This is a genomic window from Paraburkholderia sp. RAU2J (assembly GCF_003634845.1).
Lineage (GTDB): Bacteria > Pseudomonadota > Gammaproteobacteria > Burkholderiales > Burkholderiaceae > Paraburkholderia > Paraburkholderia fynbosensis.
The window spans coordinates 627,722-684,577 of record NZ_RBXG01000001.1 but is presented as its reverse complement, the minus strand read 5'-3'; the positions used below and the strand labels follow the sequence as shown (position 1 = coordinate 684,577).

Annotated in this window: 51 protein-coding genes (2 of these 51 only partly in view); 33 read left to right on the top strand and 18 right to left on the bottom strand. The window is 65.0% G+C overall.

All coding sequences use genetic code 11. The features are described from left to right. The 4 genes from B0G69_RS03135 to B0G69_RS03120 form a co-directional block, all read left to right on the top strand. Positions 1 to 289, top strand: partial view of a phosphoribosylaminoimidazolesuccinocarboxamide synthase gene (locus B0G69_RS03135; protein ID WP_042321200.1) — the final stretch only. The gene continues 602 nt to the left of window position 1, outside the view; only the last 289 of its 891 coding nucleotides appear in the window; its start codon lies off the left edge, out of view; the stop codon is at positions 287 to 289. 50 nt (positions 290 to 339) lie between these two features. Then, positions 340 to 858 (top strand): 5-(carboxyamino)imidazole ribonucleotide mutase, encoded by a 519-nt coding sequence (purE, locus tag B0G69_RS03130; protein ID WP_121315613.1) that lies wholly within the window; start codon positions 340 to 342, stop codon positions 856 to 858. A gap of 112 nt (positions 859 to 970) precedes the next feature. Then, positions 971 to 2,167, top strand: a complete 1,197-nt coding sequence (locus tag B0G69_RS03125; protein ID WP_121315612.1) for a 5-(carboxyamino)imidazole ribonucleotide synthase — start codon at positions 971 to 973, stop codon at positions 2,165 to 2,167. A gap of 10 nt (positions 2,168 to 2,177) precedes the next feature. Beyond that, positions 2,178 to 3,227 carry an L-threonylcarbamoyladenylate synthase gene (locus B0G69_RS03120; protein WP_121315611.1) on the top strand — a complete coding sequence of 350 codons (1,050 nt, stop codon included), beginning with the start codon at positions 2,178 to 2,180 and terminating at the stop codon, positions 3,225 to 3,227. Positions 3,228 to 3,369: 142 nt separating this feature from the next. Here B0G69_RS03120 and B0G69_RS03115 read toward each other — a convergent pair whose 3' ends face one another. From B0G69_RS03115 to dacB, 3 genes are all read right to left on the bottom strand, one after another. Next, complete coding sequence (locus B0G69_RS03115) at positions 3,370 to 4,623, bottom strand: SGNH/GDSL hydrolase family protein (protein ID WP_121315610.1); 1,254 nt, start codon at positions 4,621 to 4,623, stop codon at positions 3,370 to 3,372. Positions 4,624 to 4,717: 94 nt separating this feature from the next. Then, complete coding sequence (locus B0G69_RS03110; RefSeq protein ID WP_121315609.1) at positions 4,718 to 5,665, bottom strand: sterol desaturase family protein; 948 nt, start codon at positions 5,663 to 5,665, stop codon at positions 4,718 to 4,720. Between the two features lie 218 nt (positions 5,666 to 5,883). Beyond that, on the bottom strand, positions 5,884 to 7,539 hold the full coding sequence (dacB, locus tag B0G69_RS03105) for a D-alanyl-D-alanine carboxypeptidase/D-alanyl-D-alanine-endopeptidase (protein WP_121315608.1): 1,656 nt from the start codon (positions 7,537 to 7,539) through the stop codon (positions 5,884 to 5,886). Between the two features lie 324 nt (positions 7,540 to 7,863). On the opposite strand from dacB, the gene B0G69_RS03100 reads away from it, so the two are divergent. From B0G69_RS03100 to B0G69_RS03075, 6 genes are all read left to right on the top strand, one after another. After that, a complete protein-coding gene (locus B0G69_RS03100) occupies positions 7,864 to 8,526 on the top strand; it encodes a response regulator (RefSeq protein WP_121315607.1) in 663 nt (220 codons plus the stop codon). 4 nt (positions 8,527 to 8,530) lie between these two features. Continuing rightward, complete coding sequence (locus tag B0G69_RS03095; RefSeq protein ID WP_121315606.1) at positions 8,531 to 9,832, top strand: ATP-binding protein; 1,302 nt, start codon at positions 8,531 to 8,533, stop codon at positions 9,830 to 9,832. 153 nt (positions 9,833 to 9,985) lie between these two features. Then, positions 9,986 to 11,503: a DegQ family serine endoprotease gene (locus tag B0G69_RS03090; protein ID WP_121315605.1), complete on the top strand. Its 1,518-nt coding sequence runs from the start codon at positions 9,986 to 9,988 to the stop codon at positions 11,501 to 11,503. A gap of 296 nt (positions 11,504 to 11,799) precedes the next feature. Then, a complete protein-coding gene (locus B0G69_RS03085) occupies positions 11,800 to 12,297 on the top strand; it encodes a carboxypeptidase regulatory-like domain-containing protein (RefSeq protein WP_121315604.1) in 498 nt (165 codons plus the stop codon). Positions 12,298 to 12,446: 149 nt separating this feature from the next. Beyond that, a complete protein-coding gene (locus B0G69_RS03080) occupies positions 12,447 to 12,839 on the top strand; it encodes a DUF427 domain-containing protein (RefSeq protein WP_121315603.1) in 393 nt (130 codons plus the stop codon). Between the two features lie 34 nt (positions 12,840 to 12,873). Continuing rightward, a complete protein-coding gene (locus B0G69_RS03075) occupies positions 12,874 to 13,635 on the top strand; it encodes an SRPBCC domain-containing protein (RefSeq protein ID WP_121315602.1) in 762 nt (253 codons plus the stop codon). A gap of 230 nt (positions 13,636 to 13,865) precedes the next feature. On the opposite strand, the gene B0G69_RS03070 is transcribed toward B0G69_RS03075, so the two are convergent. Then, entirely contained in the window at positions 13,866 to 14,861 is a 996-nt protein-coding gene (locus B0G69_RS03070) for a helix-turn-helix domain-containing protein (protein WP_121315601.1), read from the bottom strand. 186 nt (positions 14,862 to 15,047) lie between these two features. Between B0G69_RS03070 and B0G69_RS03065 the strand changes: the two genes are divergently transcribed. After that, the gene (locus tag B0G69_RS03065) at positions 15,048 to 15,686 is read left to right on the top strand and encodes a cysteine hydrolase family protein (RefSeq protein ID WP_121315600.1); all 639 of its coding nucleotides are present in this window, start codon (positions 15,048 to 15,050) and stop codon (positions 15,684 to 15,686) included. Between the two features lie 183 nt (positions 15,687 to 15,869). Here B0G69_RS03065 and B0G69_RS03060 read toward each other — a convergent pair whose 3' ends face one another. Then, positions 15,870 to 16,511 (bottom strand): TetR family transcriptional regulator, encoded by a 642-nt coding sequence (locus B0G69_RS03060; RefSeq protein WP_121315599.1) that lies wholly within the window; start codon positions 16,509 to 16,511, stop codon positions 15,870 to 15,872. Positions 16,512 to 16,940: 429 nt separating this feature from the next. On the opposite strand from B0G69_RS03060, the gene B0G69_RS03055 reads away from it, so the two are divergent. Genes B0G69_RS03055 through B0G69_RS03045 form a run of 3 tightly spaced genes read left to right on the top strand, consistent with a single transcriptional unit; the run spans position 16,941 to position 22,944 of the window. Next, on the top strand, positions 16,941 to 18,173 hold the full coding sequence (locus B0G69_RS03055; protein ID WP_121315598.1) for an efflux RND transporter periplasmic adaptor subunit: 1,233 nt from the start codon (positions 16,941 to 16,943) through the stop codon (positions 18,171 to 18,173). 18 nt (positions 18,174 to 18,191) lie between these two features. Continuing rightward, the gene (locus B0G69_RS03050) at positions 18,192 to 21,413 is read left to right on the top strand and encodes an efflux RND transporter permease subunit (protein WP_121315597.1); all 3,222 of its coding nucleotides are present in this window, start codon (positions 18,192 to 18,194) and stop codon (positions 21,411 to 21,413) included. 1 nt (position 21,414) lies between these two features. Further along, on the top strand, positions 21,415 to 22,944 hold the full coding sequence (locus B0G69_RS03045) for an efflux transporter outer membrane subunit (RefSeq protein ID WP_121315596.1): 1,530 nt from the start codon (positions 21,415 to 21,417) through the stop codon (positions 22,942 to 22,944). A 149-nt stretch (positions 22,945 to 23,093) separates the two neighbouring features. Here B0G69_RS03045 and B0G69_RS03040 read toward each other — a convergent pair whose 3' ends face one another. Continuing rightward, a complete protein-coding gene (locus B0G69_RS03040) occupies positions 23,094 to 24,503 on the bottom strand; it encodes a nucleobase:cation symporter-2 family protein (protein ID WP_121315595.1) in 1,410 nt (469 codons plus the stop codon). 458 nt (positions 24,504 to 24,961) lie between these two features. Here B0G69_RS03040 and B0G69_RS03030 point away from each other — a divergent pair, with 458 nt between their 5' ends. From B0G69_RS03030 to fghA, 3 genes are all read left to right on the top strand, one after another. Next, entirely contained in the window at positions 24,962 to 26,437 is a 1,476-nt protein-coding gene (locus B0G69_RS03030) for an FGGY family carbohydrate kinase (RefSeq protein WP_121315594.1), read from the top strand. Positions 26,438 to 26,675: 238 nt separating this feature from the next. Beyond that, positions 26,676 to 27,782: an S-(hydroxymethyl)glutathione dehydrogenase/class III alcohol dehydrogenase gene (locus B0G69_RS03025; protein ID WP_020069206.1), complete on the top strand. Its 1,107-nt coding sequence runs from the start codon at positions 26,676 to 26,678 to the stop codon at positions 27,780 to 27,782. 15 nt (positions 27,783 to 27,797) lie between these two features. After that, positions 27,798 to 28,649 carry an S-formylglutathione hydrolase gene (gene fghA, locus B0G69_RS03020; RefSeq protein WP_121315593.1) on the top strand — a complete coding sequence of 284 codons (852 nt, stop codon included), beginning with the start codon at positions 27,798 to 27,800 and terminating at the stop codon, positions 28,647 to 28,649. 99 nt (positions 28,650 to 28,748) lie between these two features. Here fghA and B0G69_RS03015 read toward each other — a convergent pair whose 3' ends face one another. The 4 genes from B0G69_RS03015 to B0G69_RS03000 form a co-directional block, all read right to left on the bottom strand. Next, on the bottom strand, positions 28,749 to 29,531 hold the full coding sequence (locus B0G69_RS03015; protein WP_121315592.1) for a metal ABC transporter permease: 783 nt from the start codon (positions 29,529 to 29,531) through the stop codon (positions 28,749 to 28,751). Beyond that, positions 29,524 to 30,513: an ABC transporter ATP-binding protein gene (locus tag B0G69_RS03010; RefSeq protein WP_199731135.1), complete on the bottom strand. Its 990-nt coding sequence runs from the start codon at positions 30,511 to 30,513 to the stop codon at positions 29,524 to 29,526. Before B0G69_RS03010 ends, B0G69_RS03015 begins: the two co-directional genes overlap by 8 nt. After that, entirely contained in the window at positions 30,510 to 31,502 is a 993-nt protein-coding gene (locus B0G69_RS03005) for a metal ABC transporter solute-binding protein (protein ID WP_121315591.1), read from the bottom strand. The genes B0G69_RS03010 and B0G69_RS03005 overlap by 4 nt, the downstream gene beginning before the upstream one ends. A 234-nt stretch (positions 31,503 to 31,736) precedes the next feature. Beyond that, the gene (locus tag B0G69_RS03000; RefSeq protein ID WP_121315590.1) at positions 31,737 to 32,216 is read right to left on the bottom strand and encodes a Fur family transcriptional regulator; all 480 of its coding nucleotides are present in this window, start codon (positions 32,214 to 32,216) and stop codon (positions 31,737 to 31,739) included. 308 nt (positions 32,217 to 32,524) lie between these two features. Between B0G69_RS03000 and B0G69_RS02995 the strand changes: the two genes are divergently transcribed. The 7 genes from B0G69_RS02995 (at position 32,525) to B0G69_RS02965 (ending at position 39,005) form a co-directional block, all read left to right on the top strand. Further along, positions 32,525 to 33,307, top strand: coding sequence for an L-iditol 2-dehydrogenase (locus tag B0G69_RS02995; RefSeq protein ID WP_121315589.1), 783 nt, complete (start codon positions 32,525 to 32,527; stop codon positions 33,305 to 33,307). Between the two features lie 100 nt (positions 33,308 to 33,407). Further along, positions 33,408 to 34,730, top strand: a complete 1,323-nt coding sequence (locus B0G69_RS02990; RefSeq protein ID WP_121315588.1) for a sugar ABC transporter substrate-binding protein — start codon at positions 33,408 to 33,410, stop codon at positions 34,728 to 34,730. Positions 34,731 to 34,905: 175 nt separating this feature from the next. Next, entirely contained in the window at positions 34,906 to 35,841 is a 936-nt protein-coding gene (locus B0G69_RS02985) for a sugar ABC transporter permease (protein ID WP_121315587.1), read from the top strand. A 38-nt stretch (positions 35,842 to 35,879) separates the two neighbouring features. Next, positions 35,880 to 36,713 (top strand): carbohydrate ABC transporter permease, encoded by an 834-nt coding sequence (locus B0G69_RS02980; protein WP_241991347.1) that lies wholly within the window; start codon positions 35,880 to 35,882, stop codon positions 36,711 to 36,713. Beyond that, the gene (locus B0G69_RS02975) at positions 36,710 to 37,423 is read left to right on the top strand and encodes an HAD family phosphatase (RefSeq protein WP_121315585.1); all 714 of its coding nucleotides are present in this window, start codon (positions 36,710 to 36,712) and stop codon (positions 37,421 to 37,423) included. The genes B0G69_RS02980 and B0G69_RS02975 overlap by 4 nt, the downstream gene beginning before the upstream one ends. A 117-nt stretch (positions 37,424 to 37,540) precedes the next feature. Then, complete coding sequence (gene ugpC, locus B0G69_RS02970) at positions 37,541 to 38,650, top strand: sn-glycerol-3-phosphate ABC transporter ATP-binding protein UgpC (RefSeq protein ID WP_121315584.1); 1,110 nt, start codon at positions 37,541 to 37,543, stop codon at positions 38,648 to 38,650. Between the two features lie 58 nt (positions 38,651 to 38,708). Continuing rightward, positions 38,709 to 39,005 (top strand): DUF1330 domain-containing protein, encoded by a 297-nt coding sequence (locus B0G69_RS02965; protein WP_121319054.1) that lies wholly within the window; start codon positions 38,709 to 38,711, stop codon positions 39,003 to 39,005. Positions 39,006 to 39,030: 25 nt separating this feature from the next. On the opposite strand, the gene B0G69_RS02960 is transcribed toward B0G69_RS02965, so the two are convergent. The 3 genes from B0G69_RS02960 to dalD form a co-directional block, all read right to left on the bottom strand. Continuing rightward, positions 39,031 to 39,978 (bottom strand): sugar-binding transcriptional regulator, encoded by a 948-nt coding sequence (locus tag B0G69_RS02960; protein ID WP_121319052.1) that lies wholly within the window; start codon positions 39,976 to 39,978, stop codon positions 39,031 to 39,033. 81 nt (positions 39,979 to 40,059) lie between these two features. Continuing rightward, entirely contained in the window at positions 40,060 to 41,541 is a 1,482-nt protein-coding gene (gene xylB / locus B0G69_RS02955; protein WP_121315583.1) for a xylulokinase, read from the bottom strand. 119 nt (positions 41,542 to 41,660) lie between these two features. Continuing rightward, positions 41,661 to 43,070: a D-arabinitol 4-dehydrogenase gene (gene dalD / locus B0G69_RS02950; protein ID WP_121315582.1), complete on the bottom strand. Its 1,410-nt coding sequence runs from the start codon at positions 43,068 to 43,070 to the stop codon at positions 41,661 to 41,663. 549 nt (positions 43,071 to 43,619) lie between these two features. Between dalD and B0G69_RS02945 the strand changes: the two genes are divergently transcribed. The 7 genes from B0G69_RS02945 to B0G69_RS02915 all read left to right on the top strand — a co-directional run bounded on the left by B0G69_RS02945 (position 43,620) and on the right by B0G69_RS02915 (position 51,762). After that, a complete protein-coding gene (locus B0G69_RS02945) occupies positions 43,620 to 44,600 on the top strand; it encodes an AraC family transcriptional regulator (RefSeq protein WP_121315581.1) in 981 nt (326 codons plus the stop codon). Between the two features lie 138 nt (positions 44,601 to 44,738). Beyond that, entirely contained in the window at positions 44,739 to 45,692 is a 954-nt protein-coding gene (locus B0G69_RS02940) for an ABC transporter substrate-binding protein (RefSeq protein ID WP_121315580.1), read from the top strand. Between the two features lie 59 nt (positions 45,693 to 45,751). Then, a complete protein-coding gene (locus B0G69_RS02935; protein ID WP_121315579.1) occupies positions 45,752 to 47,272 on the top strand; it encodes a sugar ABC transporter ATP-binding protein in 1,521 nt (506 codons plus the stop codon). Continuing rightward, the gene (locus B0G69_RS02930; RefSeq protein WP_121315578.1) at positions 47,259 to 48,266 is read left to right on the top strand and encodes an ABC transporter permease; all 1,008 of its coding nucleotides are present in this window, start codon (positions 47,259 to 47,261) and stop codon (positions 48,264 to 48,266) included. The genes B0G69_RS02935 and B0G69_RS02930 overlap by 14 nt, the downstream gene beginning before the upstream one ends. A gap of 46 nt (positions 48,267 to 48,312) precedes the next feature. Beyond that, entirely contained in the window at positions 48,313 to 49,401 is a 1,089-nt protein-coding gene (locus B0G69_RS02925; RefSeq protein ID WP_121315577.1) for an alcohol dehydrogenase catalytic domain-containing protein, read from the top strand. A gap of 82 nt (positions 49,402 to 49,483) precedes the next feature. Next, on the top strand, positions 49,484 to 51,028 hold the full coding sequence (locus B0G69_RS02920; protein WP_121315576.1) for an FGGY-family carbohydrate kinase: 1,545 nt from the start codon (positions 49,484 to 49,486) through the stop codon (positions 51,026 to 51,028). After that, positions 51,025 to 51,762: an SDR family oxidoreductase gene (locus B0G69_RS02915; RefSeq protein ID WP_121315575.1), complete on the top strand. Its 738-nt coding sequence runs from the start codon at positions 51,025 to 51,027 to the stop codon at positions 51,760 to 51,762. The genes B0G69_RS02920 and B0G69_RS02915 overlap by 4 nt, the downstream gene beginning before the upstream one ends. A 33-nt stretch (positions 51,763 to 51,795) precedes the next feature. Here B0G69_RS02915 and kynA read toward each other — a convergent pair whose 3' ends face one another. From kynA to kynB, 3 genes are read right to left on the bottom strand one after another with little or no spacing between them, the layout of a single operon-like run. Then, positions 51,796 to 52,740, bottom strand: coding sequence for a tryptophan 2,3-dioxygenase (kynA, locus tag B0G69_RS02910; RefSeq protein ID WP_121315574.1), 945 nt, complete (start codon positions 52,738 to 52,740; stop codon positions 51,796 to 51,798). A 10-nt stretch (positions 52,741 to 52,750) separates the two neighbouring features. Further along, positions 52,751 to 54,001, bottom strand: a complete 1,251-nt coding sequence (kynU, locus tag B0G69_RS02905) for a kynureninase (RefSeq protein WP_121315573.1) — start codon at positions 53,999 to 54,001, stop codon at positions 52,751 to 52,753. Positions 54,002 to 54,058: 57 nt separating this feature from the next. Then, positions 54,059 to 54,697, bottom strand: coding sequence for an arylformamidase (gene kynB, locus B0G69_RS02900; protein WP_121315572.1), 639 nt, complete (start codon positions 54,695 to 54,697; stop codon positions 54,059 to 54,061). A gap of 130 nt (positions 54,698 to 54,827) precedes the next feature. On the opposite strand from kynB, the gene B0G69_RS02895 reads away from it, so the two are divergent. Further along, positions 54,828 to 55,343 (top strand): Lrp/AsnC family transcriptional regulator, encoded by a 516-nt coding sequence (locus B0G69_RS02895; protein WP_121315571.1) that lies wholly within the window; start codon positions 54,828 to 54,830, stop codon positions 55,341 to 55,343. 158 nt (positions 55,344 to 55,501) lie between these two features. Here B0G69_RS02895 and B0G69_RS02890 read toward each other — a convergent pair whose 3' ends face one another. Next, entirely contained in the window at positions 55,502 to 56,011 is a 510-nt protein-coding gene (locus B0G69_RS02890; protein WP_121315570.1) for a flavin reductase family protein, read from the bottom strand. A gap of 256 nt (positions 56,012 to 56,267) precedes the next feature. On the opposite strand from B0G69_RS02890, the gene msrA reads away from it, so the two are divergent. Continuing rightward, positions 56,268 to 56,816 carry a peptide-methionine (S)-S-oxide reductase MsrA gene (msrA, locus tag B0G69_RS02885; protein WP_121315569.1) on the top strand — a complete coding sequence of 183 codons (549 nt, stop codon included), beginning with the start codon at positions 56,268 to 56,270 and terminating at the stop codon, positions 56,814 to 56,816. A 12-nt stretch (positions 56,817 to 56,828) separates the two neighbouring features. Here msrA and B0G69_RS02880 read toward each other — a convergent pair whose 3' ends face one another. Then, positions 56,829 to 56,856 carry the final stretch of a DUF72 domain-containing protein gene (locus B0G69_RS02880; RefSeq protein ID WP_121315568.1) on the bottom strand. 1,412 nt of this gene lie beyond the right edge of the window, so 28 of the gene's 1,440 nt are visible here — the last part of the coding sequence; its start codon lies off the right edge, out of view; the stop codon is at positions 56,829 to 56,831.

Genomic DNA, 56,856 nt, shown 5'->3' with positions numbered 1-56,856 from the left:
CATCATCATCGCGGACACGAAGTTCGAATTCGGCCTCGACAACCACGGCAAGCTGTACCTGATGGACGAGGCGCTGACCGCGGATTCGTCGCGCTTCTGGCCGGCGGATCAATATCAGGTCGGCACCAACCCGCCGTCGTTCGACAAGCAGTTCGTGCGCGACTGGCTCGAAACCCAGCCCTGGAAGAAAGAACCTCCGGCGCCGAAGCTGCCCGACGACGTGGTCACGAAGACGGGCGAGAAATACCAGGAAGCGCTCGAACGCCTGACCGGCCATAAGCTCGCCTGACCCGCGTGGATCACCAGAAGCGCCGTTGGGGAAACAAGGAAGCCGTAAAGATGAGTGAAGCTCAAACCGCCCATACGCATGGCGCGCCGGTCGTCGGCGTGCTGATGGGCTCCAGTTCCGACTGGGAAGTCATGAAGAACGCCGTGGCGATTTTGCAGGAGTTTGGCGTGCCATACGAAGCCAGGGTCGTGTCCGCGCATCGCATGCCCGACGAAATGTTCGCCTATGCTGAAAGTGCGCGCGAGCGCGGTATTCGCGCGATCATCGCCGGTGCGGGCGGCGCGGCGCATCTGCCGGGCATGCTGGCCGCCAAGACCACGGTGCCGGTGCTCGGCGTGCCGGTGGCGAGCAAGTATCTGAAGGGCGTCGATTCGCTGCATTCGATCGTGCAGATGCCCAAGGGCGTGCCGGTCGCGACGTTTGCGATCGGCGAAGCGGGCGCGGCGAATGCGGCGCTGTTCGCGGTGTCGCTGTTGAGCGGCACGAGCACCGAGTACGCGGAAAAGCTGGCTGCATTCCGCGTCCGCCAGAACGAAGCGGCCCACGCTATGGTATTGCCGGCGCTGTAATCGCGCACCGGCTGATTGCTTTAAGACGTCCCCCTGTCCGACCCCCGGCCGGGTGTCTGCAGTTGCACGACCGCGTGCACGACTGCGCATCCGGCCGCGACCGACCACTAAGATGAACCCAGACAACACACCGGTTTCACCGATTCTGCCCGGCGCATGGCTTGGCATGGTCGGTGGCGGCCAGCTCGGCCGTATGTTCTGCTTTGCCGCCCAGGCGATGGGCTACCGCGTCGCCGTGCTCGACCCGGACGAAAGCAGCCCGGCGGGCGCCGTCGCCGACCGCCATCTGCGCGCGGCCTACGACGACGAAGCGTCGCTGACCGAACTCGCGCGGCTGTGCGCGGCGGTGTCGACCGAATTCGAGAATGTGCCGGCCGCGAGCCTCGACTTTCTCGCGAAGACCACCTTCGTGAGTCCGGCGGGCCGTTGCGTTGCCGTGGCTCAGGACCGCATCGCCGAGAAGCGCTTTATCGCGTCGTCGGGCGTGACGGTGGCGCCGCACGTGGTGATCGAGTCGTCGGACGCGTTGAGCGCGCTCGACGATGCCCAGCTCGAAACCGTGCTGCCCGGCATTCTCAAGACCGCCCGCATGGGCTACGACGGCAAGGGCCAGATTCGCGTGCGCAACGCGGAGGAAGTGCGCGAGGCGCATGCGTCGCTCGGCGGCGTGCCCTGCGTGCTGGAAAAGCGCCTGCCGCTGAAGTTCGAAGTGTCGGCGTTGATCGCGCGCGGGTCGAGCGGCGCGTCGGTGGTGTATCCGCTTGCGCAGAACACGCACCACCACGGCGTGCTGTCGCACACCATCGTGCCGGCGCCGGACGCAAGCCCGACGCTGGTCGAGCAGGCGCAACAGGCGGCGCTGCAGATCGCCGACAAGCTCGGCTACGTCGGCGTGTTGTGCGTCGAGTTCTTCATTCTCGAAGACGGTTCGCTGGTGGCCAACGAAATGGCGCCGCGTCCGCACAACTCCGGCCACTACACCGTCGATGCCTGCGCAACCAGCCAGTTTGAGCAGCAGGTGCGCGCGATGACCGGCATGCCGCTCGGCGACACGCGCCAGCATTCGCCGGCGGCCATGCTGAACATTCTCGGCGACGTGTGGTTCCCGGACGGTGCCAAGCGCGCGGCGGTCACGCCGCCGTGGCACGAAGTCGCGGCGATGCCGGCGGCACGTCTGCATCTGTACGGCAAGGAAGAGGCTCGGTGCGGCCGCAAGATGGGCCACGTGAACTTCACGGCCGCAACGCTCGAAGAAGCCCGCACGGCTGCACGCGATTGCGCGCGGTTCCTGCACATCGTCACGAGCTGACGCGCGCGCCATGCCGGATCAACAGAACCCCGCTGAAAACGCCGCGAGCGCATTGCCGGTGAGCGGCGCGCAGATCGAGCACGCGGCGGCGCTGCTCGACGCGGGTGAGCTGGTCGCGTTCCCGACGGAGACCGTGTACGGGCTTGGCGGTGACGCCGAAAGTCCGGACGCGGTCGCGCGCATTTACGCGGCGAAGGGCCGGCCGGCGAATCATCCGGTCATCGTGCATCTGGCGCCGCAAGGCGATCCGAACTACTGGGTCGAGCAGCTGCCCGAGCAGGCGCAGCGTCTGATCGACGCGTTCTGGCCAGGTCCGCTCACGCTGATCCTGAAGCGTGCCGCGCGGATTCCGGCGGCGGTGAGCGGCGGCCAGGATTCGGTCGGGCTGCGCTGCCCGTCGCATCCTGTCGCGCAGGCTTTACTGCAAGCGTTCAGTGCATTGCGCGGCGGACATGGCGGCGTGGCCGCGCCGTCGGCGAATCGCTTTGGGCACGTCAGCCCGACCACCGCGCAACATGTGCGCGACGAGTTCGGCAGCGCGATTCATGTGCTGGACGGCGGCGCGTCGGATGTCGGGATCGAATCGACCATCGTGGATTTGTCGCGTGGTTTTCCGGCATTGTTGAGACCGGGCCGCGTCACGCCGCAAGATATCGCCGACGTGCTCGGCGAGGCGCCGCGTTTGCCGGATGGCTCGGATGCGACCGCGCCGCGCGCTTCCGGCACGTTGAAGGCGCATTACGCGCCGCGCACGCCGCTGGCGCTGCTGCCGTTCGGTGCGCTGGAGCCCTTGCTTGCCGCACGTGAAGCGGGTGAGCGTGTGGCGTTGGTCGCGCGCGCTTCGCGAGCCGGCCATTGGGCCGATGCCGCAGGCGTGCATTTCATCGCCGCGCCTGAAGATCCGCACGTGTATGCGCGTGAGTTGTACGGCCTGCTTCGCGCGCTCGATCGCGCGAACGTCACGCGAATTCTGATCGAGAAGCTGCCCGATACGATCGAATGGATCGCGGTGAATGACCGCTTGGGTAGAGCCGCAGCAGCCTTCGAAGCGCAAGGCTAACGGCAGGTTTTTATCCGCGCGGGCGCACGCGCAATGCGGCCGTTCGCGTATCGCTGAAGCAAAAACGCCCGGCTTGACACACCAAGCCGGGCGTTCTGTTTTGCAGAGCTACTGCCGCCGTCGCGAGGCGGCCAATTCCACTTTATTTTCCGAGCCCGCTGGCGGCGATCTGCTGCTGCACGTATTGCGCGAACAACGCATTCATGTGCGTGCTCGGGTGGACCGTGTCGGCGAACATGTACGTCTGGTCAGCACCAGCCACCGTGTAGGTCTGCGGCGAGCAGAACAGCGACGAGCCGAACTGGGCGCCGTACTGCTCCGGGGTCAGCCCGTTGGTGGCGCTCGGATTGGCCTTCGCGTAAGCGGTTGCGTTGCTCTCCATCGACGCCAGGTTACATGCCGTGCCAGTGTTGGATACCGTGAAGCCCAGCGCCTGGTAGTTCGGCAGCTGCTGATCCAGCCACGTGAACGCATCGACCACGATCACCTTGCCCGTGCCCGCGACGCCGAGTTCCTGCAGCTTCTGGCCCAGCATGTAGTTATAGGCCGCGGTAATCGCCGACAGCAGTGCACCCGAGCCGGCCGTTTGCGCTTCGGCTGCGACGCCGAGCGGCGCATTGCCGATGTCCGGCACCGTCGACACCACCACGTGGGTCGCACCCGAATTGACGATGGTCTGGACTTTCGTGGCGAGCGCGACGGCGGCTTGCGCGATCTGCGGGTTGGGCAGATTCTGCAGATAGTCGACGATGAACGCGACCTTGCCTGCCTGCGAGTTCGGCAGTTTGCCGGTCTTCACGAGCGTCACGAAGTCGGTCTGCAGCGCGACGCCGAGCGCCGTCAGATTGGCGGGGGTCCCTGCGAACTGGAAGATGTCGTTCGCGCCGCCGTTCACCAGCACGAGCTGGTTCGAGTTGAAGCTCGTATGTGCGCTGAGGTATTGGTCGACCTGCGTCACGACCGGCACCGTCGTCGCCGCCATGTTGTTCGGCGCCCAACCTTGGCCTTGAGCATTGACGACGTCCGAGCCGCCCTGCGCATAGCCGTAGCCGCCTGCCGCGGCGAGCGGCTTGCCGAAACCGCCGAGGTATGCCGGCGTCAACGTGTCGCCGTAGTACTCGGCAACCTTCTGCGTCCACACCTCGCCCGGGTTGGTCGTGAAGCGGCCGCCGCCGAAGCTCGACTGAATCACCGGCGAATACGTGCCGACGTCCGACAGGCTGTCGCCGAACGACACCACCTGCAATTTGACGCCGCCTGCCGGCGTGCTGCCGTTCGAGTTGTTGTTGTCATCGCCGCCACCGCCGCAGGCCGCGAGCAGGGCGAACGCGGCGCTGGCCAGCGCGATCTGCGTGACGCGAATGAATTGATGCTTCTTCGATGCTGATTGATTCATTTTGACTACATCTCCTCTTTTATGTGGCCCTTGCGCCATGTGTTGCAGGCAGCGCCCGCCGCGTCGGCGGCGTGGCGACAGCTTACAGAATCTTCTACGGTCTGCGCTGCGTTTGAAACGCGGCCGTATGGTTTGCACTCGGGTGCGACTGCTTGTTTGTCTCTTCGCTCGCAGCCGCACCGGCCGCGCGGCGCGCATGATAATCCGTGGCCCATGCGGGCGGCGCAAACAATGCACGCAACCTGTTGCGCCAACCGCGCAGGCTCGCGAAGTCGGCGGCCATCGACGCCCATTCGTGAAACGTCGCCTTCAGCGGGTTGTAGCTGTGCAGCGGCTCGACGATGCCGTACACCGGCGCCTCGTGCGGATGCTCGTCGACATAGCTGCCGAACAGACGGTCCCAGATCACCAGCACGCCCGCGTAATTGCGATCGATATAGCGGTCATTGCGCGCGTGATGCACGCGATGAATCGACGGCGTATTGAATACGTATTCGAGCCAGCCGAGCTTGCCGATGGCCTGCGTATGCACGAAAAACTGGAAGCCGAGATTGATCAGCACGATCGCGACGATCTGCTTCGGTGGAAAGCCGAGCACCGCGAGCGGAATCCAGAACAGCCACATGCCGGCGACCGGGTACATCAGGCTCTGACGGAACGCGGTCGAGAAATTCATGCGCTCCGACGAGTGATGCACGACATGCGCGGCCCACAACCAGCGCACGCGATGGCTGCAGCGATGAAACACGTAATAGAGCAGATCCTGGGCGACGAACAGCACGACGAACGAGACCCCGCTCGCCTGCCACGTGTGGATGCGGTAGTGCTCGTAGAAAAATGCGTAGACGGGAATGATCGCGAGCCACGCGAGCTTGTCGGCGGCTTGTTGCATCAGCGCGAGCGCGGCATTGCAGAACGTGTCGCGCCAGCTATAGATCGATTCGCCCGGGCGCGTGCGCCGCAGGTGCCACGCCTCCCAGCCGATGCATGCGAGAAAGACCGGCGCCATGGCGAGCAGCAGCAATTCGGCATCGAATTGCATGGTGTCTTCCTCCGTGGTCCCTGACCGCAGCGCGCTGCGCAGCGGGTCGTGTCGTTATTGTTCGAGCGAGCCGCGCAGCTTCCGGAAGAAGTCCCTTCGGATAACCGTGTCGGGCGCGCGCTTTGCGCGACACGCATGGCGCTGTGCGCGTGTCGATCGCTGCCCGACAGCGTACACGCTTAGGACCTTCGCGCGCACGGCTTCGCTAGAAGAAATCCTCAGTGGCTCGCGCGCTTGCGCGGGTTTTTCCTGGGCTTGCCGCGCGGTTCGTCGACGGGGTCGGCGATCTTTCTGAAGCCTTGCGATGGTCCCTCGTAGACCCATTCGAGCAATGCGTCGTGCGCGGTACGCGCCGCTTCCGAATGCGGATCGTTGATCAGGCTGACAACCACGTAACTGTTGCCGTCCTCCGACGCGACATAGCCCGCGATCGCGCGTACGTCGCGCAAGGTGCCGGTCTTGATGTGCGCGTTGCCGCCCGCGCCCTGATTGGCCAGGCGGTTGCGCATCGTGCCGTCGACGCCCGCGATCGGCAGTGACTCGACGAACACCTGCGCGACCGGGCTCGCATTGGCCCGCTGCAGCAGGTCGGCGAGCGCGAGCGCGGTGATGTGCTCGTCGCGCGAGAGGCCCGAGCCGTTGTCGAGCGTCAGGTATTCCATATTGAGGCTGTCGCGGCGCAGAAACGCCTGCACCGCGCGCGCCGCTTTGGCGGGCGTCGCGGGCGCCTTCTCTTCGGCCGCGCCGATGGTCAGGAACAGATTGCGCGCCATCGTGTTGTTGCTGAACTTGTTGATGTCGCGAACGATGTCGGACAGCATCGGCCCCTGATGCGTGGCGACCAGTTTCGCGCCGACGGGCACCGCGCCTTCACGCGTCGTGCCGCTGAAGGTGCCGCCGGTCTGCTGCCACAGCGCGAGAAAGCCGCCCGCAAAAAAAGCCGAGTGATCGAGCACCGCGACGTTGATCGTGCGCGGGTCGCAGCGCACCGAATAGTCGCCGATGAACGAGGCCACGAGGGTGCCGTTCGGCTGCTGCGTAACCGTGGGCGACACGGAGGCCGCGTCGCCGCGGCAGGGCCCGTTGACCGCGCGCATCTGATTGTCGATCTGCAACTGCGCGAGCGCGGGCAGCACGTCGATCGCCACGCGGCCGTCGGGCGACGGCGTCACGGTGAATGACAGCGATTTGAACGCGTACAGCAGCGGATCGGGGCCCACGTTGTACGGTGCGGTGGCGTCGTCGTCGAACGGCGGCAGGTCGCGTGTCGACGGATCGAAGTAGCGCTTGTCGAGCACCAGCGCGCCGTCGATGCCGGTGATGCCCGCCTTGTGAATCTTCTGCACGAGATCGATCAATTCTTCCGGCACGAGCTTCGGGTCGCCGGTGCCTTGAATGTACAGACTGCCGTGCAGCACGCCGTTGCCGTCGAGGGTACCGTCGGCGTATGCGCTCGTGCGCCAGCGATAGTCGGGGCCGAGAATCGACAGGCCGGAGTAGGTGGTGACGAGCTTCATCGTCGACGCGGGCATCATCGGCTTGCCGGCATTGAGCGCGACGATCGGCGTGCGGTCGCCGACCTTCTCCACCACCACGCTGATCGACGACAGCGGCACGTGCGCGCGCTGCAACGCGGCCATCACCGGTTGCGGCAGCACCGTCGTCACGCTGACGCTCGGATGCGTGGCCTTGACGCGCGCCTGCGCGGCGAGTGGCAGCGCCGCGGCCGAGCCGAGCGCGGCGCACACGATGAGCCAGGCGGGGGCGAGCGGCGCGAGCCGGTGCGGCGTGCGAGCGGCAGCGGCGGGTACAACGGAACGGCGCGAACGCAACGCCAGGCGGCGTGCGACGGAAGACAGGAAAGCGTGCGTCATGAACGGGTGAGGAAGCAAAATTTCGGGGCGTGGAGGTCGCGGCAATCCACGCAGCATTGATTCAGGCGCGGCGCTTGCGCTGGGCGGCTGCGGCGCGCGCGGGGGCATCGGCCGGTCGTGCAAACAGCCGTGCAAACGCTTCGGCGCAATGCCGGGTCCGGCATGCGGCTGCGGCGCGCACGGGGCAAATCGCGGCCACGCGAGGCAAAGCGCCCATTGTAGTGACATGCCGCCAGGCTGCGGTGAGAAAAAAACATCACGCGCCGCGCACGGCGGGGGCGGCGCTAGAATGCGGCATCATCAAACGTTTCGGAACGTATAACCATGCGCATTTTGCTAGTCGAAGACGACCGGATGATCGCGGAAGGCGTGCGCAAGGCGCTGCGCGGCGAAGGCTTCGCGGTCGACTGGGTGGAAGACGGCGAAGCGGCGCTGAGTGCAGCGAGCGGACAACCTTACGATCTGGTGCTGCTCGACCTCGGCCTGCCCAAACGCGACGGTCTCGATGTGCTGCGCACGTTGCGCGCGCGGGGCCACGCGCTGCCGGTGCTGATCGTCACCGCGCGCGACGCGGTGGCCGAGCGCGTCAAAGGCCTCGACGCCGGCGCCGACGACTACCTCGTCAAACCGTTCGATCTCGACGAACTCGGCGCCCGCATGCGCGCGCTGATCCGGCGCCAGTCCGGCCGCAGCGATTCCACGATTCGCCATGGCACCCTCACGCTCGACCCCGCGTCGCATCAGGTCACGCTCGACGGCGCGCCGGTCGCGTTGTCGGCGCGTGAGTTCGCTTTGCTGGAAGCGCTGATCGCGCGGCCCGGCGCGGTGCTGTCGAAGAGTCAGCTCGAAGAAAAAATGTACGGCTGGGGTGAGGAGATCGGCAGCAATACCGTCGAGGTCTACATTCACGCGTTGCGCAAGAAGCTCGGCGCGGACCTGATCCGCAACGTGCGCGGTCTCGGCTACATGATCGCGAAGGACGCTTGAGCCGATGCGTTCGATTCGCCGACAACTGCTGGTCTGGCTGCTGGCGCTGGTGTTGCTCGGCGTCGGCATCGCGGGCTGGCTGATTTACCGGCAGGCGCTCGCCGAAGCCAACGAACTGTTCGATTACCAGCTGGAACAGATCGCCGCGGCGCTGCCGTCGGAGCCGTTCTCGCAGGTGCTCGGGTCGCGCGACACCGGCGACGAAGGCATCGTGCTGCAGATCTGGAATCGCAACGGCGTGCTCATGTACTACTCGCGGCCGCGCGCGCCGCTTGCGCCGCGCGCCGAACTCGGCTTCTCGACTGAACGCACGGAGCGCGGCGATTGGCGCGTGTATGGCGCGATCGTCGGCGATAACGTCGTGCAGCTGGCGCAGCCGCTGTCCGTGCGCAACCGGCTCGCCGCGAATGTGGCGCTGCGTACCTTGTGGCCGTTGATCGTGCTGCTGCCGTTGCTGGGTCTCGCCGTGTGGGTGATCGTCGGACGCGGGCTGCGACCGTTGCGGCGCGTGACCACCGCGCTCGACGCGCGTCACCCCGAGGCGCTCGATCCGTTGCCGGACCGGCGTTTGCCGCTCGAGGTGCAGCCGCTCGTGCGCGCGTTGAACGGCTTGCTCCAGCGGCTCGCGACCGCGCTCGATATTCAGAAAGCCTTCGTCGCCGATGCCGCGCACGAATTGCGCACGCCGCTCGCCGCCGTGCAGATTCAGGCGCAACTGGTGGCGCGCGCGAAAGACGATACCGCGCGCAACGAGGCGCTGGCCGATCTGCAGGCGGGCGTCACGCGCGCCACGCGCCTCGCCGAGCAATTGCTCGCGCTCGCGCGCTCCGAACCGGATGGTGTGGCCGTCACCGACGCAATCGATCTGTGCGCGCTGTTACAGGAGTGCGTCGCGGCCTATGCGCCGCTGGCGCTGAATCGCGGCGTCGATCTCGGCGTCGAGGCGAGCGAAGCGGCCACGGTAATCGGCGATGCGGACGCGCTGCGCGTGATGTTCAACAACCTCGTCGACAACGCCACTAAGTACACGCCGCAGGGTGGCCGCGTCGACGTCAGCCTGCGCGTCGAAGACGGGCATCCCGCCGTGCGGATTGCCGACACTGGACCGGGAATCGACCCAGCCGACCGCGATCGCGTGTTCGATCGCTTCTACCGTGCCGGCGCCGGCGCGAATCGTGCGCGCGCCGACGTGGCGGGCACGGGGCTGGGCCTCGCGATCGTGCGCCGCATCGCGACACAACATCACGCGAGCGTGTCACTCGACGAATCGCCGGCGGGCGGTTTGCTGGTCACGGTGCGCTTCTGACGATGAGCTTTTCTTTTCTCAATCTGGGTTGATCGAGGGTTAAACGTGCCGCGAAAATCGATTTTTGCCGATTGACGCTGATTAAGACTCTTTTAAGCGATCCCACGTACGCTCCGTGACATCCCAGAAGCTCTCTTCAGTCAGGAGTCCACGATGAACGCGAAAACCTTGTCTCGTAGCGCTGTTGCAGTAGCTGTCGCCGTTGCACTTTCCGCCGGCTATGTGGCGGGGCATCGCGATGTACCCGCACCGCAGGTAATCTCGCCGGCGCAAGCCGCGATGATGCCTGCCGAAGCCGCGGCCAAAACCGGCATCCCCGATTTCTCGGGTCTGGTCGAAACCTACGGGCCGGCCGTCGTCAACATCAGCGCGAAGCACGTGGTCAAGCACACCGCGCTGCGCGGTAATGGCGGCAACGCGAACGGCAATCAGTTGCCGATCGATCCGAACGATCCGTTCTATCAGTTCTACAAACGCTTCTTCGGCGGCATGCCGGGCATGCAAGGCGGTGGCGGCGACGGCGGCGATGCGCCCGATCAGCCGAGCGCGAGCCTGGGCTCGGGGTTCATCCTCAGCAGTGACGGCTACATCCTGACCAATGCACACGTGGTGGACGGCGCGAACGTCGTCACCGTGAAGCTCACCGACAAGCGCGAGTTCAAGGCCAAGGTGGTCGGCGCCGACAAGCAGTCCGACGTCGCCGTGCTGAAGATCGACGCGAGCAATCTGCCTACCGTGAAGATCGGCGATCCGCGTCAGAGCAAGGTCGGTCAGTGGGTGGTCGCGATCGGCTCGCCTTACGGATTCGACAACACCGTGACCTCGGGCATCATCAGCGCGAAGTCGCGTTCGCTACCGAACGAAAACTACACGCCGTTCATCCAGACCGACGTGCCGGTGAACCCGGGCAATTCGGGCGGTCCGCTGTTCAATCTGCAAGGCGAAGTGATCGGCATCAACTCGATGATCTATTCGCAGACCGGCGGCTTCCAGGGCCTGTCGTTCGCGATTCCGATCAACGAAGCGATCAAGGTCAAGGACCAACTCGTCAAGACCGGTCACGTGAGTCGCGGCCGTCTCGGCGTCGCGGTGCAGGGTCTGAATCAGACGCTGGCCGAATCGTTCGGCATGCAAAAGCCGCAAGGTGCGCTGGTCAGCTCGGTCGATCCGGGGGGCCCGGCTTCCAAGGCCGGTCTGCAGCCGGGCGACGTGATCCTGTCGCTGAACGGCGATCCGGTCGCCGACTCGTCGGATTTGCCGTCGAAGGTCGCGGGTCTGGCGCCGGGCAGCTCGGCCACCGTGCAGATCTGGCGCGACAAGGCCACCAAGGACCTGAAGGTGACCATCGGCTCGTTGTCGGATACGAAGGTTGCGTCGAATAAGGCCGATGAGCCGACCCAGTTGCAAGGCCGTCTCGGCGTCGCGGTGCGTCCGCTGACGCCGGAAGAGAAGAGCGGCGCGTCGGTGTCGCATGGTCTGCTGGTGCAACAGTCGGGAGGCGCGGCGGAGAACGCCGGCATCCAGCCGGGTGACGTGATTCTGGCGGTCAACGGCCGGCCGATCAGCAGCGTGGATCAGCTCAAGCAGATGATCAGCAGCGCCGGCAACAGCATCGCGTTGCTGATCCAGCGCGACAACGCGCAGATCTTCGTGCCTGTCGATCTCGGCTAACAGGTTGTTTGAACGGACGGCCCGGGTGAACGTCGAGGCGGCAGTTTGACCGACGCTTTCCCGATCTGTCTGCTTTGCAGTACCTTTTGCCGGTCTTTGCATTTACTGCAACGGATCGGCTTTTTTTTCGCCTGCCAGAAAGTGCGTGAAAAGCGTGGCGCACCCAGCGACACCCCGTGACAGCGGTTTCCGGACGACGCTCCTGGCGCCTGGCACGCAGGTTGCGTCTGCCTTGATCCGGACCCATCGCGGACCCGGACACACCGGACGACAAGTCCTCAACAAGGAGCGAACCGATGAAAACCCAACGCAGGCAGCGAGGGATCGTAGCCGCCGCGCTGTGCGCGGCGCTCACGCTCGGTCTGGCGGGCGGCGCGCAGGCACAGCAGGCAAGCGAAGTCACCGGCGGTACCACCACCGACGACAGCAGCGCAGGCAACACCAATGGCGGCGGGCTGCCGCAAATCCAGCAGCAGGGCGACGTCTCGTTCGTGTCGGGCGGCGTCGGCCTCGACGAGTCGAAGGCGCTGCAACACGCGCAGAGCCAGTGGCCGCTGTCGCTGCGCTTTACCGGTCCCGGCTCCGAATTTCTCGCTGACGTCCACGTGCGAATAGTCGATGCACATAACAGCGAGGTTTTGAACACCAGCTCGCGCGGGCCTTACATGCTGGTCAGGCTGCGCCCCGGCCACTACACCGTGCACGCGAGCTATAAGGATCGGGAGCAGTCCAAGGCGGTAACGGTCCAGGCCAAGGGCAGCGCCAAATCCGCGTTCTACTGGAATACGAACTAAGCGGCTGCGGGTTCACGGCGGGGAATGCGGCTGAACTGCCCGCTGCCCGAGGAAGCCCGCGCAATCGGCGGCGGTTTGGCCGATAATGAAGCCACGGGCGAGCCCGTGGCTTTCCTGTTTGTACGACCGCATCATCACGGAGCCGAGACATGAGCGATGCCTTGACACCTCACGGTAACCCCGCAGCGAGTGCGGGCGGCCACACGATCACGATCCGTAGCAACAGCCACCGCGTGCGCGTGATCCACGGCGGCGTGACTATGGCCGACACCCAGGCGGGGCTCACGCTCACCGAGACCGGGTTGCCGGACGTGTTCTACTTCCCGCGCGAGCATGTCAACATGGCGCGGCTCGAACGCTCGACGCATACCTCGCACTGTCCGCACAAGGGCCACGCTTCTTACTTCCACCTGCGCACCGAAGACGGTGTGATCGAAAACGCCGTGTGGAGCTACGAGGCGCCGTTCGAGCCGGTCGCGCAGATCAAAGGGTATCTCGCGTTTTACGCATCGCGCGTCGACCGCATCGATCAGACGTCCTGATCCCGCTGTCGCGCTTTCATCGGAAGAGGCTGCCATGGAACTGACCGACGCGTTACGGATTCCACTTGCGCCATCCGATGTTTGGGACGCATTGCAAGACGTCGCGATGTTGCGCGCCAGCCTCGATAACTGCGAGTCGTTCACGCGCCTCGCGCACGGCGAATACGAGTTGATCATGACCGTGCCGCTCGGCCCGTTACGCGCGCGGTACGAAGCGCGCGCCCACGTGGCCGGCCAGGACTCCGGGCCGGCAGATGCGCAGCGCCGTACCATCAATTTCAAGGCGCGCGCCGAGGGCATCGGCGCGTTGCGCGGTCAGATCGAGGTGCGCTTGCGCGCGGACGAAAACGCGCTTGGCACAGGCAAGGCGCGCAGCACGCGCGTCGACTATACGATCTGGGCAACCTCATCCGGGCCGCTTGCCGAACTGCCGACGCGCCAACTCGAAAACGCGCTGCATCAACTCGCCGATGATTTTTTCACCGAATTCGACGCAGTGGTGCGGGCGAGACACGGACAAGGACCCAACCGCGCGCGCGGTTCGCCGATGCGTCGGCAGCATGTGTTTTTAAGGCCGATCACGTTAGCCGGCATCGCCCGGCGTACCCGCATGGAGCACGGCAATGCGATGGCAGGGCGGGCGGCGAGTGCGTCGCATGGCGTTTCGCAGGGTCTGTCGCATAGCGTCTCGCGGCGCGAGCACGGTCCGCACGTGGTACCGAATTGGGCGTGGGCCGTGATGATTTTTCTGGTCGCGCTGTTGTTATATGCGGCGCGGTGGCTTAGCGAGGCTTGACGACGGTACGATTGTCCCGCAGCCATCGCGCAACGATGACGGAGGGCGCTGTCGCGTCGGCGCGACTACGAAATCACGGTGGACCACTACGGAACACTGTTGATCACTGACATCCCCAAGCGTGTTCCTTGAACGCGTCAGTCCTGCCTCTATCGTTGTTTCCGCGCTTACTTCTCCGCGCTTTCACGCGGTGTCGCCGACTCCGAGCCGCGTGCGCACAATATCTACGCTCAACCGCCGCGAAACTCCCGCCGCCACGCAGATGGCGACGTGCGAAACGCCTCCCCGAAATGTTGCCGCAGCGAAGCCGCCGAGCCGAAGCCGGCATTCCCCGCGATCGCTTCCACCGACGCGTCGGTGCTTTCCAGCAACTGCTGCGCGCGGGCGAGCCGCTGCGCCAGCAGCCACGCGCCGACCGTCGTGCCGGTGGCGAGCCGGAAGCGTCGCGTGAAGGTGCGGCGGCTCATCAACGCGCGCCCGGCGAGCGTGTCGAGCGTATGCGGCAGGTGCAGATTGCCGCTCAGCCAATCGAGCAGGCCGGACAGCCGGTCGCCACGCAGATTCGGCGGCATCGGCTGCTGGACGAATTGCGCCTGGCCGCCTTGCCGGTGCGGCGGCACCACCAGCCGGCGCGCCACGTAGTTCGCCGCCTGCGCGCCGCATAGCTTGCGTAGCACGTGCAGGCAGCAGTCGAGGCCAGCGGCGGTGCCGGCCGAGGTCATCACGTTGCCGTCGTCCACGTACAGCACGTCGGGGTCGAGCCGCACGCGCGGATAGCGGCGCGCGAAATCGTCGGCCCATGCCCAATGGGTCGAGGCAGGGCGATTGTCGAGGATGCCGGCGGCGGCCAGCACGAACGCGCCCAGACACAGCCCGACCAGCTGCGCGCCGCGCGCGTGGGCCGCGCGCAACGCGTCGAGCAATGCCGCGGGCGGCGCCTCGTCGGGATCGCGCCAGCTCGGCACGATGACCGTATGCGCCTCCGCAAGGGCGTCGAGTCCGTGCGTGACGGCGATCGAGAAGCCGGCGGTGGTCGTCAGCGCGCCTGTCTCGGCGGCGCAGACGCGCAAGTCGAAGTCCGGCAGGCCGCTGCCGCGGCGGTCCTCGCCGAAAACCACGCACGGCACCGACAGATGAAACGGGCTGATGCGGTCGAACGCGACCACGGCTACGATGTGGCGGGGTGCGTCGTCCAGCGCGGCGCGCGGGGGAGGGGAACGGTCCATCGATCATCTCGTGCATTCAACCCGGATGGCCCGATTCTAGCGAATCTTGTCGTTCGGGCCGCTGTCGTGAAAGCGGCAACGGGCGAACAATGCAGTCGTCGCGCCACCGTGCCGCTCGGCACCACGCCAAGCCGTGCGGCACGAGCCTTTGCCCCGATCATTCCATCACCCGCCAGGAGCCTTGCCATGACCATGCCGCGCCGTGCGCTGATCGTCATCGACGTGCAGAACGAATACGTGACCGGCGATCTGCCGATCGAATTCCCGGATGTCCAGACCTCGCTCGCCAACATCGGCCGCGCGATGGACGCGGCGCGGGCCGCCGGCGTGCCGGTGGTGGTGGTGCAGAACTTCGCGCCGGCCACCTCGCCGCTGTTCGCGCGCGGCAGCGCAGCGGCGGAGCTGCATCCGGTGGTCGGCTCGCGCCCGCACGATCACTACGTGGAAAAGTCTTTGCCGAGCGCGTTCACCGGCACCGATCTCGCCGACTGGCTCGCCGCGCAGGACGTCGACACGCTGACGGTGGCCGGCTACATGACGCACAACTGTGACGCGTCGACCATCAATCATGCGGTTCACGCGGGGCTCGCCGTCGAATTCCTGCACGACGCGACAGGCTCGGTGCCGTACGAGAACAGTGCGGGCTTTGCCAGCGCGGAGGACATCCACCGGATATTCAGCGTGGTGCTGCAATCGCGCTTCGCGGCGGTGGCGAGTACGGACGAGTGGATCGCGTCGGTGCAAAGCGGGGCGCCGCTCGCGCGCGACAACATCTATACGTCGAATCAGGCGGCGCGGGCGCGGGCGCGGCGGGCGGTTGCCTGACGCGGGTGCATGACGAGGCGCACATGCACGGCTGTCGCGGCCGGCCACACAGCAGGCAAAGCCGCCGCGCCCACCACCCACTGTCGCGCCCAAACGAAAGCGGGCGGGGGTTGCTCACCCCGCCCGCTTTTCTGGCGTTGACCACGCCGCTCCTCAAGCCGCGCTAAACGCACCGCGCGGCCGCTACGCCGGCATCTTGCGCAGCGCTGGGCTTAGCCGCAACGCGTCGAACATGCCTTCGACCATCTGTTGCGCATGCGCGCCGAAATCCGTCGCATCGGGCAGGAACAGCATGTCGCGCAGCGAGCCGCTGACGAACGCATGCACCATCGCCGCCGCGAGTTTCGTATCGAGATCCGCGGGCATTTGTCCCTTGGAGACCGCGTTGCGCAGACCGCCTTCAATTTTGGCGAGCCCCTCGTGCATATTGGTCTGATAACGTTCCATTACCGGGCCCATTTCCTCGACCAGCTCGCACTTCAGAAACAGAATGTCGAACACGCGCCGGCGGCGGGGGTCGTTGGCGGTGTCGCGCAGGCAGACCACGCAGATTTCCATCACGCGCCCGAGCGGATCGGGTTCGTTGGGGTCTTGCAATGCGGCTTTGAGTTCGTCCAGCGGCAGCAGCACGCGGTCGAACATTTCGGTGAAGAGGTCGCTTTTGTGGGCGAAGTGCCAGTAGATTGCGCCGCGCGTGACGCCGGCGGCTTGTGCGATGTCGGCGAGCGACGTGCGCGATACGCCTTTCTCGAAGAACACGCGTTCGGCCGCATCGAGAATACTGGTGCGCGTCTCCAACGCCTCTTCTTTGGTTCTTCTGACCATATTGGTATGACCTGCCCTGATTGTGGGGGTTTTCCCGGGCGTTTTTAAGTCGGCCCGATGACAATCTGTCTACTATTTCGGAGTTTAGCAACCATTCTTGCGGGTCCCCGCCCGCAAGAGACGAAAATGCACTTTTACATGCATTCGTGAACGTATATATAATAGCACCCCACGACCGGATAGCCCAAGCCGTGACGACCGGTTAATATCCGTCACTGTTGCCTTCCAAAACGCTCCTGCGCGTTGCCCGAGAGGGCGGCGCCGTGCGGCATTCCACGGTATGGCGCATTCGCACCACGATGCCCCGGCAGGTGCGATGTGCAGCCACGGGCTTCCGGTCAAGCGTCGCAAGACGCATGTGTGCGCCGCGGTCCCCGGGGTAGGGATGCGCGCACTTTTTCATTCTCAGTCTTTGACAGAGGTCGCTCCATGCGCGTCGAACGGGTTCCATTCCGCTTAATCAGTGCCGCGACGGCTGCCGTATTGCTGGCAGCGTGCGGACCAAAACAATCTGCCCCGCCGCCACAGACGCCCGAAGTCGGCGTCGTCACCGTCCAGCCGACGACCGTGCCGGTTGTCACCGAACTGCCTGGCCGCACCAGCGCTTTCCTCGTCGCGCAGGTGCGTGCGCGGGTCGACGGTATCGTGCTGCGCCGGGAGTTCACGGAAGGCAGCCAGGTGAAGGCCGGTCAGCGTCTGTACAAGATCGATCCGGCGCCGTACATCGCGACGTTGAACAACGCGAAGGCGACGCTCGCCAAGGCGCAGGCCAACCTCGTGTCGACCACCGCGCAGGCCAACCGCTACAAGGTGCTGGTCGCCGCCAACGCGGTCAGCAAGCAGGACTACGACAACGCGGTCGCCGCGCAAGGCCAGGCCGCGGCCGACGTCGCCGCGGGCAAGGCCGCGGTCGACACCGCGCAGATCAACCTCGGCTATACCGACGTGACCTCGCCGGTGACCGGCCAGATCGGCGTGTCGCAAGTCACGCCGGGCGCGTTCGTGCAGGCGAGCGCCGCGACGCTGCTCGCCACGGTCCAGCAACTCGATCCGGTCTACGTGGACCTGACCCAATCGAGCCTGGAGGGTCTGAAGCTGCGCCGCGAAGTGCAGGAAGGGCGCCTGAAGACGAGCGGTCCGGGCGCCGCCCAGGTCTCGCTGATCCTCGAAGACGGCCGCGTTTATTCGGAGAAGGGCAAGCTGCAGTTCACCGACGTCACGGTCGACCAGGGCACCGGCTCGGTCACGGTTCGCGCGATCTTCAAGAACGCGGACAAGGTGCTGCTGCCGGGTATGTTCGTGCGCGCGAAGATCGAGGAAGGCGTCAACCAGAACGCGCTCGTCGTGCCGCAAGTCGGCATCACGCATGACCAGAAAGGTCAACCGACCGCGCTGGTCATCGGCGCCGACAACAAGGTGGAACTGCGTTCGCTCGTCACGGCGGGCACCTTCGGCACGAACTGGGTGGTCGCAAGCGGCCTGAAGCCGGGCGATCGCGTGATCGTCCAGGGCACCGACAAGGCGCGCCCGGGCCAGCAGGTCAAGCCAGTTGCCGCGCAACTTCCCGCCACCCCCGCTTCCGACGCAGCCGCCCAAGGCGCGCCGGCCGCCAGCGGTGCTGCCCAGACGGCTCAACCAGCCTCTGCTGCATCGGGCGCGTAATAACAGGGAGCCCGCTTCATGGCAAAGTTCTTTATTGATCGCCCGATTTTTGCATGGGTGATCGCCATCATTCTGATGCTCGCGGGTATCGCGTCGGTCTTTACATTGCCGATCGCGCAATACCCGACCATCGCGCCGCCGGCCGTGCAGATCAGCGCAACGTACCCGGGCGCATCGGCGAAGACGGTGGAAAACACCGTCACGCAGGTGATCGAGCAGCAGATGAGTGGTCTCGACCACTTGCTGTATCTGGCGTCCACCTCGGACGACTCGGGCACGGCAACCATCACGCTGACGTTCGCGGCCGGCACCAACCCCGACATCGCGCAGGTGCAGGTGCAGAACAAGCTGCAGCTCGCCACGCCGCTCTTGCCGCAAGCCGTGCAGCAGTTGGGCACCAAGGTCACGAAGTCGAGCAGCAGCTTCCTGCTGGTGATGGCGTTCGTGTCCGAAGACGGCAGCATGAGCAAGTACGACCTGGCGAACTACGTCGCGTCGAACATTCAGGACCCGGTCAGCCGTATCGACGGCGTGGGCACGGTGACGCTGTTCGGCTCGCAGTACGCGATGCGCGTCTGGCTCGATGCGAACAAGCTGAACAACTTCGGCCTCACGCCGGTCGACGTCGAAACCGCGTTGCAGGCGCAGAACGTTCAGGTGGCAGGCGGTTCGCTCGGCGGTACGCCGTCGGTGCCGGGCCAGGTGCTGCAGGCCACCATCACGCAGGCCACGCTGCTCAATACGCCTGAACAGTTCGGCAACATTCTGCTGAAGGTGAACACGGACGGCTCGCAGGTGCGCCTGCGCGACGTGGCACGTATCGAGCTGGGCGGCGAAAACTACAACTTCGACACCAAGTACAACGGCCAGCCGACGGCCGGCTTCGGTATTCAGCTCGCCACCGGCGCGAACGCGCTGGCCACGGCGAAGGCGGTGCGCGCGAAGGTCGCCGAACTGTCGAAGTACTTCCCGCACGGGCTGGTCGTCCAGTATCCGTACGACACCACGCCGTTCGTGCGCCTGTCGATCGAGGAAGTGGTCAAGACGCTGCTCGAAGGTATCGTGCTGGTGTTCCTGGTCATGTACCTGTTCCTGCAGAACCTGCGCGCCACGCTGATCCCGACGATCGCCGTGCCGGTGGTGCTGCTCGGCACGTTCGCGATCATGGGCCTCGTGGGCTTCTCGATCAACACGCTGTCGATGTTCGGGCTCGTGCTGGCAATCGGCCTGCTGGTGGACGATGCGATCGTGGTGGTGGAGAACGTCGAGCGGGTGATGCAGGAGGAGGGCTTATCGCCTCGAGACGCGACCCGCAAGGCGATGGACCAGATTACCGGCGCGCTGGTCGGCGTGGCGCTCGTGCTGTCGGCAGTGTTCGTGCCGGTGGCGTTCTCGGGCGGTTCGGTCGGCGCGATTTACCGGCAGTTCTCGCTGACGATCGTGGCGGCGATGGTGCTGTCCGTGCTGGTCGCGTTGATTCTGACGCCGGCGCTGTGCGCGACGATCCTCAAGCCGATTCCGCAAGGGCATCACGAAAAGACCACCGGCTTCTTCGGCTGGTTCAACCGCACGTTCAACAAGAGCCGCGACAAATATCACTCGGGCGTGCACCACGTGATCAAGCGCTCGGGCCGTTGGCTGATCATCTACATGGTGGTGATCTTCGCGGTCGGGTTGCTCTTCGTCAGACTGCCGAAGTCGTTCCTGCCTGACGAAGATCAGGGCACGATGTTCGTGCTCGTGCAAACGCCGTCGGGCTCGACACAGGAAACCACTGCGCGCGCGCTGAAGGACGTGTCGGACTATCTGCTCACCGACGAGAAGTCGATTGTCGAATCGACCTTCACGGTGAACGGCTTCAGCTTCGCCGGCCGCGGCCAGAACGCGGGTCTCGTGTTCGTGCGGATGAGGGACTACGCGCAGCGTCAGCATGCGGACCAGAAGGTGCAAGCGCTGGTCGGGCGTCTCTACATGCACTTCGCCAGCTACAAGACCGCGGTGGTGTTCCCTGTCAATCCGCCGTCGATTCCTGAACTCGGCACGGCTGCGGGCTTCGACTTCCAGTTGCAGGATCGCGCGGGTATCGGCCACGCGAAACTGATGGAAGCGCGCAACATGCTGCTAGGTCTGGCGGCGAAAGATCCGACGCTGGCGCAGGTGCGTCCGAACGGCCTGAACGATACGCCGCAGTTCAAGGTGAACATCGATCGCGAGAAGGCTGAGGCGCTTGGCGTGTCCGTGTCCGACATCGACCAGACGTTCTCGATTGCGTGGGCATCGGCGTACGTGAACAACTTCCTCGATACGGATGGCCGGATCAAGAAGGTCTATCTGCAAGGTGAGGCGCCTTTCCGGATGAAACCGGAAGACGTCAGTGCCTGGTTCGTGCGCAACAGCGCCGGCGCGATGGTGCCGTTCTCCGCGTTCGCGAGTACCGAGTGGGCGTTTGGTTCGCCGAAGCTGGAGCGCTACAACGGTATCTCGTCGGTGGAAATTCAGGGCGCGGCTGCACCGGGCAAGTCGACCGGTCAGGCGATGACGGCGATGGAAGCACTCGTGGCGAAGTTGCCTGCGGGCATCGGCTACGAATGGACGGGCTTGTCGTTGCAGGAACGCCAGTCCGGTTCGCAGGCACCGATTCTGTACGGCATCTCGATTCTCGTCGTGTTCCTCTGTCTCGCGGCGTTGTATGAAAGCTGGTCGATCCCGTTCTCGGTGATCATGGTGGTGCCGCTCGGCGTGATCGGCGCACTGCTGGCCGCTACGCTGCGCGGGCTCGAGAACGACGTGTTCTTCCAGGTGGGTCTGTTGACCACCGTCGGGTTGTCGGCGAAGAACGCGATTCTGATCGTGGAATTCGCCCGCGAACTGCAGCAGGGTCAAGGCATGGGGCCGATCGAGGCCGCGCTGGAAGCAGCGCGTCTGCGGTTGCGTCCGATTCTGATGACCTCGCTCGCGTTCATTCTCGGCGTGATGCCGCTCGCGATCAGTAACGGCGCCGGTTCGGCCAGCCAGCACGCGATCGGTACCGGCGTGATCGGCGGGATGTTGACGGCGACCTTCCTCGCGATTTTCATGATCCCGATGTTCTTCGTCGTGATTCGCGCGAAGTTCGGCGGTGAGAAGGAAGACCCGGATGAGGCGCTCGCACACTACGAACAGCACCATCCGCATGATCCGCAAGGTGGCGGTTCGGCTGGCGGGTCGACTGATGAAGGCTCGGGCAAGGACGGACATTGAGATGCAAAAACATTCTCTGATTGCAGTGGCGGTCGCGTTGTTCGCCGCGGGTTGCACGATGGCGCCGCATTATCAGCGCCCCGAAGCGCCCGTAACGGCAACCTTCCCGACCGGCGGCGTGTACGACGCGCAACCGGGAGCGACCCAGCCCGGGGCCGTCAGCGCGCGCAGCGCCAACGGCCAGGCTGCCGCCGACATCGGCTGGCGCGAGTTCTTCGTCGATCCGCGTATGCAGCGGTTGATCGAGATCGCGCTGAAGAACAACCGCGATCTGCGCGTGTCGGTGCTGAACATGCAGGCGTCGCAGGCGCAGTACCGCATCGTGCGCGCGGGTCTGTTCCCGACGCTCGACGCGGCGGCTTCCGGCTCCCGTTCGCGTACGCCGCGCGACCTGTCGTTCACCGACCAGCTGATTTCCTCGTCGTATTCGGTGGGTCTGAACGCGTCGTGGGAAATCGACTTCTTCGGGCGCATTCAGAGCCTGAAGGATCAGGCGTTGGCGACCTACCTCGGTACGGCTCAGGCGCGCAAGGCCGCGGAAATCGCGCTGGTCTCGCAGGTGGCGAACCAGTACCTGACGGTGCTCGAACTGGATGACCTGCTGAAGGTCACGCAGGACACGCTGAAGACGGCGCAGGATTCGTACCGGATCACCAAGCTGCAGTTCGACAACGGCACGGGTTCGGAACTCGATCTGCGTCAGGCGCAGACGGTGGTCGAGACGGCGAGCGCGAACTTGCAGGCGCAGGCGCGCTTGCGGGCTCAGGCTGAGAACGCGCTCGTGCTGCTGCTGGGCGAGCCGTTGCCGTCCGACCTGCCGCCGGGGCTCAAACTGGACGACCAGAATCTCCTCACGGATATTCCGGCGGGCCTGCCTTCCGACTTGCTGACGCGGCGTCCCGACATCATGGAGGCCGAGGAGAACCTGCTCGCGGCCAACGCCAACATCGGCGCGGCGCGTGCGGCATTCTTCCCGCAGGTCACGTTGACCGGCAGCGTCGGCACACTGAGCCCAACGCTGGGTGGTCTGTTCAAGCCGGGTTCGGCGGCGTGGAGCTTTGCACCGTCGATCACGGTGCCGATTTTCGAGGGTGGCGAACTCAAGGCGAGCCTCGACGTTGCCAACATCCAGAAGAACGTCCAGATCGCCACGTACGAAAAGGCGATCCAGACGGCCTTCCGCGAAGTGGCGGACGGGCTCGCGGCGCGCGGCACGTACGATCAGCAGATCCAGGCGCTCGAACGCAATACCTTTGCCGAACAACGCCGGCTGGATCTGTCGAACCTGCGCTATACGAATGGCGTCGACAGCTATCTGGCGGTCCTGACCGCGCAGACCGATCTGTATTCGTCGCAGCAGTCGCTGATCACGGCGCGCATGGAACGTCTGCAGAACCTCGTGACGTTGTACGAATCGCTCGGCGGCGGCTGGATCGAGCATACCGGCGAGCAGCCGCGTCCGGCAGATGCGCCGGTCGACTACGGCGCGGCCAGTGCGCCGGTGGCGGCTTCGGCACCGAGCGCGGGTTGAGTTTCGCGCCAGTGTCTGTGTGGGACGGGTTCTGATTCAAGGAGCCGTCTTACGCAGCGGGCTCAAACAAAAACGCCACGGCAATGCCGTGGCGTTTTTGTTTCCGCGGCCTTCGCGGCCGCGACCCTCATCGTTTCAATCGGCGATGGTCAGTGCAAATCCACCGTGCGCAGCATCTCGTCGCCATGTGGCTCCGCACCGCCGCGTCCATCGAAGTCATGACCCGCCCGGCGAATCTCGCACTGCGCCTTCTTCTCGCTCTTCACGCCGTTGAAGATCAGGTTCAGCACCACCGCCGACACCGACGCCAGCAGAATCCCGCTATGCAAGAGCGGCGACAGCGCCGGCGGCAGCTTCGAGAAGAAGTGCGGCGACACCACCGGCACCAGTCCCAGACCGATACTCACCGCAACGATGAACAGGTTGTGATGGTTCTTCACGAAGTCGACTTTCGACAGTACCTTGATGCCGTTCGCCGCGACCATGCCGAACATCACGATGCCCGCGCCGCCGAGCACGAACGCCGGCACCGAGGCGACCACCTGCGCCATCTTCGGGAACAGGCCGAGCAGCACCAGGATCACGCCGCCCATCGCGCAGACGAAGCGGCTCTTCACACCGGTCACGCCGATCAGCCCGACGTTTTGCGAAAACGAGGTATGCGGAAACGAGTTGAAGATGCCACCGATCAGCGTGCCCAGGCCGTCGACGCGCAGGCCGCGCACCAGCGTCTTCTGATCGACCGGACGATCGACCATGTCGCCGACCGCGAGGAACATGCCGGTCGATTCGATGAAGGTGACGAACATCACCGTGACCATCGTCGCGATCGACAGTGGATCGAAGTGCGGCAGGCCGAAGTGGAACGGCATGACGAAGCCGACCCACGGCGCGAGCGTGACGCCTTCCATGTTGACGCGGCCGAGTGCCAGCGCGATCACGAAGCCCGCGACGATGCCGAGCAGCACCGAGATGTTCGCGAGGAAGCCGCGCGCGAATTTGTTGATCAGCAGGATCAGCATCAGCACGACCAGCGACAGCCCGAGGTAGACCGGGTTGCCGTAGTCGGGATTGCCCACGCCGCCGGCTGCCCAGTTGATGCCGACTTCCATCAGCGACAGGCCGATCACCGAGATCACCACGCCGATCACCACCGGCGGGAAAAAGCGCAGCAGCTTGCCGACCGCGGGCGCGAGCAGGATGCCGACCACGCCGGCCGCGATCGTCGAGCCGAAGATGTCGAGGATGCCGAGCGACGGGTTGGTGCCGATCGCGACCATCGGACCGACGGCCGCGAACGTGCAGCCCATGATGACCGGCAGACGGATGCCGAAGATCCAGAGCCCGAGCGTCTGGATCAGCGTGGCGATGCCGCACGAAAACAGATCGGCGCTGATGAGGAAGGCAATCTGGTCCTTCGGCAGCTTGAGCGCCGCGCCGATGATCAAGGGCACCGCGACGGCGCCTGCGTACATCACCAGAACGTGCTGAATGCCGAGGGTGAGCAACTGGCCTGCGGGCAGTCGCTCGTCGCACGGGTGAACCGTGTTCGGTTGCATATCGTCTGTCTCCACCATCTGTTTTGGGATGGCTCCAAGGTATCGGGGACGAAAAGGTGCAACAAGACCACTGGGACCTATTCCGGCATTCCCGGTGACGATATGCGGGCGCGTCGTTTGAAAGCTGAATTAAAGGTGCGCGCACGGCCGATCGGCGGTGAGCCCTTGGCAGCGGCGCTGCGAAGCCGCTCGCCGCGCGTGCCCGGCGCACCGGGATATATGTGAGAATCAATGAGGTGTATCGCATCTGGCGCATAGTCCTGTTTTCATGCGGCTCGCGGCGTGGCGGGGTTAACCCGCGAATGGCGAATTTCGGCATGCGTTCTGATGCGAGCGCTCGTGTGCGCATCGGGGCGCGTTTCAGCGTGAACGTTGGCGCGCTTCGCGCATGCTCGATGTCGCTTCTCCATGCACCCGATGCGTACCCATCTCCCCACCCATTTGACGACCCATCGCCTATGAGTTTTCTCGGCATCGACCTCGGCACCGGTTCCCTTAAAGCGGCAATCGTCGACGAACACGGTCGCGAGCAGGCGGTGGCGAGCGTCGCTTACGCGCTCGACACACCGCACGCGGGTTGGGCTGAAACGCCGGTGCAGACATGGTGGCGCGCGCTCTGCGAAGCGATGGCGCGCTTGCCCGAAGGCTTGCGCCACGAGGTGCAGGCGATCGGCTTTTCCGGGCAGATGCACGGCGTCGTGCTGATCGACGCGGCGGGCGAAGCCGTGCGCCCCGCGATGCTCTGGCCCGACACGCGCGCGCTGGACCTGCTCGATGCGTGGCCCGAGCCGCAGCCGAATCCGGTCGCTCCGGGCATGGCCGGCCCGTTGCTGCGCTGGATCGTGCTGCACGAACCGGAGGTCGCGCGCCGCACGCGTTGGGCGCTGCAACCGAAGGACTGGCTGCGCGTCGCACTCGGCGGCGCGGTGGCGACCGACCCATCCGACGCGTGCGCGACCGCGCTCGCCGATTCCGCCGGCGTGTGGGACGCGGCCCTGCTCGAACGCCTGCGGATTCCGCGCGAGTGGTTCGCACCACTGGCGCCGTCGTATGCGGCGGGGGGCGTGCTGTCGACGCGCGCGGCGCACGCGCTTGGTCTGCGCGCCGGCATCGTGCTCGCAACCGGCGCCGCGGATACGCCCTGCGCGGCGCTCGGCAGCGGACTCGCGCACGACGGCGACGCGTTGCTCACCACCGGCACCGGCGGACAGATCGTTGTGCTCGCTGCGCATGAGCCTGCGGCGGTGAAGGGCTTGCACCGCTATCGGGCGGCGAGCGATCACTGGTACCGGATGGCGGCGATGCAAAACGTCGGCATCGCACTGGAGCGGGCGCGCGGATGGCTGTCGTATGAATGGGCCGATGCTTATCTTGACGCATTCGGCGATGCATTCGGCGATGCATTCGGCGACGAAGCGGGCAAGATTGCCAACGACCCCGCCAACCTGACCTTCCTGCCTTACCTCACAGGCGAGCGCACCCCATGGCTCAACCCGCAGGCGCGCGGCGGCTGGCTCGGTCTCGCGCTCGATCACACGCGCGGCGCGATGATGCGAGCCGCGTTCGAAGGCGTCGCGTTCTCGCTGCGCGCAGGGCTCGACGCAATTCGTGCGAGCGGCGCCACGGTGACGGCCTTGAAGCTCGCCGGCGGCGGTTCCGTCGACGCGCGTTGGCGCCAGTTGCTCGCCGACGCGCTGAACGTCGAACTGCATGCGGTCGATTGCCCGAATGCCGCGCCGCGTGGCGCGGCCATGCTCGGCGGCCTCGCGAGCGGCCATTGGCGCGCGGACGATCTGGCCGCGCTCGCGCCGGGCACGACGCGCGTCGCGGGGCCGCAAGGCGATGCCGCGCTCGAAGCACGCTATGCGCGCTTTCTCGATCTGTATGGCCGCGTCGAGACATGGTTCGGCGTCGGCGGCACGACGCCGCGCTAGCCGCAGCAATGTCCGGGCAGGACAATGCGATGACGCGCTTTGCAATACCATGACGCTTTTCGCGCGCTAAGCTGCATCCCGCCCTGCGCTGTCGGCCGCCATCGCGTCGGCGTCGGCCAGCGGCGTCGCCACGCATCACGTGTAGCAAGCGCAACGCAACATCCGCGGATCACCCGCGCGCCGCGACGTAACGAACCGCGACGCGCGTCGCATTCACAGACTCACAGGAGCATTGACGATGAAGACCAAAGCAGCAATCGCATGGAAAGCCGGCGCCCCGTTGACGATCGAGGAAGTCGATCTGGAAGGGCCGCGCGCCGGTGAAGTCCTGATCGAAGTGAAGGCGACGGGCATCTGCCACACCGACTACTACACGCTGTCCGGCGCCGATCCGGAAGGCATCTTCCCGGCGATTCTCGGCCACGAAGGCGCGGGCGTGATCGTCGATACCGGTCCGGGCGTCGGCACGCTGAAGAAGGGCGACCACGTGATTCCGCTGTACACGCCGGAATGCCGTCAGTGCAAGTTCTGCCTCTCGCGCAAGACCAACCTGTGTCAGGCGATCCGCTCGACGCAAGGCAAGGGCTTGATGCCGGACGCCACGTCGCGTTTCTCGCTCGACGGCAAGCCGCTCTTTCACTACATGGGCACGTCCACGTTCTCGAACTACATCGTCGTGCCGGAAATCGCGGTCGCGAAGGTGCGTGAGGACGCGCCGTTCGACAAGATCTGCTACATCGGCTGCGGTGTGACGACCGGCGTCGGCGCCGTGGTGTATTCGGCGAAGGTCGAAGCGGGCGCGAACGTGGTCGTGTTCGGTCTCGGCGGCATCGGCCTGAACGTGATTCAAGGCGCGAAGATGGTCGGCGCGGACAAGATCATCGGCGTCGATATCAACCCGGGGCGCGTCGAGCTGGCGAAGAAGTTCGGCATGACCCACTTCATCAACCCGAACGAAGTCGAGAACGTCGTCGATCACATCGTGCAGCTCACCGACGGTGGCGCGGACTATTCGTTCGAATGCATCGGTAACACGAAGGTGATGCGCCAGGCGCTAGAGTGCACGCACAAGGGCTGGGGCCAGTCGTTCATCATCGGCGTGGCGGCGGCAGGCGAGGAGATCAGCACGCGTCCGTTCCAGCTGGTGACGGGCCGCGAATGGAAGGGCTCAGCCTTCGGCGGCGCGCGCGGGCGCACCGACGTGCCGAAGATCGTCGACTGGTACATGGAAGGCAAGATCAATATCGACGACCTCATCACGCACCGTCTGCCGCTCGAACGCATCAACGAGGGCTTCGACCTGATGAAGAAGGGCGAGTCGATCCGCTCGGTGGTGCTGTACTAAACGAGGAGCGTCGCGATGCTTGAACTATTGTCGTCGCATGCATGCCATGGGGGCGAGCAGCGTTTTTATCGGCACGACTCGCACACCATCGGTTTGCCGATGCGCTTCTCGGTCTATCTGCCGCCGCAGGCTCTGCAGGCCAACGCGAAGGTGCCCGCGCTGTTCTATCTCGCGGGTCTGACCTGCACGGAAGAAACGTTTCCGATCAAGGCCGGCGCGCAGCGCTTCGCCGCCCAGCACGGCATCGCGCTGATCTCGCCGGACACCAGTCCGCGCGGCGCGGGCGCACCGGGCGAAAGCGCGGCGTGGGACTTCGGCGTGGGCGCGGGCTTTTACGTCGACGCGACGCAGGAGCCGTGGGCGAAGCACTACCGGATGTACTCGTACGTGCGCGACGAGCTGCGCGACACGGTGCTCGCGAATCTGCCGGTGGATGGCGCGCGCCTCGGCGTGTTCGGGCATTCGATGGGCGGTCACGGTGCGTTGACGCTGGCGCTGCGCAATCCGCAGATCTATCAGTCGGTGTCCGCGTTCGCGCCGATTGCCGCGCCGATGCGCTGCCCGTGGGGCGAGAAGGCGTTCAGCGGCTATCTGGGCGAAGACCGCGAAGCGTGGAAGCAGTACGACGCGAGCGAGCTGGTGGCGCACGCGTCGCGCAAGTTCGCGCAAGGGATTCTGGTCGATCAGGGTCTCGCGGATCAGTTTCTCGCCGAGCAGTTGAATCCGGATGTGTTCGAGGCCGCTTGCCAAACGGCAGGGCAGCCGTTGACACTGCGCCGTCATGCGGGCTATGACCACGGCTACTACTTCATCTCGACGTTCATCGAGGATCATCTCGCGCATCACGCCAAGGTGTTGCTCGGGTGAGGTCGTCGTAGTTCGAGAGGGCGATGGCGGCGGCATGCAGATGTGCTGTCGCCATCGGCCAGGCGCGGCGCGCAAGCGGCCGATGATCCGCTCACTGACTCAACGCCGCGTCAACAAACTTCCGCCATACACCAGCGCCGACAGCGCGGTGATCCAGAAGCTCGTCGGCCAATCGGTATAGAACGCCAGTGTCAGACCCAGCCACGCCTGCAGCAACGCGAACACGGCGGCCAGCACGACTCCGGTCGACAGCCGCGTCGTCATGTTCTGCGCCGCGGCGGCCGGGCCGACCATCAGCGTGAACACCAGCAGCACGCCGACGATCTGCGTGCACGCCGCCACGGCCAGCGCGGCGATCGCGAGAAACAACACCGACACCAGACGCAGCGACACGCCCTTGGCCTCAGCCAGTTCCGGCTGCAACGACGCGAACAGCAGCGGTCGCATGATCGCCGCGAGCGCCGCCAGGCTGACGATGCCCAACGCCGCGAGCACCGCGAGCGTCGACGTGTTCACGCCGAGCACGTTGCCGAACAGCAGCGCGGTGACCTGCGTCGCATACGCGGTGAAGAAGTGCAGGAACAACAGGCCGAAGCCGAGCGATAGCGACAGGATCACGCCGATCGCGACGTCGCGCCCGGCAAGCCGCTCGCCGAGCGCGCCCATGCCGACGCCCGCCGCGAGTGTGAAGCCGATCATCCCCCAGATCGGCGAGATGCCGATCAGCACCGCGCCGGTCGCGCCGGTGAAACCGACGTGCGAGAGCGCATGGCCGGCGAAGGTCTGTCCGCGCATCACCAGAAAATAGCCCACCACGCCGGCCAGCACCGCGACGATCCCCGACGCCGCGAATGCGTTCACCATGAAATCGTATTCAAACATCGTGCGTGTGTCCGTCGCGTGAGTCGTGCTGGTGGGCGTGGCCGTGCGAGTGCGGGCGCGAGTGCGAGTGCGAGTGGCCGTGGCCGCCGTCCTCGTCGTGTTCGTGCTCGTGATCGTGTTTCTCGACTTCGACGTCGCCCGACATCACGAAGATGCGGCCATTCACGCGCATCACGTCGATCGGCGAGCCATACAGGCGCGACAGCACCGGCCGAGTGATCACTTCGTCGACGGTACCGAGCGCCGCCACGCCGCTGCCGAGATACAGCACGCGGTCCAGCGAGTTCAGCAGCGGATTCAGCTCATGCGCGGAAAACAGCACGGCGATGCCGAGTTCGCGCTGCACGCTGCGCACCAGTTCGACCACGCTCTTCTGATGATGCGGATCGAGGCTGATCAGCGGTTCGTCGAGCAGCAGCAGTTTCGGGTTGCCGAGCAGGCATTGCGCGAGCAGCAGCCGCTGACGCTCGCCGCCCGACAGTTCCGACAACGGCCGCTCGGCCAGCGTGCGGCCGCCGACCAGATCGAGCACGCGCTCGACGTCGGCGCGAGTTTTCGCATCCGCATGCGGCAAGCCCCAGCGGTGGCCGTCGGCGGCCATCGCGACGAAATCGCGGCCGCGCACGCGCCGGCCGGCGAGCGCGCTGCGCGTCTGCGGCATATAGCCGATCGACGCATTGCCGCGCTCGACCGGCTGCCCCAGCACGCGGATCGCGCCTTGCGCCGCGGGCACGAGGCCGAGCACGGCGCGCATCAGCGTGGTTTTGCCCGCGCCGTTCGGCCCGAGCACACCGATGAATTCGCCCTGGTTCACCACGAAGCCGGTGTCGCGCAAGATCGTGCGGTCGCCGAGTTCGAGGGTCACGCGGTCGAGTTCGAGCACGGGCGTGGTGCGGGGGGCGCTTGCGGCTGCGCTGGCCGCCAGGCTGCCCGATGGGCTGCCTGAAGTGTTGGCTGGCGCGTTGCGGCCAGTCGAGGTCATTGGGTATTTCCTTTGGCGTCGGAGCTTGCCGATTTCGCCGCCTTCGCATTGTTCGCACCGCTCGCACCGTTCGTGTCGCCCGCGGCCAGCGCCGCGCTGAGCGCGTCGAGCTGCGTGAGCATCCACGTCTGATAGGTCTTACCGGCCGGCAGCGTTTCAGTGACGCTCATGGTCGGCACCTGCGATTGCTGCGCGAGCTTCAACATGCGTCGGGTCAGCGCCTCGGTTGCCTGGCTGTTATAGATCAGAACGCGTACGCGCTTCTCGCGCAGATCGCGTTCGAACGCGGCGATATCGGCCGCGCTGGCTTCGGTGTCGTTCATGACGGCGAGTTGGAAGCGCTGATTGCGCATGGTCAGCCCCACCGCGTCCGACATGTAGCCGAACACCGGCTCGGTCGCCGTGACCGGCACGCCCGCATAGCGGCCATGCAGTTCGGCGACCTTGGCGTCGATCGGCTTGAGCGAAGCGAGAAACTTCGCGAGGTTCGCATCGTACGCCGACTTGTGCGCCGGGTCAGCCGCGACGAGCGCGTCGTTCACCGCGCGCGCCACTTTCGGCATGGTCGCCGGGTCGTACCAGAGGTGCGGATTATCGCCGCCCTTCTTGCCAGTGAGGTCGGCGGCGACGATCGTGGTGCGCTTTGCGCCTTGCGAGGCAGCGAGCAGTTTCGCCATCCACGGATCGTAGTCGGCGCCGTTGTAGACCACAAGGCTCGCATGTTGCAACGCGCGCGCGGTCGTCGGACTCGCTTCGAACAGATGCGGGTCCTGGTCCGGATTGCTGAGGATGCTTGTCACGGCGACGCGATCGCCGCCCAGCTGCTGCACCACGTCGCCATAAAAATTCTCCGCGGCGACGACCGGGATTTTCGCGTCGGCGGCCAACGCGCCGTGGCCGAATGCAAACGCCGCCGTGCCTGCGGCCAGGTACTTCGAGAGCTTCAGCGCACGGCGCGCCCCGATCAACATTGAGCCGATTTTTTTCATCGTTGTTTCCTGCTGCGTGAGAGTTGAGTGGGTCACAAATTTGAGTGGGTCACAAATGCTGGGATGGGTTGTGGCCGCTGGCGGCTGGGGTGAGTTCGCCCACCGGGTCCTGCGCGGTTCGACGCGCCGCCTGTGCCATCGCGGCTTCATGCATGGCGGCTGTGATGCGTGGTTTCGAGTGGGCGTTCGTGTCCGGCGTCATGCACTGCCCCATACGCGCCTCGTACGGAAGCCTCATACCGAAGCCCCGGCAGGCCGCGCGGCGCGGGCGCACATGGCACACAGGCCGCTCAGCTCGATCACCTGCCGATGCACCTCGAAACCATGCGCCGGCGCGCTATGCGACAACTGATCGGCAAGATCGTCGCCGGGAATCTCGACGGTCGCGCCGCAGCCGTCGCACATCAGAAACTGGCTGCGGTGCGGCACGCCGATCTCACAGCAGGCGACGTAGGCGTTCTTCGATTCGATCCGGTGGACGAAGCCGTGCGCGAGCAGAAATTCGAGCGCGCGGTACACGGTCGTGGGCGGCATCCGCCCGCGCTGCGGCGCGAGCGCATCGAGCAGTTCGTACGCCCCGACCGGCCGCTCGCTGGCGACGATCGCCGCATACACCTGACGCCGCAGCGGCGTCAGCGCGAGTCCGTGCAACGCGGCGTGCGCTTGCGCATGCGCAAGCCGCACGGCATGGTGTTCTGCAATCGACGTGGCCATCGGCGTGGACCTCCCTGGCGGCAAAGGCTTCGAAATGAAGCAAGGTCGAAATGATATAACGTATCTCAAATTTTTGTCAGCGGCGTGCACGGAGTGTGGTTTGGCCAGCCATCGCTCGCCGCCATCGCGTGGCTAAGGGCGGCGCGCCGTGCGCCGGGCTCCTGTCGCGCTGCACCATCGAAATCTGGTCGAGCGCCTTGACATGGCCCGGTCCGTATCCGATCATTCGATCACTAACAGAGCAATTGTTCGCGCAATGAGCGTTCGCTCACTGCGCCTCAAAAAGCAGAACGAACCGGAGACATGCGGTGGCGGCACGATTGCAAGACAAGGTGGCCATTCTGACGGGCGCGGCCAGCGGCATCGGTGAAGCGGTGGCCCGGCGCTATCTGGACGAGGGCGCGCGCTGCGTGCTGGTCGACGTGAAGCCGGCCGACAGTTTCGGCGACGCGCTGCGCGCCGCCTACGGCGAGCGCGTGCTGAGCGTGAGCGCCGACGTCACCCGCCGCGACGACATCGACCGGATTCTCGCGAGCACGCTGGCGCGCTTCGGCCAGGTCGACATTCTGTTCAACAACGCGGCGCTCTTCGATATGCGCCCGATCCTCGATGAATCCTGGGACGTGTTCGACCGCCTCTTCGCGGTCAACGTGAAGGGTATGTTCTTCCTCATGCAAACCGTCGCGCGCCAGATGGTCGAGCAGGGCCGTGGCGGCAAGATCATCAACATGTCGTCGCAAGCCGGGCGGCGCGGCGAGGCGCTGGTGTCGCACTACTGCGCGACCAAGGCGGCGGTGTTGAGCTACACGCAATCCGCGGCGCTCGCGCTCGCGCCGCACCGGATCAACGTGAACGGCATCGCGCCGGGCGTCGTCGATACGCCGATGTGGAAGGAAGTCGACGCGCTCTTCGCCCGCTATGAAAACCGGCCGCTCGGCGAGAAGAAGCGGCTCGTCGGCGAAGCAGTGCCGCTCGGCCGCATGGGCGTGCCGGACGATCTCACCGGCGCCGCGCTATTTCTCGCCTCCGCGGACGCTGATTACATCACCGCGCAAACCCTGAACGTCGACGGCGGCAACTGGATGAGCTAGGCGAATGTGCCGGGCGCAGGCACTCCAAACCCGCGCGCGCCATCGCCATTTCCGTAAAACAAACGCAGCACCACATAACGTACGAGAAAGGAGACAACACATGAAGCCAGCATTCACATCCACGCTGAAGGCGGTCAGCGCCGGCGCGGCAGCATGCTTTGCGTTGAGCGCGTCGGCGGCCACGGTGACGATCGCGACGTTGAACAACCCGGACATGATCGAGCTGAAGAAGCTCTCGCCCGCGTTCGAAAAGGCGAACCCGGACATCAAGCTGAACTGGGTGATTCTCGAAGAAAACGTGCTGCGTCAGCGCGCCACGACCGACATCACCACCGGCAGCGGCCAGTTCGACGTAATGACGATCGGCGCCTATGAAACGCCGCAATGGGGCAAGCGCGGCTGGCTCACGCCGCTCACCAATCTGCCCGCCAGCTACGATCTGAACGACGTCGTGAAGACGGCCCGCGACGGCCTGTCGAGCGGCGGCCAGTTGTACGCGCTGCCGTTCTACGTCGAAAGCTCGATGACCTATTACCGCAAGGATCTGTTCGACAAGGCCGGCCTGAAAATGCCCGACCAGCCGACCTATGACCAGATCGCGCAATTCGCCGACAAGCTCACCGACAAAGCCAACGGCATCTACGGCATCTGCCTGCGCGGCAAAGCGGGTTGGGGCGAGAACATGGCGTATGGCACGACGGTGGCCAACACCTTCGGCGGCCGCTGGTTCGACGAGAAGTGGCACGCGCAGCTCACGTCGCCGGAATGGAAGAAGGCAATGACGTTCTACGTCGATCTGCTGAGGAAGGACGGCCCTCCGGGAGCCAGCTCGAACGGCTTCAACGAAAACCTCACGCTGATGTCGTCGGGCAAGTGCGCGATGTGGATCGACGCGACGGTCGCGGCCGGCATGCTCTACAACAAGCAGCAATCGCAGATCGCGGACAAGGTCGGTTTCGCCGCGGCGCCGATCGCGGTCACGCCGAAGGGTTCGCACTGGCTGTGGGCGTGGGCGCTGGCGATTCCGAAGTCGTCGAAGCAGCCCGACGCGGCGAAGAAGTTCATCACGTGGGCGACGTCGAAGGAATACATCGAACTGGTCGCGAAGGATGAAGGTTGGGCCTCTGTGCCGCCAGGAACGCGACAGTCAACCTATGCGCGCCCCGAGTACCAGAAGGCCGCACCGTTCGGCGGGTTCGTGCTGAAGGCGATCGAAACGGCGGACCCGGATCATCCGACGCTGAAACCCGTGCCGTACACGGGCGTGCAGTTCGTCGGGATTCCTGAGTTCCAGTCGTTCGGCACCGTGGTCGGTCAGAGCATCTCCGGTGCGATCGCCGGTCAGATGACGGTCGATCAGGCGCTGGCGGCGGGCAACGCCACCGCGGATCGCGCGGTGAAGCAGGCCGGCTATCAGAAGTAGCGTAACTCCGCCACTTCAGTGACGTGGCACGCGCCGGCTGACGCCCGTCAGCCGGCTCACGCAGCACAGCGGGGCCGTCCCGGCCGCGAGCGAGCGTTGTGGCGTCGCACGATGCCGCGGCGTTTCAAGCGGCTCAAACGGACACCCCCGCGCATTACCGAACAGGTGGTCAATCATGCGTCCTTTGCGCCTACCTCTCATGCACGCCCAGCCCCAGACCGAAAAAGAACGCGAAATCCGTCAAGCCAATTCCGCCCGCTGGCTGGTGTCGCCATCGGTCGCCGTGCTGGTGCTGTGGATGGCGATTCCACTCGCGATGACGATCTGGTTTTCGTTCTCGCGCTATAACCTGCTGAACCCGGATCTGCGCGGCTTCGCCGGCCTCGACAACTATCGCTACCTCGCGAGCGACCCGTCGTTCTGGCCGTCGATTGCCAACACGCTCGAACTGATCATCTCGGTGCTGGTGATCACGGTGGTCGGCGGCGTGCTGATGGCGATCCTGTTCGACCGCAAGTTTTACGGTCAGGGTGTCGCGCGGCTGCTCGCCATCGCGCCGTTCTTCGTGATGCCGACCGTGAGCGCGCTGATCTGGAAGAACATGATCCTGCATCCGGTGTATGGCCTCGTCGCGCAGGGCATGCGCGCGATCGGCCTGCAGCCGATCGACTGGTTCGCCGTCTATCCGCTCACGGCAGTGATCATGATCGTGGCGTGGCAGTGGCTGCCGTTCGCGTTCCTGATTCTGTTCACGGCGATCCAGTCGCTCGATCAGGAGCAGAAAGAGGCGGCCCGCATCGACGGCGCGGGTCCGTTCTCGATGTTCTTCTACATCACGCTGCCACACCTGAGACGCGCGATCGCGGTGGTGGTGATGATGGAAACGATTTTCCTGCTGTCGATCTTCGCCGAAATCTATACGACCACGGGCGGCGGTCCGGGCACTGCGACCACCAATCTGTCGTACCTGATCTTTTCGCTGGGCCTGCAACAGTTCGACGTCGGTCTCGCGTCCGCGGGCGGCATTCTCGCTGTCGTGCTGGCCAACATCGTGTCGTTCTTCCTCGTGCGGATGCTCGCGAAGAACCTGAAAGGGGAGTACGAAAAATGAGCCATGTTGCCTCTACTCCGGCGTCGTCGACGACGCCGATGACCGTGCCGACCAAGTCGCCGTTCGAAGCAATCCGTCGCGGCATCCCCGGCGTGATCGCCTGGCTCGTCGCGCTGCTGCTGTTCTTCCCGATCTTCTGGATGACGATCACCGCATTCAAGACCGAGCAGCAGGCGTACTCGTCGTCGCTCTTTTTCGTGCCGACGCTCGAGAGCTTTCGCGAAGTGTTCGCGCGCAGCAATTACTTTTCGTTCGCGTGGAATTCGGTGCTGATCTCGGTGGGCGTCACCGTGCTGTGTTTGATTCTCGCGGTGCCCGCCGCGTATGCGATGGCGTTCTTTCCGACGCGCCGCACGCAGAAAGTGCTGCTGTGGATGCTGTCGACCAAGATGATGCCGTCGGTCGGCGTGCTCGTGCCGATCTACCTGCTGTGGAAAAACAGCGGCCTGCTCGATACGGTGACGGGTCTGGTGATCGTCTATACGCTGATCAATCTGCCGATCGCGGTATGGATGTCGTTCACGTACTTCGCCGAAATTCCGCGCGACATTCTCGAAGCAGGGCGCATCGACGGCGCCGCGACCTGGCAGGAAATCGTCTATCTGCTGATGCCGATGTCGTTGCCCGGTCTCGCCTCCACCGCGCTGCTGCTCGTGATCCTTTCGTGGAACGAAGCGTTCTGGAGTATCAACCTGTCGAGTTCGAACGCCGCGCCGCTCACGGTGTTCATCGCGTCGTATTCGAGTCCTGAAGGCCTGTTCTGGGCCAAGCTGTCGGCGGCTTCGCTGCTGGCGGTTGCGCCGATCCTGATCGTCGGCTGGCTGTCGCAGAAGCAACTGGTGCGCGGCCTCACGTTCGGGGCGGTCAAATGACGGCGGCAGCAAATGGTAGCGCGTTGGCAAGCAACTACGCGTTGATCTGCGATTGCGACGGCGTGCTGATCGACAGCGAAGCCATCGCGGCGCGCATGCTGGTGCACGAACTCGAAGCGCGCTGGCCCGATGCCGACGTCGAACCGGTGGTGCTGCCGCTGCTCGGACTGCGAATCGAGAAGGTGTTGCAGAGCACGGCGGCGCAACTCGGCAAAAGCCTTGGCGTTTCCGAGATCGACGCGATCCGCCGCGCGGTGGAAGCCGCCGCGATCGAAGCGCCGGCGGTCGAAGGCATCGAGGCTGCGCTCGCCCAGGTGCCGCTCGTCAAGGGCTGCGCGAGCAACAGCTTCCGGCCTTACGTGCAAACCGTGCTGACGCGCACGGGTCTCGTGCGCTTTTTCGGCGAGCGGCTGTTCTGCGCCGACGCGGTGCCGAATCCGAAGCCCGCCCCCGACGTCTATCTGGCGGCGGCACGCGGACTCGGGCTCGCGCCTTGCGCCTGCCTCGTGGTGGAGGACAGCGTGACCGGCGTGACGGCGGCGAGCGCGGCAGGCATGACGGTGCTCGGTTTCATCGGCGGAGGTCATGCGAGCGACGCGCAGATCGACAAGCTGCATGCGGCCGGCGCGCGCCACGTATTTGACGACATGCGGCAGTTGCCGGACATCGTCGCGCAATGGACGCTGAGCGCGACGGCGGCGGCGCCCTGAGCGAACGCCCGGGTCACGGCGGCCAATGGTTAAGGTCAAGGGTCCAACGGTCAACGGGCAGGCATCGAACGCACACTGCAACACATAGCGACACACAGCATTACACGGAGACACATCATGGCAAGCGTAACTCTGCGCAACATCAGAAAGGCCTACGACGACAACGAAGTGATGCGCGACATCAACCTCGACATCGCCGACGGCGAGTTCGTCGTGTTCGTGGGCCCGAGCGGCTGCGGTAAATCGACCTTGATGCGGATGATCGCCGGTCTCGAAGACATCAGCGGCGGCGACCTGACCATCGACGGCGTGCGCGTGAACGACGTGCAGCCCGCCAAGCGCGGCATCGCGATGGTGTTCCAGTCGTACGCGCTGTATCCGCACATGACGCTATACGACAACATGGCGTTCGGCCTGAAGCTCGCCGGCACCAAGAAGCCCGAGATCGACGCGGCCGTGCGCAACGCCGCGAAGATCCTGCACATCGATCATCTGCTCGATCGCAAGCCGAAGCAGTTGTCCGGCGGCCAGCGCCAGCGCGTGGCGATCGGCCGCGCGATCACGCGCAAGCCGAAGGTGTTCCTGTTCGACGAACCACTGTCGAACCTCGACGCCGCGTTGCGCGTGAAAATGCGCCTCGAATTCGCGCGTCTGCACGACGAACTGAAGACCACGATGATCTACGTGACGCACGATCAGGTCGAAGCGATGACGCTGGCCGACAAGATCGTCGTGCTGTCGGCGGGCAATCTCGAACAGGTCGGCAGCCCGACCATGCTGTATCACGCGCCCGCCAACCGCTTCGTCGCGGGCTTCATCGGCTCGCCGAAGATGAACTTCATGGAAGGCGTCGTGCAGTCGGTCACGCACGACGGGGTCACGGTGCACTACGAAACCGGCGAGACGCAACGCGTCGCGGTGGAGCCGGGCTCAGTCAAGCAGGGCGACAAGGTGACGGTCGGCATCCGCCCCGAACACCTGCACGTGGGCATGACCGACGACGGCGTCTCGGCCCGCACGATGGCCGTCGAATCGCTCGGCGACGCGGCGTATCTGTATGCGGAATCGAGCGTCGCGCCGGACGGATTGATCGCGCGGATTCCGCCGCTCGAACGGCACGCCAAAGGCGAAGTGCAAAAGCTCGGCGCCACGCCCGAGCACTGCCATCTGTTCGACAGCGAAGGGAAAGCATTCCAGCGTAAGATCGTTGAAGTGCTGGCCGCGTGACGCGATGGAAAGCGGCGGGCGCGCCGCTTTCCTTTCCACCACGCTGCGGGGAACGCTCATGTCCGCCTACGTCGTCATCACGCGCGAGAAAACGCTCGACGCTGCGAAGCTGGAAGAATACAAACAGGTCGCGCCGGCCACCTTCGATCAGCGGCCGGTCGTGATGCTGGCGAGCCATGGGCGTAGGGAAGTACTGGAGGGGCCCGCGCTCGAAGACATCCTCATTCTCGAATTCACCGGCTACGACGAAGCACTCGCGTGGTATCGCAGTCCCGCGTATCAGGCGCTCAGCGAAACGCGGCTGCAGGGCGGCGATTACCGGATCATCGTCACCGAAGGTTTGCCGCAGATATAGCGCCTCGGTGCGCTTGCCGCCAGCGTCATGCTTCCAACGCGGCGCGCGCGCACAACTCGTCGGTCACCAGTCCCGACAACCAGCCGCCCTTGAGCACCGCGATCAGCGCTTCACGCTTGCGCTGGCCGCCGGCGAAACCAATCGTCGGACGATGCGGCGGCGTATCGAGCGCGATGCTCGTCACACGCCGGCCGGTGGGCGATTCGACGTGCGCGCCGGCCGCGTCGATTGGCAGTCCGAGCATTTCGGCCACGGCGCCGTTGTGCATCAATTCCTTCACTTCCGCCGACGTGATGAAGCCGTCTTCATGCAGCGGACACTTCGGCCCGATATTGCCGATCCCGACGAACGCGACATCGGCCTGCGCCGAGAGCGACTCGACGATTCGGTACAGCCGGTGATTGCACCACTGCGCACGCTCGGCCTCGCTATCGGCAAGCAGCGGCGCGGGCAGCAGAAAATACTTGCCGCCCGTCTTTTCGGAAATGTGCAGCGCGACGTCGTAGCGGTTCGACGAGCCGTCCTGCGCGATCGCCCCGACCATCGACACCAGCCGATGCTGCGGACGGTCCAGCTGGGCGATCTGATCGACCGCGGCCTTCAGCGTGCGGCCGCTGCTCACCGCGACCACCATCGGTTTTTCGGCGCCGAGATAGCGCTCCATCACCTGCGCGCCGGCCACCGCCAGCTTGCGGTCGACTTCGTCGGTCGTGTCGCCGTCGATCGGCACCACTTCGCACATGCTCAGGCCGTAGCGCTTCGACAGTTGATCGGCGAGCGACAGACAGTCGGCCAGTTTGTGATCGACGCGCACGCGAATCAGATTCTTTTCCACCGCGAAGGCGACGAGCCGTTGCGCGACCGGACGTGAGACCTGCAGCTTCTCGGCGATTTCGTTCTGGGTATTGCCTGCGACGTAGTAGAGCCACGCGGCGCGGGTAGCAAGGTCTAGTTTTTCTGAGGACTTGGGCACGGTAACGGCTCGCTTGAAGTGCGCCGATGATAGCAGCCGGCAGGCGCCGCTCAACGCCACCCGGCCGTGGCTGCCGCTAGTTCAGGCGAGCGGCGCGCGCGCCGGGTCGAACAGCGGCCGCACGTGACGGTATAGCGCGCGGTACGCTTCGAGCCGCGTACGCAGTTCGGCATGGCGGCGCGGATTCGGCGTGAACTCTTTTTCGATCGGCGGCTTGGTCAGCACCGTGGTCGGAGCTCCGCCGGCAGCCAGCCAGCCGAGCCGCGCCGCGCCGAGCGCCGCACCGGTTTCGCCGCCGCCGTGCTTGCGCGTCGCGGTGTCGAGCGCATCGGCCAGCAACTGCGCCCAGTAGTCGCTGCGCGCGCCGCCGCCGAGCAGCGACAGCGCTTTCGCCTCGGTGCCGGCCGCGCGCAACGCGTCGAGCCCGTCGGTGAGCGCGAGCGTCACGCCTTCGAGCACCGCATAGCCGAGCAGCGCGCGATCGGTCGCGTGATTCATGCCGAAGAACACGCCTTGCGCATACGGGTCGTTGTGCGGCGTGCGTTCGCCCGATAGATACGGCAGGAACAGCGGCGCGGTGCTCAACGCGTCGGCGGGCAGTGCCTCGATTTCGGCGAGCAGGGTGGGCTCGTCGGTCGAGGTGAGCTTGCAGACCCAGCGCAGACAACTCGCCGCCGACAACACCACGCTCATCTGATGCCAGCGATCCGGAATGGCATGACAGAACGCGTGCACGGCAGATGCCGGGTTCGGCCGGAAACTGTCGCCGACCACGCACAGCACGCCCGACGTGCCGAGCGACACGAAGCCGTCGCCCGGTTGCGTCGCGCCGATGCCGATCGCGCTGGTGGCGTTGTCGCCGCCGCCCGCCGCGACGATCACGCCGTCGCTCAGGCCGAATTCGCGCGCGACCGACGGCAACAGCGTGCCGGAGGGCGCGCTGCCTTCGGCGAGGCTCGGCATCTGCGCACGCGTCATGTTGCAGGCGGCGAGCAACGAGTCCGACCAGTCGCGCTTGGCGACATCGAGCCACAAGGTGCCGGCCGCATCCGACGGATCGGACACCTTGCCGCCCGTCAGTTGCAGGCGCAGATAGTCCTTCGGCAGCAGCACGCAGGCGGTCCGCGCGAAAATCTCCGGCTCATGGCGCGCGACCCACAGCAGCTTCGGCGCGGTGAAACCCGGCATCGCCAGGTTGCCCGCCACGCCATGCAGATCCGGCGCACGCGCGGTCAGTTCCGCGCACTCCTTGTCGCTGCGCATGTCGTTCCACAGGATCGCTGGCCGCAGCACGCGGTCCTCGGCATCGAGCAGCACCGCGCCGTGCATCTGTCCCGAGAGACCGATGCCGCGAATCTGCGCGAACTCGTCGGGATGGCGCTCGCGCAACGCGGCGAGTGCCGAGCGCGTACCCGTCCACCAATCCTCGGGATTCTGCTCGGCCCAGCGCTGATGCGGACGCGAAACGGTAAAGGGGGAGCCTGCCGTGCCGATCACGCGTCCATCGGAGGCGAGCAGCAGAACTTTCACTTCGGACGTGCCGAGGTCGATGCCGAGATACATGGGCGCGAAACCTTCGTCGTTAGGGATGCGCTACTTTAGCCGCACATGACGCGCGCTGCCATGCGCATTAAGCCTGGCACCGCGCGTGACTGGTTCGAAACGGGGGCGCACCGTCGTGCTTAAAGCGCGCCGCGTCGGGCGAGCCAGACATCGACGCGCGCGAGCGCTCCCGCGAGCGCCGATTCCAGTTCCGGCGTCTGCGCCATGCTGCCCCACAGCAGCCGGTCGGCGGCGAATGCCTGCAATGGGTCGGGCGCCGCGAAGAAGCCGTGCGCGACGCCCTCGTCCATCACGCCGTCCTGATACGCATACGGCAGCTTGCCCGCATGCCAGCGTTCGAGAAAGCGGAAGAACAGCGCGGGCAGCATCGCCGTCGCGGCAGGCGTGACGCCCCGCTCGAAACACTCGGACAGCGTCGGCGCGATGAAGCCGGGCAGCTTCGAAAAGCCGTCGGCCGCGACGCGTTGATTGGTGTCCTGGATATACGGATTGCTGAAGCGTTCGAGCACCACGTCGCGATAGCGTGCGAGATCGAGCGGGCTCGGCGAGAGGCACGGGATCACGTCTTCGGTCACGTAGTCGAACGCGAACTGGCGAATGTCGGCGTCGAGCGTGCCTTCGTGAATGTAGTTCAGCCCGACCAAGGTCCCCGCCCACGCGATGCAGCTATGCGGCGCGTTGAGAATGCGGATCTTCGCTTCCTCGTACGGCAGCACCGAATCGACCAGTTCCGCGCCGACCTTTTCCCAGGCGGGGCGGCCCGCGATGAAACGGTCTTCGATCACCCACTGGATGAACGCTTCGCCCATCACCGGGCACGCGTCGTCGAAGCCGGTCGCGGCCTTGACGCGCTCGCGCACGTCCGGCGTCGGACGCGGCGTGATGCGGTCGACCATCGAGTTCGGGCAGGCGGTGTTGTCGTCGAACCATTGCGCGAGCCGGTCCGCGCCGCGTCGTTGGAGAAACTCGCTCATGCCCGCGTGAAAGCGCTCGCCGTTGCTGCGCAGGTTGTCGCAAGTCTGCAGCGTGACGGGACCCGCGCCGCGTTGCATGCGCGCGTCCAGAATCGCCGCCAGCGCGCCGTAGATGGTGGTGTGGCCGCCTTTCAGGTCGGCGGCGAGATCGGCGTTGCCGGTGTCGAGCCGGTCGTGTTCGTCGAGGTAATAGCCGCCTTCGGTGACCGTGAACGCAATGATCTTGCAGGCCGCATCGGCGCCCGCTTCGATCAGCGCGTCGAGGCTTTCGGTCCACGGCACCACGCGTTCGATCGAGCGGATCGTCTCGTAGACGCGCTCGCCTTGGGGCGTGACGGTTTCGAGCGTATAGACGCCGTCCTGCGCGGCGAGCGCTTCGAGCACCGCGTTCATGTCGCTGCGGATATTGCCGACTGTCAGCGACCAACGCTCGCCCGCGAGCTTCGCCTCGTTCAGCCGATGCAGGTACCACGCCTGATGCGCGCGATGAAACGATCCCGCGCCGATGTGCAGGATCACGTGTGCGGCCGCGCCGCTGCCTTGCCCGGTGTCCATGTGCGTCTCCTATGTCGACCGGAGTTGGCGCTTTAGCGCCTACTCCGGTCCCATGATGGTTTCTGTTAGCGCTTTAGCGCTTACTCCGGTCCCATGATGGTTGCTTGTTGGCGCTTTAGCGCCTATTCCGATCCCGTGATGGTTTCTGTTGGCGCTTTAGCGCCTACTCCGATCCAATACGGTTTCTGTTGTCGCACCGCTCGAAGCGTGCGTTTTCTCTGATGGAGCATTTGCTCTGTGTGTGAGCGAATGATCGTACCCGGCGAAACGAAAGTCAAGGTGGCGTCAGCGGCTTTCCGTGGCGCAGCGCGGCGTGGGTGGGCTTGTCGGGTGACCGGCAAGGCGTGGCCGGGCGAGCGGCCGTGCCTCGCCGTGTGTTTTGCATTGCATCAAATTTGACCCGGGGAACGTCGGGACTAACCCGAATGCAAAAAAGTATTGGTCCGCGGTCTCATTTTCAGTGGTGCCCGGCGCGGTTGCGGGCTACTTTTCGCTATACAAGACGAAGAGCAGCGGCGCCCCGGCGGCCCGCTTCATGGAGGCAAGACAGTGCAACCCGATCTGGAAATCGTGGCCGTGCGCCGCGACGAATCGTTCAAGGTGTGGTCGCATGGCTATCCGTACCGAACGGTGCGCTGGCATTTTCATCCGGAATACGAAATTCATCTGATCGTCGCGACGACCGGCAAGATGTTCGTCGGCGATCACATCAGCAGTTTCGCGCCTGGCAATCTGGTATTGATGGGCCCGAACCTGCCGCACAACTGGGTCAGCGACGTGCCCGAAGGGGAGACCATCGCGCAGCGCAACCTGGTCGTGCAGTTCGGTCAGGAGTTCGTGTCGGGCTGTCTCGACAGCTTTCCCGAGTGGCGCCAGGTCGAGGCGCTGCTGGCCGACTCGCGCCGCGGCGTGTCGTTCGGCGCACGCACCAGCGCGGCGATCCAGCCGCTGTTCATGGAGTTGCTGACGGCGCGCGGGCTGCGCCGTCTCGTGCTGTTCATGTCGATGTTAGAGATCCTGATGAATGCCGAGGATCGCGAGGCGCTCGCGAGTCCCGCCTATGAGGCCGACCCGACCGGCTTCGCGTCGACTCGTATCAATCACGTGCTGTCGTATATCGGCAAGAACCTCGCGAACGAGTTGCGCGAATCGGATCTGGCGCAGCTCGCCGGGCAGAGCGTCAGCGCGTTCTCGCGCTATTTCCGCCGCCATACCGGCTTGCCGTTCGTGCAGTACGTGAACCGGATGCGCATCAACCTTGCGTGCCAGTTGCTCACCGACGGCGAACTGAGCGTGACCGATATCTGCTTCAAGGCGGGCTTTAACAACCTGTCGAATTTCAACCGGCAGTTCCTCGCGGTGAAGGGCATGGCGCCGTCGAAGTTCCGCCGCTATCAGCAACTGAACGACGCGAGCCGCGACGCGTCCGAGGAAGCCGCGGCGCGCGGCGCGGGCATCGACGACGCGCCGGCCATCGTGCTCGCGCCGGGGCTGCCGCGCAACGTTGGCGCCGCCTATCCGATCACCTAGCCAGCAGCAAGTGCGCGGCTGCATAGCCCGTCGCCGGGCGTTCAGCCGAAGCGTTTTACCTCAACCGCGTTTCAACACGTATCGCGCTGTGCGAACACAGCGTGAGGGACGTGCTCACTTTTAATAACGGAGACAACCATGACGCAATCCCTTTTGAAGCAGTCCTCCTTGCAGATCCTGGCGCGCCGTTCAGCGGCGCTCGCGACGCTCGCATTCGGCCTGTCGCTGGTCGCCGCCCCGGCTGCGCAAGCCGCACCGCTGAAAATCGGCATGACGTTTCAGGAACTGAACAACCCGTACTTCGTGACCATGCAGAAAGCGCTGAACGACGCCGCCGCTTCGACCGGCGCAACGGTGGTCGTCACCGACGCGCATCACGACGTGAGCAAACAGGTCAGCGACGTCGAGGATATGCTGCAAAAGAAAATCGACATCCTGCTCGTGAATCCGACCGATTCGACCGGCATCCAATCGGCGGTGACGTCGGCGAAGAAGGCGGGCGTGGTGGTCGTCGCGGTGGATGCGAATGCAAATGGCCCGGTCGATTCGTTCGTCGGCTCGAAGAACTATGACGCGGGCGTGATGGCGTGCGAGTACCTCGCGAAGTCGATTGGCGGCAGCGGCGAAGTGGCGATTCTCGACGGCATTCCGGTCGTGCCGATTCTCGAACGCGTGCGCGGTTGCAAGGCGGCGCTCGCGAAAGCGCCGGGCGTCAAGCTCGTGGACACGCAGAACGGCAAGCAGGAACGTGCGACCGCGCTGTCCGTCACCGAGAACATGATTCAGGCGCATCCGAATCTGAAGGGCGTGTTCAGCGTCAACGACGGCGGCTCGATGGGCGCGCTGTCGGCGATCGAAGCGTCGGGTAAGGACATCAAGCTGACCAGCGTCGACGGTGCGCCGGAAGCGATTGCCGCGATCCAGAAGCCGAACTCGAAGTTCGTCGAAACGTCCGCGCAGTTCCCGGCCGACCAGGTGCGTATCGCGCTCGGCATCGCGCTCGCGAAGAAGTGGGGCGCCAATGTGCCGAAAGCGATTCCGGTCGACGTGAAGATGATCGACAAGAGCAATGCGAAGGGCTTCAGCTGGTAACGCGAACGCCCGTTGCCGCACGCATTGAAGCGCGGCGACGGGCGGCACAGGAGCACCCGATGGACACCATTCTCAAGCTCGACAACATCACCAAAAGCTTTCCCGGCGTGAAGGCGCTGCAAGGCATTCACCTGCAGATCGCGCGCGGCGAGATTCACGCGCTGCTCGGTGAGAACGGCGCCGGCAAATCGACGCTGATGAAAATCCTGTGCGGGATCTATCAGCCGGATGAAGGCACGATCACGATCGATGGCGAAGCGCGCCACTTCACGAACTATCACGACGCGGTGGCTGCGGGCGTCGGCATCGTGTTTCAGGAATTCAGCCTGATTCCGTATCTGAACGCGGTGGAGAACATGTTCCTCGGCCGCGAATTGAAGAACGGCCTGGGTCTGCTCGAACGCGGCAAGATGCGGCGCGCGGCGGCCGCGATTTTCGAGCGGCTTGGCGTGGCGATCGATCTGTCGGTGCCGATTCGCGAACTCTCGGTGGCGCAGCAGCAGTTCGTCGAAATCGGCAAGGCGTTGTCGCTGGAGGCGCGCATTCTGATTCTGGATGAGCCGACCGCGACGCTCACGCCCGCCGAGGCCGAGCATCTGTTCGCGATCATGCGCGATCTGAAGAAGCAGGGCGTCGCGATGATCTTCATCTCGCACCACCTCGAAGAGATCTTCGAAGTGTGCGACCGCATCACGGTGCTGCGCGACGGCCAGTACGTCGGCATGACCGAGGTCGCGCAGTCCGACGTGGGACGGCTTGTCGAGATGATGGTCGGGCGCCGTATCGAAAGCAGCTTTCCGCCGAAACCGGCATTGCGCGCCGACGCGAAGATCGTGCTGAACGTCGACAGGCTGCAATTGCTCAAGGACGGCCCGGTGCTCAAATTCACGCTGCGTGAAGGCGAGATTCTCGGTTTCGCCGGGCTGGTCGGCTCGGGGCGCACGGAAACCGCGCTCGCGGTGATCGGCGCGGACCCGGCCTATGCGAAGGAGATTCGCATCAACGGCGCGGCTGCGAAGCTGGCCGATCCGGCCGACGCGTTGCGCGCCGGTGTGGGCATCCTGCCGGAGAGCCGCAAGACCGAAGGCCTGATCACGGATTTTTCGATCAAGCAGAACATCTCGATCAACAACCTCGGCAAGTATCGCTCGCTGCGCTTTTTCATCGACCAGCGCGGCGAAGCGCGCGCCACCGCCGACATCATGAAGCGCGTAGGCGTGAAGGCGCCGACCATGCATACCGAGGTCTCGACGCTCTCGGGCGGCAATCAGCAGAAGGTGGTGATCGCGCGCTGGCTGAACCACCACACTAACATCCTGATCTTCGACGAACCGACGCGCGGCATCGACGTTGGCGCGAAGGCCGAAATCTATCTGCTGATGCGCGAACTCACCGCGCGCGGCTACTCGATCATCATGATCTCGTCCGAACTGCCGGAAATCGTCGGCATGTGCGACCGCGTCGCCGTGTTCCGGCAGGGCCGCATCGAAGCGATGCTCGAAGGCGACGCGATCAACTCGAACGCCGTGATGACCTATGCGACCGCGGGCTCGCTTGGAGCAACTCATGAACACGCCTAATCCTTCTTCGCCGCCCAAGACGTCCACTGTTAGCAGCGATACCCCAGGCGCGCCGGTGCGCTTCACCTGGGCCGCGCTGAAACGCTCGACGTTGTTTTATCCGTTCATCGGCCTGCTGGTGGTCTGCATCGTGATGGTGTTCGCGAGCGACAGCTTTCTCTCCGGCGCGAACATCGAGAACGTGCTGCGCCAGGTGTCGATCAACGCGATCATCGCGGTGGGCATGACCTGCGTGATTCTGACGGGCGGCATCGATCTCTCGGTCGGCTCGGTGATGGCGCTCGCGGGCACGCTCGCCGCCGGTCTGATGGTCGCAGGCATGAACGCGGTGGCCGCGCTCGCGGTCGGCGTCGCGGTCGGGCTCGGGTTCGGCGCGGCCAATGGATTTTTCGTCGCCTATGCCGGTATGCCGCCGATCATCGTCACGCTCGCGACGATGGGCATCGCGCGCGGTCTTGCGCTGATCTACACGGGCGGTTATCCGATCGACGGTTTGCCCGACTGGGTCAGCTTCTTCGGCAGCGGCAAGATTCTCGGCATCCAGGCGCCGGTCGTCATCATGGCGGTGATCTATGTGGTCGCGTGGGTGCTGCTCGAGCGCATGCCGTTTGGGCGCTACGTCTACGCGATCGGCGGCAACGAACAGGCGACGCGTCTGTCCGGCGTGCGTGTCGCGCGCGTGAAGCTGATCGTCTACACGATGGCGGGTCTGACGTCCGCATTCGCCGCCATCGTGCTGACCGCGCGGTTGATGAGCGGTCAGCCGAACGCGGGCGTCGGCTTCGAACTCGACGCGATCGCTGCCGTCGTGATGGGTGGCACGTCGATCTCGGGTGGCCGCGGCTCGATCATCGGCACGTTGATCGGCGCGCTGTTGCTCGGTGTACTGAACAACGGCCTGAACATGGTCGGCGTGAATCCGTATGTGCAGAACGTGATCAAGGGCGGAATCATTCTGCTCGCGATCTACATCAGCCGCGACCGTAGAAAGTAATGCTCCCCACTGACCTTCCTTTTCTTCCTTTTCGCAGGACCACGCAATGACGACTCAATCCGACAAGCAGAACATGACCGCCATCGTCTGTCATGCACCGAAAGACTATCGCGTCGAACAGGTGTCGAAGCCGCAGGCCCGCGCACATGAGCTCGTGATTCGCATTGCAGCATGCGGCATCTGCGCGAGCGACTGCAAATGCCATTCGGGCGCCAAGATGTTCTGGGGCGGCCCGAGTCCGTGGGTGAAAGCGCCGGTGATCCCGGGACACGAATTCTTCGGCTACGTCGAGGAGATCGGCGAAGGGGCAGCCGAACACTTCGGCGTGAAGAAGGGCGAGCGCGTGATCGCCGAACAGATCGTGCCTTGCGGCAAATGCCGTTATTGCAAATCCGGTCAGTACTGGATGTGCGAGGTGCACAATATTTTCGGCTTCCAGCGCGAAGTCGCGGACGGCGGCATGGCCGAGTACATGCGCATTCCGCCGACGGCGATCGTCCACAAGATTCCCGACGGCATCTCGCTCGAAGACGCCGCGATCATCGAGCCGCTCGCGTGCGCGATTCACACGGTCAATCGCGGCGAACTGCAACTCGACGACGTGGTGGTGATCGCGGGCGCCGGTCCGCTCGGTCTGATGATGACGCAGGTCGCGCATCTGAAGACGCCGAAGAAGCTGGTCGTGATCGACCTCGTCGAAGAACGTCTCGCGCTCGCGCGCGAATACGGCGCGGACGTGACGATCAATCCGCAGAAGGACGACGCGCTCGCCATCATCCACTCGCTCACAGACGGCTACGGCTGCGACGTGTACATTGAAACCACCGGCGCGCCGATCGGCGTGAACCAGGGGATGGACCTGATTCGCAAGCTCGGGCGCTTCGTCGAGTTTTCGGTGTTCGGCGCGGATACGACGCTGGACTGGTCGGTGATCGGAGACCGCAAGGAGCTCGACGTGCGCGGCGCGCATCTCGGACCGTACTGCTATCCGATTGCGATCGATCTGCTCGCGCGCGGACTCGTGACGTCGAAGGGTATCGTCACGCATGGCTTTTCGCTGGAAGAGTGGGACGAGGCGATCGAGGTCGCGAACTCGCTCGATTCGATCAAGGTGCTGATGAAGCCGCGCGCGTGAGCGCGCAACGCGGGCACGAACGCCAATGCGAACGCGACGCGGCCGTCGGCGCATCACAGGCCGCATATAAAACGGAGACTGTATGAACTACGTCATCGGCGTCGATATCGGCACGCAGAGCACCAAGGCACTGCTGGTCGATCAGCATGGCGCGATCGTCGCGCAGCATGCGTCGAGCTATCACCCGGATACGCCCAAACCGCTGTGGGCCGAACAATGGCCCGCGGTGTGGTTGAAGGCGGTGGTGGAGTGCATCGCCGCATGCGTCGGCGCGGCGAAGCAGGCCGGCATCGCCGCGAGTTCGATCAAGGCGCTCTGCGTGAGCAGCCTGTACGGCGGCTCGGGCATTCCCGTCGATAGCGACATGCGGCCGCTCGCGCCCTGTCTGATCTGGATGGATCGCCGCGCGACTGCGCAGGTCGAGTGGGTGCGCGGCAATGTCGATCTCGAACGGCTTTATGCGATCACCGGCAACGGCGTGGACAGCTACTACGGCTACACGAAGATGCTGTGGCTACGCGATCGCGAACCGGACGTCTGGGCGCGAACGCGCTTTTTCCTGCCGCCGAACGCGTATGTGATCTACATGCTGACCGGCGAAGTGGCCGTCGATCACAGTTCTGCCGGCAATATCGGCGGCGTCTACGATATCGGGAAGCACGACTGGTCGGACGAAGCGCTCGACATGCTAGGCATTCCGGCGACCATGATGCCGGAGCGGCTGGTCGAATCGACGGACGTGGTCGGCGGGCTGCTGTCGCAGTGGACCGAACAGCTTGGGCTGGATGCGGGTACGGCGATCGTCGCGGGAGGCGTGGATGCCGCGATGGCGACGTTCGCCGCCGGCGTGACGCGCGCCGGCCAGCATGTCGCGATGATCGGCACGAGCATGTGCTGGGGCTATATCAACCAGAGCGTCGACGCACGGCACGGATTGGTCAGCATGCCTCACGTATTCAACGGGCTGCACGATATCTATGTATTCGGCGGCGCGATTACGGCGGGCGCATCGGTCACGTGGTTTCGTGAGCAGTTCTGCCATGCCGAAATCGAAGCTGCGCGCGCGACGCCGCATGGCGATCCGCATCGTCTGCTCGAAGAGAGCGCCGCCAAAGTGCCGGCCGGCTCGGACGGCGTGATGTTCCTGCCGTATCTGATGGGCGAGCGCAGCCCGGTGTGGGACGCGAAGGCCAGCGGGGCGTTCGTCGGGCTGAGCCTGTTTCACACGCGCGCGCATCTGTATCGCGCGGTGCTGGAGGGCGTGTCGTTCGCGCTCAAGCACAACATCGAGGCGGGACGCGAGGGCGCGCAATCGCTCGACGACAAGTTGATCGTGGTCGGCGGCGCCGCGCATTCGGACCTGTGGATGCAGATCATCGCGGACATCACAGGTTACCCGGTCTACACGATCGAACAGGACGTGGAGGCGGCGATGGGCGCGGCGTTGCTCGCGGCGGTGGGAGTCGGGATGATGTCGCGCGAGGCGGCCCAGGGTGGCTGGGTCACCCTGATCGAACGCGCGCAGCCCGATGCGGCGCGGATGGTGTTGTACGAGCAGCGCTTCGGCGTTTATAAGGATTTGTACCCGGCCTTGAAGCCGGTCATGCATCGGTTGCAATCATCATGAATGCTACCTTCGATTTTTCCGGCCGCTCGATTCTTGTCACGGGCGCTTCCAGCGGGATTGGCCGCGCAACCGTCGAAGCGTTGTGCGCAGCGGGCGCGGCGGTGGTGGCCGCCGCGCGCAACGTGAACGAACTGGCGCGGCTGGCCGAGGAAACCGGCTGCGAGCCGTTGACGCTCGACGTGAGCGACGAAGCCGCGATCGATGATGCGTTGGCCTCGCTCGATGTGTTCGACGGGCTGGTGAATTGCGCGGGCATCGCGTTGCTCGAGCGCGCGGTGGACACCACCGCGGCGAGTTTCGATCGCGTGATGGCGGTGAATACGCGCGGCGCCGTGCTGGTGGCGAAGCACGTGGCGCGTGGGATGATCGAGGCGAAACGCGCGGGCAGTATCGTCAACGTGTCGAGTCAGGCCGCGCTCGTGGCGCTCGACGATCATCTGAGCTACTCGGCGTCGAAGGCGGCGCTCGATGCGGTGACGCGAGCGCTGTGCATCGAGCTGGGGCCGTTCGGGATTCGCGTGAACAGCGTGAATCCGACCGTCACGTTGACGCCGATGGCGGTGCAGGCGTGGAGCGATCCCGCGAAACGTGATCCTGCGTTGCAGGCGATTCCCTTGCGGCGCTTTGCGCAGTCCGAAGAGATTGCCGCGCCGATCATGTTTCTGTTGAGCGACGCGGCCTCGATGATCAGCGGCATCTGCTTGCCCATCGACGGCGGATATACGGCGAGGTGAACCGTGCCGCGCGAGCGCGGCAACGGCAACCGGCTACAGCATCGTCCTCACATGCCAAAGCTCAGGAAACAGCACCACGTCCAGCATCTTGCGCAAATACGGCGCACCGCTGGTGCCGCCGGTGCCCTGCTTGAAGCCGATGATGCGCTCGACCGTGGTCACATGCCTGAACCGCCATTGACGGAACGCGTCTTCGAGATCGACCAGTTCTTCGGCCATCTCATACAGCTCCCAATGCTGCGAGGGATTGCGGTACACCTCCAGCCAGGCGGCTTCGACCGAGGCGTCGTGCGTGGTCGGCTGGGTCCAGTCGCGCTCCAGCCTCGACGCTGAAATCGCAAAGCCGCGGCGCGCAAGCAGACGCACCACCTCGTCATAGAAAGAGGGCGCTTCGAGCGACGCCTTCACCTCGGCGAACACGTCGGCGCGATGCGCATGCGGCTTGAGCATCTGCTCGTTCTTGTTGCCGAGCAGAAACTCGATCTGCCGGTACTGATACGACTGAAAGCCCGACGAGCTGCCGAGATACGGCCGCATCGCGGTGTACTCGGACGGGGTCATGGTCGCGAGCACGCTCCACGCCTGCACCAGTTGCTCCATGATCCGCGACACGCGCGCGAGCATCTTGAACGCCGGCGGCAACTCGTCGCGACGCACCGCCTGCAGCGCGGCGCGCAACTCGTAGAGCGCGAGCTTCATCCACAGTTCGCTCGTCTGATGCTGGATGATGAACAGCATCTCGTTGTGATCCGGGGACAACGGGTGCTGCGCATCGAGCACCGTCCCGAGCGACAGATAATCGCCGTAGCTCATCGAGTCGGAGAAGTCGAGCTGCGCGTCGTGCCAGCCGGAGTCGGGCGCATCGGAAGAAGCATGGGCGGATGCAGCCGCAGCGGAAGCCACGCGCCCATGCCCGAACGGACATCCCTGCGTCACGGTCTCTTCCGGCAAACCCGGTGTTTGCATGTGATCGGTCATCGCGCGCTCCTCAGGTGACGGCGCCGCGAGCGGCGAATTCGGGTGCGCGCCAGGTCTCCTGCGTGAGCACGTCACGGAGGGTCTCAACGGCGTCCCACACATCGACGAAGCGCGTGTAGAGCGGTGTAAAGCCGAAGCGCAGCACATGCGGCTCACGGTAATCGCCGATCACGCCGCGCGCGATCAACGCCTGCATGACCTCGTAGCCATGCGGATGTTCGAAGCTCGCATGTGAGCCGCGCTGCGCATGTTCGCGCGGCGTCACGAGCGTGAGCGGAAACTCGCTGCAGCGCGCTTCGACCAGTTCGATGAACAGATCGCTCAGCGCGAGCGACTTCTTGCGGATCGCCTGCATGTCGGTTTGCAGGAACACGTCAAGTCCGCATTCGACCAGCGCCATCGACACCATAGGCTGCGTGCCGCACAGGAAGCGGCCGATACCGTCGTCCGGCTGGTACGTCGGATTCATCTCGAACGGCGCGCGATGACCCCACCAGCCGGACAGCGGCTGCGCGAAGTCATTCTGATGGCGCTTGGGCACCCACACGAACGCGGGCGAACCGGGACCGCCGTTCAGGTACTTGTACGTGCAGCCGACCGCGTAGTCCGCGCCGACGCCGTTCAGATCGACGGGCACCGCGCCCGCCGAGTGCGCGAGGTCCCACAGCGCGAGCGCGCCCTTGTCGTGGATCAGCTTCGTCAGCGCGGCCATGTCGTGCATGTAGCCGGTGCGGTAGTTCACGTGCGTGATCATCGCGATGGCGGTGTCCTCGCCGATCGCGGCGGCCAGCTCGGACGGATCGTCGACGAGGCGCAGTTCATAGCCGCGGTCGAGTTGCTCGATCAGGCCTTGCGCGATGTACAGATCGCTCGGGAAATTCGAGCGTTCGGACACGATCACGCGACGCTTTGGATCGCGCGCATTCGCAACCCGCACGGCGGCGGACAGCAGCTTGAACAGGTTGATCGAAATCGTATCGGTGACGACCACTTCGTCGTCGGCCCCGCCGATCAGCGGCGCGAGCTTGTTGCCGAGACGGCGCGGCAGCGCGAACCAGCCGGCGCCATTCCAGCTGCGGATCAGGCCTTCGCCCCATTCGGCGGCGATCACGGTCTGCGCGCGTTGCGCGGCGGCGGCCGGCGGCACGCCGAGCGAGTTGCCGTCCAGATAGATGGTGGTCGGCGACAGCGCGAACTGGTCGCGCAGCGTCGCGAGCGGGTCGGCGTCATCGAGCGCCAGTGCTTCGTCACGGTGGTTCATGGTAGGTCCGTCGGTCAGATCAGTGAAAGTCGGTGAGGTCGATGCGTTCTGCCAGGGTCAGCGCGCGCCGGGCAGCGCGCGCAACACCGCGCGCACCGGGCTCGCGTCGAGGGTGGTCAGCTTGAGCGGCAGGGCGATCAGTTCGTAGTCGCCAGGGGCGACGTCATCGAGCACGATTCCTTCGAGGATCGCCATGCGATGCGCGCGAATCCGCCGATGAGCGTCCATCGTCTTCGATTCCTGCGGGTCGAGCGAGGGCGTGTCGATGCCGATCAGTTTCACGCCGCGCGCGGCCAACTGATCGATCGTGTCCGGCGCGACTGCGCAGAACGCGCTGTCCCAAGCCGTCGTCGGGGCGCTTTTGTAAGTGCGCAGTAAGACTCGCGGCGGCAGCTCGTCGAGCGCACCGGCCAGGTGTTGTGGCGTCACAACAGGTGAGGCGCCGATGCAATGAATCACCCTGCATAAACCGAGATAGGCATCGAGCGGCACTTCGCCGATCGCCGCGCCGTTGTCGTCGTAGTGCAACGGGGCGTCGGTATGCGCGCCGGTATGCGGCGACAGCGTCAGACGCGCGACGTTGACCGGCGAGCCCGCCTCCATGCGCCATACGCGTTCGATACCGACCGGCGTGTCGCCGGGCCAGACGGGCGTCGCGGTATCGACGGCGGGGGTGATGTCCCAGAGTGTTTGCATGTCTCCAGCGGCGAATGATGTGTATCAGAGAATGATAGGTGGATCGCCGCACAATGTGATTGCGAAAAAATCTCCTTCTAAGCCGTGTCTTGGAACATAATTTGAGTCAAACGGGAAAGGGAGACCGAATATGAACGCGATCTCGCTCGACGCCACCGATTGCCGTATCTTGACGGTGCTTCAGCAAGAAGGACGGATCAGCAATCTCGACCTCGCGGAGCGTATCTCGCTCTCGCCATCGGCTTGTCTACGGCGCCTGCGCTTGCTGGAGGAGCAGGGCGTCATCGAACATTACCGCGCGTGTCTGAACCGCGAGGTGCTCGGTTTCGAACTGGAAGCGTTCGTGCAGGTGTCCATGCGCAACGATCAGGAGAATTGGCACGAGCGCTTCGCGGAGGCGGTGCGCGACTGGCCGGAAGTGGTCGGCGCGTTCGTCGTGACCGGCGAGACGCACTATCTGCTGCGGGTTCTCGCGCACAACCTCAAACACTATTCGGATTTCGTGCTGCAGCGGCTCTACAAAGCGCCGGGCGTGATGGATATTCGCTCGAATATCGTGCTGCAGACGCTCAAGGAAGATTCGGGCGTGCCGGTGTCACTGGTGAAGAAGAGCGCCGGGCACGGCGCGTCGCATAACGAACGTTGAAGGTGGGCTGGCGCTGCGTGTCGCCGGCTGTGTGGCGGTCTGGCGGCTTGCGGGTGCTGTAGCCAGCGCTGCGGTTGCGGCGAGGCGACATATGCGGCGGCCGCGCCAAGCGCGGCCGACACGCTTGCTGCGCGTCCAGCCAGGACGCGGCGACACGTTCAAAGCGGCTCGAGGCCGTGGAACAGCCCGTTCTGAAACACCAGCGGCGAGGTCTGCGCCGCTTTCTCATGCACGCCGCAGCGCTCCACTTCGCCGACGAAAATCACGTGGTCGCCTTCTTCGTAGCGGCTGCGGTTATGGCATTCGAACCACGCGAGCGCGCCGTCGAGCACCGGCATGCCGGTGTCGCCCTGCGCGTGCGACACGCCTTCGAAGCGGTCGCCCTTGACGGTCGCGAAGCGTTTGCACAGATCGAGCTGCGAAGCGGCCAGCACATTGACCACGTAGTGACTGTTGGCGCGGAACACCGGCATCGAGGCCGAGCGTGTCGCGAGACTCCACAGCACCAGCGGCGGATTGAGCGACACCGAGTTGAACGAGCTCGCCGTGATGCCGATCAACTGGCCGGACTCGGCGCGCGTCGTAATCACGGTGACGCCGGTGGCGAACTGGCTGAGCGCCTGTTTGAAGGCGGGTTGGTCGAAATTGGGCGGGCTGGCGCGCTTCATTGGGCGCAAGTCCGTGACAACGTCCGGGGCCGGGCCGGGCGGAACCCGTCGCGCGCGCGGCCGGAAACAATTGATTCAAAAGTCATAGTGAAAATCGTCGATTTGTCCCAATTTTAACTGCAATCGTGGCGCACGGGCCGCGATCACAGCCGGTCATTGGAAAACCCGCTAAGCTGGAAAGTCCCGCTCGTGGCACGAGCGTTGCGGCGAAGCAGAACCGGCATCGGCCGACTATCAGTATCAAGGAGCGAGCAGCATGAGTCAGACAGGCGAAGTCGCCACCCTCGGTGGCGGGTGTTTCTGGTGTCTCGAAGCGGTGTATCTGGGGGTCGACGGTGTGAACTCGGTCGAGTCGGGCTATGCGGGTGGCCAGACCCGCGCGCCGACCTACGAACAGGTGTGTGACGGCGAGACCGGTCACGCCGAAGTGGTGAAGGTCGATTTCGATCCGGCGAAGATCAGCTATCGCGAGATTCTCGATATTTTCTTCGCGATCCACGATCCGACGCAGTTGAACCGGCAGGGCAACGACGTCGGCACGCAGTACCGGTCGGTGATCTTCACGCATTCCGATGCGCAGCGTGAGACGGCGCTACAGGCGATCCGCGAGATCGGCGAACAGCGGATTTACGACGGGCAGATCGTCACCCAGGTGCTGCCGCTCGACGGCAACTACTGGCCGGCCGAGGCGTATCACCAGAACTATTTTGCGCAGCATCCGAATCAGGGGTACTGCTCGTTCGTGGTGGCGCCGAAGGTCGCGAAGTTTCGTCAGAAGTTCGCGCATCGGATCAAGGCGGGGTAAGACGGCGCCCGCTCAACCCGGCTCGCTGCCGGGTTCGCCG

Bases quoted from the DNA above. Each gene is read 5' to 3' on its own strand.
- B0G69_RS03010 (WP_199731135.1), bottom strand. From the start codon at position 30,513: ATGACCTCGACTGGCCGCAACGCGCCAGCCAACACTTCAGGCAGCCCA.
- dacB (WP_121315608.1), bottom strand. From the start codon at position 7,539: ATGACGCACGCTTTCCTGTCTTCCGTCGCACGCCGCCTGGCGTTGCGT.
- B0G69_RS03115 (WP_121315610.1), bottom strand. From the start codon at position 4,623: ATGAATCAATCAGCATCGAAGAAGCATCAATTCATTCGCGTCACGCAG.
- B0G69_RS03090 (WP_121315605.1), top strand. From the start codon at position 9,986: ATGAACGCGAAAACCTTGTCTCGTAGCGCTGTTGCAGTAGCTGTCGCC.
- B0G69_RS03055 (WP_121315598.1), top strand. From the start codon at position 16,941: ATGCGCGTCGAACGGGTTCCATTCCGCTTAATCAGTGCCGCGACGGCT.
- B0G69_RS03065 (WP_121315600.1), top strand. From the start codon at position 15,048: ATGACCATGCCGCGCCGTGCGCTGATCGTCATCGACGTGCAGAACGAA.
- B0G69_RS03100 (WP_121315607.1), top strand. From the start codon at position 7,864: ATGCGCATTTTGCTAGTCGAAGACGACCGGATGATCGCGGAAGGCGTG.
- B0G69_RS03125 (WP_121315612.1), top strand. From the start codon at position 971: ATGAACCCAGACAACACACCGGTTTCACCGATTCTGCCCGGCGCATGG.
- B0G69_RS02985 (WP_121315587.1), top strand. From the start codon at position 34,906: ATGCGTCCTTTGCGCCTACCTCTCATGCACGCCCAGCCCCAGACCGAA.
- B0G69_RS02925 (WP_121315577.1), top strand. From the start codon at position 48,313: ATGACGACTCAATCCGACAAGCAGAACATGACCGCCATCGTCTGTCAT.
- B0G69_RS03000 (WP_121315590.1), bottom strand. From the start codon at position 32,216: ATGGCCACGTCGATTGCAGAACACCATGCCGTGCGGCTTGCGCATGCG.
- B0G69_RS03060 (WP_121315599.1), bottom strand. From the start codon at position 16,511: ATGGTCAGAAGAACCAAAGAAGAGGCGTTGGAGACGCGCACCAGTATT.
- B0G69_RS03050 (WP_121315597.1), top strand. From the start codon at position 18,192: ATGGCAAAGTTCTTTATTGATCGCCCGATTTTTGCATGGGTGATCGCC.
- B0G69_RS02930 (WP_121315578.1), top strand. From the start codon at position 47,259: ATGAACACGCCTAATCCTTCTTCGCCGCCCAAGACGTCCACTGTTAGC.
- purE (WP_121315613.1), top strand. From the start codon at position 340: ATGAGTGAAGCTCAAACCGCCCATACGCATGGCGCGCCGGTCGTCGGC.
- fghA (WP_121315593.1), top strand. From the start codon at position 27,798: ATGCTTGAACTATTGTCGTCGCATGCATGCCATGGGGGCGAGCAGCGT.
- kynU (WP_121315573.1), bottom strand. From the start codon at position 54,001: ATGAACCACCGTGACGAAGCACTGGCGCTCGATGACGCCGACCCGCTC.
- B0G69_RS02920 (WP_121315576.1), top strand. From the start codon at position 49,484: ATGAACTACGTCATCGGCGTCGATATCGGCACGCAGAGCACCAAGGCA.
- B0G69_RS03005 (WP_121315591.1), bottom strand. From the start codon at position 31,502: ATGAAAAAAATCGGCTCAATGTTGATCGGGGCGCGCCGTGCGCTGAAG.
- B0G69_RS03045 (WP_121315596.1), top strand. From the start codon at position 21,415: ATGCAAAAACATTCTCTGATTGCAGTGGCGGTCGCGTTGTTCGCCGCG.
- B0G69_RS02915 (WP_121315575.1), top strand. From the start codon at position 51,025: ATGAATGCTACCTTCGATTTTTCCGGCCGCTCGATTCTTGTCACGGGC.
- kynB (WP_121315572.1), bottom strand. From the start codon at position 54,697: ATGCAAACACTCTGGGACATCACCCCCGCCGTCGATACCGCGACGCCC.
- msrA (WP_121315569.1), top strand. From the start codon at position 56,268: ATGAGTCAGACAGGCGAAGTCGCCACCCTCGGTGGCGGGTGTTTCTGG.
- B0G69_RS03080 (WP_121315603.1), top strand. From the start codon at position 12,447: ATGAGCGATGCCTTGACACCTCACGGTAACCCCGCAGCGAGTGCGGGC.
- B0G69_RS03025 (WP_020069206.1), top strand. From the start codon at position 26,676: ATGAAGACCAAAGCAGCAATCGCATGGAAAGCCGGCGCCCCGTTGACG.
- B0G69_RS02965 (WP_121319054.1), top strand. From the start codon at position 38,709: ATGTCCGCCTACGTCGTCATCACGCGCGAGAAAACGCTCGACGCTGCG.
- B0G69_RS02940 (WP_121315580.1), top strand. From the start codon at position 44,739: ATGACGCAATCCCTTTTGAAGCAGTCCTCCTTGCAGATCCTGGCGCGC.
- B0G69_RS03095 (WP_121315606.1), top strand. From the start codon at position 8,531: ATGCGTTCGATTCGCCGACAACTGCTGGTCTGGCTGCTGGCGCTGGTG.
- B0G69_RS02890 (WP_121315570.1), bottom strand. From the start codon at position 56,011: ATGAAGCGCGCCAGCCCGCCCAATTTCGACCAACCCGCCTTCAAACAG.
- B0G69_RS03070 (WP_121315601.1), bottom strand. From the start codon at position 14,861: ATGGACCGTTCCCCTCCCCCGCGCGCCGCGCTGGACGACGCACCCCGC.
- B0G69_RS03120 (WP_121315611.1), top strand. From the start codon at position 2,178: ATGCCGGATCAACAGAACCCCGCTGAAAACGCCGCGAGCGCATTGCCG.
- B0G69_RS02895 (WP_121315571.1), top strand. From the start codon at position 54,828: ATGAACGCGATCTCGCTCGACGCCACCGATTGCCGTATCTTGACGGTG.
- B0G69_RS03015 (WP_121315592.1), bottom strand. From the start codon at position 29,531: ATGTTTGAATACGATTTCATGGTGAACGCATTCGCGGCGTCGGGGATC.
- B0G69_RS03110 (WP_121315609.1), bottom strand. From the start codon at position 5,665: ATGCAATTCGATGCCGAATTGCTGCTGCTCGCCATGGCGCCGGTCTTT.
- B0G69_RS02935 (WP_121315579.1), top strand. From the start codon at position 45,752: ATGGACACCATTCTCAAGCTCGACAACATCACCAAAAGCTTTCCCGGC.
- xylB (WP_121315583.1), bottom strand. From the start codon at position 41,541: ATGTATCTCGGCATCGACCTCGGCACGTCCGAAGTGAAAGTTCTGCTG.
- kynA (WP_121315574.1), bottom strand. From the start codon at position 52,740: ATGACCGATCACATGCAAACACCGGGTTTGCCGGAAGAGACCGTGACG.
- B0G69_RS03030 (WP_121315594.1), top strand. From the start codon at position 24,962: ATGAGTTTTCTCGGCATCGACCTCGGCACCGGTTCCCTTAAAGCGGCA.
- B0G69_RS03040 (WP_121315595.1), bottom strand. From the start codon at position 24,503: ATGCAACCGAACACGGTTCACCCGTGCGACGAGCGACTGCCCGCAGGC.
- B0G69_RS02980 (WP_241991347.1), top strand. From the start codon at position 35,880: ATGACCGTGCCGACCAAGTCGCCGTTCGAAGCAATCCGTCGCGGCATC.
- B0G69_RS02990 (WP_121315588.1), top strand. From the start codon at position 33,408: ATGAAGCCAGCATTCACATCCACGCTGAAGGCGGTCAGCGCCGGCGCG.
- dalD (WP_121315582.1), bottom strand. From the start codon at position 43,070: ATGGACACCGGGCAAGGCAGCGGCGCGGCCGCACACGTGATCCTGCAC.
- B0G69_RS03085 (WP_121315604.1), top strand. From the start codon at position 11,800: ATGAAAACCCAACGCAGGCAGCGAGGGATCGTAGCCGCCGCGCTGTGC.
- B0G69_RS02975 (WP_121315585.1), top strand. From the start codon at position 36,710: ATGACGGCGGCAGCAAATGGTAGCGCGTTGGCAAGCAACTACGCGTTG.
- B0G69_RS03075 (WP_121315602.1), top strand. From the start codon at position 12,874: ATGGAACTGACCGACGCGTTACGGATTCCACTTGCGCCATCCGATGTT.
- ugpC (WP_121315584.1), top strand. From the start codon at position 37,541: ATGGCAAGCGTAACTCTGCGCAACATCAGAAAGGCCTACGACGACAAC.